Below are 55,237 nucleotides of genomic sequence, written 5' to 3'. Positions count from 1 at the left end.
CTTGAATCCACCATCCCCCGCGCCCGGCCGCCAGGCACGGGGAGCCTGTCCTCCAGCCGTGACGGGTCTGTGGACGGTCAGTGGTGATGCGGTCCCCTCTTCCTGAGGTCGGCCCCGTCGTGGTTCCCGTGCTGGTGGTCGGCGTTCGTTCCATCGCCGTGGCCGCCGTGCATGAAGGCCATGCTCAGCGGGCACGCCACCACGAGCGCGAGCAGCACCAGCACAAGCGGCGGCACGCCGAGCCAGAGCAGAACAGCAACGGCGGCGACCGCGGCCGCGACGCCTGTGAGCAGTTTCGATGTGATCTCCGGCTCCCACATCTCTTGGATTCGTTGCCGTGGATCTCCCTTTGTTCTCCACCCTCGCCCACCAACGGGAACCCCGCATGGGTACTAAGGGTCTTAGCGTTGGGCCGAAGGTCCCTTCCTCGCTGCCGGGCGGCGCTCAGCGTCGTACGGGGCCAGCTTCCCGGTCCGTGTCCTGGTCCGGCCGACCGCTCTGTCGGCGGCGGTTGCGGGCGAGCGAGGAGAGGAAGGAGGCGCCGATGAGTGCCACGCCGATGCCGCCGGTGACCACCTGCGGCACGTCGTACTTGATCGTGACGAGGAGGATGACGGCGAGCGCGCCGATCGCGTAGTGCGCGCCGTGCTCCAGGTAGACGTAGTCGTCCAGGGTGCCGCGACGCACCAAGTGTACGGTCAGTGACCGGATGTACATCGCGCCGATCCCCAGCCCGAGCGCGATCTGGAAGATGTTCTGGCTGATGGCGAACGCGCCGACCACGCCGTCGAAGGAGAACGAGGCGTCCAGCACCTCCAGGTAGAGGAACAGGAAGAACGCGGCCTTGCCCACGGCGATGGCGCGCGGCCGTTGCCGGGTGAGCGCGGGGGCCGGGTCGGCCTGTGCTTCCTCCGCCGGGGCCTGGAAGTACTGGGACAGGCCGCCGACCGCCAGGTAGGCGATCAGTCCCAGCGTCCCGGCCAGCAGCACGGTGGAGGAGCTGGGCCCGGCCAGGGTCGCGGCGGCGGTCGCCAGCGCGGCCAGGGCGACCAGGACCGACAGCCGGTCGAGGCCGCCGGCCCTTGCCAGGGCGCGTTCCAGCGGCGGCAGCCAGTGGATGTCCCGCTCGGCGAGGAGGAAGTCCAGGGCGATCATCAGCAGGAACATGCCGCCGAAGGCGGCGATGGCCGGGTGGGCGTGTTCCAGGTGCGCCGCGTAGGAGTCCGGGTCGCCGATCGCCATGCCGAGGACGGCCCCGGGGCTCAGCCTGGTGGTCACCGAGACCACCAGTACCGGGAAGACCAGCCGCATCCCGAAGACCGCGATCAGGATGCCCACGGTCAGGAACATCCGCTGCCAGAACGCGTCCATCCGGCGCAGCACGGTGGCGTTGACCACCGCGTTGTCGAACGACAGCGACACCTCCAGCACGCCGAGGACCGCCACCGCGGCCAGCCCGCCGGGCCCCCAGGCCAGCAGCGCCGCCCCCAGGCCCAGCAGCGTCACGCCGAAGGACCAGCCGAAGGTGCGCAGTACAGACATCATCGGGCTCCTCGGGCTCCTCGCTTCCCACGGCGCGGGGCGGGCCCCGGGGATCGCGCGTGGCGGACACCGCCACCCTCCCGCCGCCGGGAACCGGCCGGACAGGGGCCCCTCGGCCCCCGCCCGGGGCCGAGGGGCCCCTACACGGTGGGGGTATCGGCGCCGAGAGTGAAAGGTGCGCGGCCCGAACGGGCAGCGGTTTCACCAGCCCCTGCGCGGAGGTGAGCGGGATGGTCACCGTCCCCGGCGGACATGACCCGCAGCATGCGGGACCGGGCGGCGTCCACAGCCGCAAGGAGGACCACCTGGCCCGGATGCACCGGGTGGAGGGACAGGTGCGAGGGGTGACCCGCATGGTCGAGGACGAGCGCTACTGCATCGACATCCTCACCCAGATCAGCGCCGTCACCCACGCCCTGCAGGAAGTCGCCCTGGGCCTGCTCGACGACCACGCCCGGCACTGCGTGCTCGACGCGGCCCGGCTCGACCCGGAGACGGCCGAGGCCAAGCTCGACGAGATGACCACCGCCCTGCGCCGCACCCTGCGCCTGTGACCCGGCGGCCACAGCAGCCCCCCGGCATCAGCGAGTGCCCCTGGAGCGACTCGCTCAGGCCGCATGCCCGGGCCGCGTGCCCGACTTCGTTTCGGGGACCGGGACCGGGATGGTCACTACACCGTGCCTGTACGCCGCGGGCGCGTCCTCGCCGCAGGCCCCGGCGGGCAGCCGGACCGCGCGGGCGAAGGTGCCGTAGCGGAACTCCGTGCTGTTTCTGCATCTTTGCCCGGAGCGCTCCGTCGGTGGCGTCGGCACCCTCTTCCCTCACGCTGATCTCGACGTCCTCGGCCGGTTCGATGCCCGGGAGTTCGGCGGACAGGACGTACGTCCTTCCGCGATGCGCTCCTCGGCCCGGGAAGCCCTCTCTTGAGCCTGCCGGATCCGGCAGCGGGCCCGGCCACCGCCCGATCGTTGCAGTCATCACGCGCCACCGCCGCTGCTGAGGCGCCGGTTCCTGTCGCCTCCCGGCGTCCGGCGGCCGGGGCGGCGCCCTCCAGAGCCGGTCGGACTCTGTGCGCAGGCCGACCGGTCCCGGATCACGTGGTCCTGCGCCGCCACTGCGGTCCGACCAGGGCCCACTCCCGGCCCCACTGGTCGTAGTGCCGCCGGTCGAGCCGCCACCGCAGGGCCCGTCCGGCCGCGAACGTCACACCGCCGAAGGCGAACGCGGCCCCGGCGCCCACAACGACTGCCTCGAAGGCTGCCCCGGTGGCGGTCGGCGGCTCCTTCGTGAGCTTTCCGTCAGTGTCCGTCCAGACCAGGACCCTCGCGCCGGCCTTCTGCCCGGCGTCCACCTGGGCCCGGCCGGTTTGCGGGGTGCCGTCCGACGCCCTCCAGCGGACCTCCGCGCCAACGCGGCCGTCGGTCGACACGCCGGCTCCCGCCGGTACAGCCCGGGTGGTGCTCTCGAGGAGCACGGCCCGCACCGTGTGGCGCTCGGCGCGCAGGCTCGCCAGGGACTCGTCGGTGGCATGGGCCGCCAGCGCGCCGACAAGGGTGCCGCCCAGCGCCATGACCGTCCACACGGCCAGCACGATCCATGCCTCAACGATGTCGTCGTGCCGGCGCAGCGGATTGCTCCGCCACCGCCACATCAGCCGCTTCGTACGCTTCGTACGCTGTGCCTTGCGCATCGGACCGCACCTCCCATCGGCATCACTGTCCCGACGGTGACACCCGGTCACGGGCCACGGCAGGGGCCGACCAGACGGCATCGCGGGGCCGTTCGGGACCCACTCGCCTGCGGCCCTGGGCCGTTCAGCCCGGGCCTGGCAGGGGGATGGCCGGGCTCCGTGCCGGGCGCGTCCGGCTTGATAGGTCCCCGGTGGGGGACCACCGGCCCTACGCCGCACCGCCCCAAGGGGCGCAGGCCCAAAGGACGGCAGCGCCGTTGTGGCGCCAGTCCGGGAGGAGGACATCATGCGATCCGCGACCCTTGACGCCTCGACCTTGGAAGCCTGCATCGGCCGCGGCGGCCGCGCCCTCGGTCTGCAACACGCAGCCGTGGCGCTACCGGCCGGACCCCGAGACCCTCACCCTCCAGGTGCGCGCGGTCCCGGGTGGAGCGCACCCGCGCGATCTGCGCCTGCAGGTCCTCCAGCAACTCATCCAGCCGCAGCTGAGGCGCCGCCGCCCCGGTGCCACGCGTAGCGCGCCCGTGTCCTCGTCCACGCAGGCTCATGTGTTTCCTTTGGGATGGAACTGCCACCGATCTGGTGCCGGGGTCACGGACCGGGCCTGTGCAGCGGCGAGGGATACCTGCCGGACGTGCTGCTCGGAAATGCGGACGGATTCCCGACGGTGGATGCTGGTCAGGCGGGTGCCTGAGCACTCCACGGGCTCGCCCAGCCCCCCGCGCCCCGCGGGTCTGGCCAGGGCAGCAAGCGGCGCGGCGGCGTGCCCACGTGGTGGTCGTCACCGCGGGCCTCGAGATCCGCAGCCGCTGCCGGGTTCCCAGGCCCGTGTGACTCCTGCGGCATGGGTTCGATGCGGGAAGCCTGTCCGCCATACCCCGACGTCGTGCCACCACGGAGGTACCGGCCATGGAAGCAGTCGTCACCGCGGGCCTCGACGGGTCCCCGGAGAGTCTGTCCGCCGCACGCTGGGCGGCAGATGAGGCTGTGCGGCGCGGGCTCCCGCTGCGCCTTATCCACGCGTGGGTCCCGCTTGCGTCCACGGCGGCGGACATCCCGGGAAAGGACACGCAACGCCACTGGGCACACCGCATCCTGCGTGATGCGGAGAGTGAACTGCGCGAGCTCCACCCCGGCCTGCCCCTCACCACGGAACTGGCCTCGCAGGATGCCACCGCCGCGCTGCTCACTGCCGGGGCAGCCTCCGAGATGCTGGTGCTCGGCTCACGAGGCATCGGCCCGGTCAAAGGCTTCTTCCTCGGCGACATCGGTCTGCATGTGGTGGCGCGAGCCGACCGGCCCGTCGTCCTGGTCCGCGCCGACGAGCGGCAGGACGAGCAGGCATCCTGTGCTGAGGCCACCGGTGTGGTCGTGGGACTGAGCCTGCGCCGGCGGTGCGAGGAGGTGCTGGAGTTCGCCTTCGGTGCCGCCGCCCGGCGCGGCACCACGCTGCGTGCCGTCCACTGCAGGACTCTGCCGGTCCCGGCCTCCAGTCTGTGGTCCTCGAGCCCCGAAACCGCCGAAGCCGTCGCAAGAGCGCTGGGCCAGGAACTGGGCACGGCGCTGCGCCCGTGGCAGGAAAAGTTCCCCGGGGTGCGGGTCATCGATGAGGTCACGTTCGACAGCGCCGCACGGGCCATGGCGAGCGTGGCGTCGGGATCCGCCCTCCTGGTCGTGGGCCGCCGACGGGACCGCCCCGCCCTGGCACCGGGCATCGGTCCAGTGACCCACGCCGCCATCCACCACGCGCCATGCCCGGTCGCTGTCGTCACTCACGACTGATCCGGGGAATCCGTGGCCTTCACAAGCCCCGTCCGCACAAGCCACGGACGCATCAGCACGGCGGACGCAGCTCGCCAGCGACCGATAGAACCGGCGACAACAACGACCGTCGGGTGGGCACTTCGGGTGACGCGACTGCGTATCCGAAGCCCTCTTTGCCGGCCGAGGAGGAAGGTGGTGTCCGCCGCCCTGCCCGCATGGTCGGCGCGGGGCACGGGTCAGTCTTCGCGCCAGGCCAGTTTGATCAGCACGGTCCTGGCCTCCTCGGCGGCCTCGGTCTCGGCGACCACGTCGTAGCGGGCGGCCACGATCTGGCTGCGGGAGGAGAAGTCGCGACGGCCGCCGCTGAGGGCATGACCGGCGAAACCGAAGACCGCGCCGTAGGCCAGCACGCTCAGCATCAGAACCAGGACATGGTAGTTGCCCGCGGCGAACACCGACAGCAACAGCCCGACCAGCAGCCCGAACCAGGCGCCGGTGCCGGCCCCCGCCAAGGCGGCCCGGCCGCGGGTGAGCCGGCCGAGCACGGTCTCCACCATGCGCAGGTCCGAACCGATGATCGCGGTGCGTTCCACCGAATTTACTGTCGGACAGAAAATCGACCGCGCGCTGGGCGCCGGCGTAGGCCGGGTACGAGCCGACGACCGGACGGCCGACCGCCTCGGTGGACGGATGCTGGGTCGGACGCCACCCTGCCGGCCTGGCGGGACGACATCCAGGCCGAGCTCGCGTACGACGGCCGTGGAGACGGTGAGAGCCGGGCCGGTCAGCAAGGCCGAGGCCGAACCCGAAACTCGAAGGCGTCCTCGCCCATGAGCTCTCCCACGTCGCGCACCGTGACGTCGATCCCCACCGGAGCCGGCCGGGCCCGTCAGCCGGGAAGAGGTCGCACGGCTGCTGGCGGACCACCGCATCAGCGGGCTGCCGATCGTCGATGTACGAGAAGGTCATCGGCGTCATCTCCGAGACCGACCTCATGCTCCGCCAGGCGAAGACTGCCGAACACGGCAAGCCGGTCCGGCTGACCTTCCGCCGCGAGGAGACCTCGGCCTGCTCCCAGACCGTCCTGCTGGACGCCTTCGACAGGCACGCCGACCTGCCCGAAGGCACGCTCGTGCCGGTGGAGTTCGTCCCCGCCGAACCCGGCGAGTACCCCAGGCCGGGCGGCGCTCAGCAGCCGACCGGGCCGAATGATGGGGCCGTGCGGTCCCGGACACGTACCGAGCGGCCCATGCCCCGCCCGGCCAGGCGGTCGCACGATGGCGGTGAGGCGATCCAGAGGAGGGGCCAGGATCGCGGGCCCCGCGTCCTTCGCGGTCGCCCCCGCGGCCTCAAAACCCCGACCGACCGGACAAGCCAGTGAACACACGTACACGCAGTTCTCATGCCGCTCGTACGGCCGACCCGTACAGCGCCAGCCGAAAGGCAGACCCGTGATCTTCCTCGTCGCAGCTCTCCTGATTCTCGGGATCGTGCTGGGTTCGGTGGCACACCTCCCCGTCCCGGTCAGCCTGGTCGCCGGCGCCGTGATCGGCGCTTGGCTCCTCGCCTTCACCGTGCGCCGGCGCCACGTGCGCCACGTGCGCCACCTGCACCACTGACCTCACACCGCCCGAAGGAACAGAACCCATGGAGCTCACCGCATCCGCCCGCAGGAACACCGGCACCCGCGACGCGGACGGAATGGCCGTCGCCGCCTTCGTGCTCGGCCTGCTGGGCCTGCTCGTGATGAACATCGTCCTCGGGCCCATCGCGATCGTTCTGGCTGTCCTCGCGCTCTGGCGAAAGACCGGCCGCCGGGGACGCGCCTGCCTCGGGCTCTTCCTGGGGGTGAGCGACCTGGTGGTCCTGGCCGTGCTGACCACCGTGCACCAGACGGTGTCCTGGAACTTCTAGGACCAGGACCGCCATTCAAGGGCCTCGACCCAACCCCAGCGCCGGCGGCCCCTACCCGGGCCCGCTGCTGCCCGGGTTCTGGCGCGCCATCGGGCAGGCCCTGCCCCCGGCGCCGGCACCACCGCGGTCCGCAACGCCATGTACTTCTCCGGCAACGCCACCGGTGGCGCCCTGTGGACCCTGGCCGCCTACGCCGTGGCCGGCACCGTGGTATCCCTCCTGGCCACCGGCCGCGCCCGCCACGGCGTTGGCGGGATCGCCCGGCACGTCCCCACTCTCCGGCCCTCGCGGCACGGCCCCGCCGAACGGGCTGTCTGAGCGTGCGGACCGGCGCCCTCCGCGGTCCCTCTTGTGCTGCCCGGCTGTCCCCATCCGGGCGGCTGTGGGTGAGCTGGTCACCTTGTTTCCGGTGGTCGGGCCTGGGACGGCACCGGCTGCGGATGGAGGTTCCCGGTCCGCAGCCGCCACCCGGCCCGTCGGCCGGCCCGGGGCGATCAGGCTCGCGTTCGCCGCGCTTCCCGTGCGGGCGTCGAGCCCGGCTATCGTGCGCCGGGTGCGCCGGGTGCGCCGGGTGCGCCGGGAGCGGTCCGGGCGGCGGGGGTGTCCCGGAGGGTGTCGGCGCCGGCCCAGACCACGGCGGCCGTGAGGTACCCGCCACCCCACAGCGCCCAGGCCGCCACGGACGCCTCGGTCGCCAGCAGGGCCGGCAGCGGAAGGAGGGAAGCGGTGAGGAGGACGGCGGCGGTGCGGTGCAGGGTGCGCGGGAGTCTCGCGGGATCGCGCGGGTGGCGTGCCAGGTGGACGGCGCAGGCCGCGACGGTCAGCAGCTGGACGGCCACCAGGGCCAGGGCGAGGGTGCGCATGTCGGTCACCTCCTAATCGGTGGATGGGGCCGGGCCCGGCCCCGGCCGCGGCGGTTGCGCTGCGGTGTCGCCGGCTTCGGTGCGGCAGGGGGCTCGGCCGGGCGGTGGCCGTCCGGCCGTCGCAGCTCGGTCCACCAGATCGCGGCGGGCAGGGCCAGCAGATCAGCGAGGCCGGCCACCACGACCATGACCCACAGCGCGATGGGAGGGCCGTTCATGCCTGTCACCTCCGTTGCCGTCCGCGTGAGTTGGGCGGCGGCGTTCGGCCGCAGCCAGTACGACAAGCAGTAGCGCGATCCCGGCAAGGACGCCGACCGCGATCAGCGCCTGGAGAGCGGCGGGCATTGCGGTCATCGGGGCCTCCCGGGGGCGCTGGAGCGGCGGGGACGTCCGTCGTCCGCCGGCCGCGCGGGCCGGTGCCCGACGGCGGTGTTGGTGCCGCTTGGTGGGGCGACGGGGCCTCGTCCATGCCGGCGGCGGGGCCAGAAGGCGGGGGTGTGGGCGGCGTAGGCGTCCCAGTCGGCGCCGAACTCCTTGGCCACTTCGCGTTCTTCGCCGCGGGCGAGGCGGGCGTACACGTATACGAGCACCGGGAACATGACCAGGGTGGGGATGGTGGGCCACTGCAGCAGGAACCCGATCATGATGAGCAGGAAGCCGTCGTACTGCGGGTGCCGCACGTGGGCGTACGGTCCCGTGGTGGCCAGGCGCTCGTGCTGGGCGGCGTCGTGCAGCACCTTCCAGGCGGCGGCGATCAGCCAGAACCCGGCGCCTATGGCCACGTAGCTGGCCAGGTGGAACGGGCTCACGTGCGGGTCGTACTTCCAGCCGATCAGGTCGTTCCACAGGTGCCCGCCGGCGTGGGTGTCCTTCAGCAGCGGGAAGCGGGAACCGAGCCAGCTGCCCAGCAGGTAGATCGTCAGCGGGGTGCCGTACATCTCGGTGAACAGCGCCACCAGGAACGCGCTGTAGGCGCCCATCGCCCGCCAGTCCCGCTTGGACTTCGGGTGGAAGAAACTCACCGCGAACGCGATGAACAGCGCCGTGTTGAGCACCACCAGCGGCCACAGGCCGTACGCGGCGTCAGCCATCAGGTCCTCCGTGGGGTTGCGGGGTGCGGTGGGCGAGGGTGTCCATCCGGTTGCGGTAGGAGACCGGGGCGAGCCGCCCGGCCAGCAACCGCCGGGCCAGCGCCCGTTCCTCGGCCTCAGCGGCCGCCGTGGTTTCGCCGGCGGCTCGGGCCGCCAGCCGATCCCGCAACCGGGCCGGGCCCGGGCTGCGGCGGCCTCGGAGGGTGAGCAGGCGCACGGCGTCGGGGACGATGCCCGACAGCAGCGCCACGCCGATCGACAGCAGCACCACGCCGATCGCCATGACTATGACCGTGATCATCACGGCCTCCCGTCTCCTGCGCGGTCCCACCGGCGGATGGCCGGTGATCAGAGGTGCTTGTGGGGGCGGTCGGAGTGCTTCTGGCCGGAGCCTTTGTGGCCGCCCTGGCGGCCGTGCATGCCACGCATCAGGAAGAAGCAGGCGACGGCCACGAGGCCGAAGAAGATCAGCATGTGCTGCGCTATGCCGAGCGCCAGCAACCCCACGGCGGCGGTCGCCAGGACGATGACGTACAGCGGGACGTTCCGGTTGTTCATGACGCCCTCCTCTCGCCCCTCCTGCGGGATCTCGAGCGGGATCCCCTGGTTACCTCCACCGGGTACCGGTGGCTACTGACGAGCCTGCCCTCGCGCACGGTCGTTCGGGCAGGGGCCGACCGGCCGGGCCGCGGACCGGTGGGCCCCTGTGCCCGGGGCCGTTCGGCCCCGCCCGGCCAGAGCCGGTACCTGCGGGCGCTCTTCAGCCGGCGAGCAGGGTGCCGAGGAAGAGCGCACCGAGCGCCGTGAGGCCGGTCAGGGCGCCGAAGACGGCGAGGGAGGCGGCGTGGCGGGCCCGGGCGTGCAGGAAGGCGGTGATGCCGGAGGCCGCCACGACGACCAGCTTGATGATCAGCGTGGTCCGGTAGCTGCCGGTGATCTTGTCCTGCTCGGCGGCGATGTTCCAGGCGCCGGTGGCCACCAGTACGGCGAAGGCCGGCCAGGCGACCTGGTTGAACCGACGGGCCGCGGCGCGGGTCACCTGGGTGCCGAGTCCGCGCAGCGCGGGGACGAGGGCGGCCAGGGTGAGCTGGCCGCCGACCCAGACAGTGGCGGCGAGGATGTGCAGGAACATGCGGACGGTGTCCCAGCTGACGGCGAGCATAGGACGGATTGTCCCCTCTCACGGGCGGCGGGCCGCCGATCCGCCGGGGGCCTCGGGCCGGGCGGGGAATCGCTGGTGCGCTGTGCCCGGGGGCCCGGGCGGGGAATCGGCGGGTGCACTGTGCCTGGGGCCACGCTCGGCCCGTCAGCCGCCGTCTCGTCCGCGTACGAGGCGGGCCAGTGCGGCTCCGGCGGCCCCGGCGGCCAGGAGCGCGAGCAGCGGCGGCCGTGATGGGGGCGGGTCGGTCCGGGCGGGGGTGGGGAGCAGGTCGTCGAGGTGCTGGAGCACGTAGGGGAGGTCGAGGTCGAGGGCGAGCGGTCCAGGCGGGTGTCGGCCCAGGTGTGGGCGAGCGTGGCGGTGGTGGGGAGCAGGATGCGCTTGAGGTCGGGCAGCACCGCGCGGCTCAGGTCGGCGAGGGTGGTGTCGGGGTCGATGAGCGCGCCGGTGGATTCCAGGGTGAGCAGGGTGCGAGCAAGGAGCATCAGCTCGCGCGGGAAGACGACGCCGTGGGCCGCGCCCGCGCCGAGTTCGGCCAGCATCAGCCGGGCCACCGAGTATTCTCGGGCCGCGTGGCCGTACCAGTCCTCGACGAGGTCGGCGACAGCGCGCCGGAAGTCCGGCACGTCGGCTCCGGGGCGCCGTTCGGACAGGTGCAGCAGCTGACCGACCGCGGCGTCGTAGCCGCCGTCGGTCAGCGCCCACAGCATGATGCCCATCCGGTGGCGCTGACGGCGGTCCACCCGCCCGAACATGCCGAAGTCGAGGAAGGCGACCCGCTCCCGGGCAGGACGAGCAGGTTGCCCGGGTGGGGGTCGGCATGGAACAGCCCGAACTCGAAGATCTGCCGCAGCACGGCCCGCGCCCCGGTCTGAAGGACCCTCTGCGGGTCCAGCCCGGTGCGCCGCAGCTCGGCGGCGGGCGCCGGCGGCTGCCCCTCGACGAGGTCCATGTGGTCAGCACCCGGCGCGTCGTCCACGGCTCGTGCACCCGCGGGATGACCACCGTGTCGTCATCGGCGAAGTAACGGCGCAGCGCCCGCGCGGTGCGGGCTTCCTGTTGGAAGTCGAGTTCCCGCAGCGTCCACTCGGCCAGTTCGTCGACGGCGTCGGCCGGGCGGAATTGCCGCGCCGTCGGGCTGCGCCGCGCCGTCGGGCTGCGCCGCGCCAGCCGGCGCAGCAGCGCCAGATCGGCCTGCACCTGCCGGGCCGCCCCGGGCCGCTGCACCTTCACCGCCACCGCTACCGCCACCGCCGTGCCGTCGGGCAGCGCGACGCGGCGGCGAACGGCTCCGGCTCGAAGTCCGTGAACGCCTCCTGCGAGGTACGGCCCAGCTCCTCCGTGACAACCTGGGCCGCCTGGCCGGCCGGAAACGGCGGCACGTCGGCGTACAGGCCGCGCAGGGCCTCGGCGTAGGCGGCGGGCAGGTAGTCGGGGCGCAGCGCGAGCATTTGGCCGGCCTTGACGAAGGTGGGCCCCAGCCGTTCCAGGACCAGGCGGAGGCGCTGCGGCAGGGGCTGGTCCATGGCCGCGTGGTGCTCGCACGGCCGCGGCCCGAGGGCGCATACGGTGCGGCAGCGCAGTGACACGCAGGCCCACAGCGTCGACCAGCCAGGTGAGCCCGCCGGCCCACAGCACCGTGGCGATCTCACGGACCCGGGTGAGCTGAGCGACCGGGGCTGTCATGGGTGCGGTACGCCCCGCATGGACATCACCTTCCTCGGCCTGGGGGCTTGGACGGTGCCGGCCCGGGCCCCACAGGCCGGATGCGGCATCGGCCATCAAGTCCTCCGTTCCGGCCGTTCCGGCCTTGTTGGGCTCGTGCGGTGCCCGCGGGCGAGGGCGGCCATGCGGTGGCGGTAGGTGGCGGCGTCGATCCGCCCGTGCAGCCGCAGTGCGACCAGTCGGCGCTCGGCGACCTCCCGGGCCGCCCGCCGCACCCCAGCGGCGAGCATGTGGGCCGTGTCGTAAACGGCGCCCGCCAGCAGCAGCGCGCCGAACAGGACGGCTAGCCCGGTCATCGCGGTCTCCGCGGCCCGTCAGTGGTGTCCGCCGTCGCCGCCGCTCGTGGCCCGCATGATCAGCGCCATCAGGGCCACGCAGGTGAACGCCACGAGGAGCCAGCCGACGCCGACGACGCCGGTGGCGACCAGGGCGACGGCGATGAGGATCATCGGGATGCAGCAGGCGAGCATCATCCAGCCGTGACCGCCGTGATTCCCGTGGGCGCCGTGGGAGTCTGGCGGTTTGGACAGGTCCGGGGTGGGGCGGTGGCCGTCGTGGGTGCTCATCGCTGACCGCGCAGGGACGTGGGCGTGTGGCCGAGCCTGGCGTACAGCGGGCAGTGCCCGAGCGCGCCGGTGACCAGCAGGTCGAGCCCGGCGGCGACGAGCAGCGCCTCCAGGACGACGGCCAGCACCGAACCGGCGCCGACGAGCAGGACGAGACCGGCGAGGATCCCGGCGAGTCCGACGACGACGCGGCCGACGCGCTCGGCCGGGGTGATGTTCACGGTGCGCCAGCCGGGCGCGGACAGCGGTGCGTTGTGGCTGGTCATGGCGGACCTCCTCCACCGGCCCCGTCACCGAGTGCCGGGATACTCCCGCCCGGTATGGGCGGGACACTGGTCAGCCTCCTCCGGGTGCGGGCTCGGCGGGCAGGGGCCGACCGGCTGTGTCGTGGGCCGGGAGTCCCTGCCCGCGGGGGCCGCGCGGCCCCCCGCGTGGGCCGCGGCGGCCGGCGGGAGACCGAGTTGCGGCGCCTTCCCGCCGACGGGGTGTCAGCCCGCGAGCAGGCTGCTGCCCCTCGACGAGGTCCATGGTCAGCGCCCGGCGGGTCGTGCACGGCCAGTGCACCCGCGGGATGATCACCGTCGCGTCGTCGGCGAACCGGCGGTGCACCGCGTCCGTGGTGCGCTCCTCCTGGCAGCAGTCGAGTTCCCGCCGCGGCGTGCCGGGTGGCTGCGTCAGCGGCGACTCGCCTGCGCGGCAGGGGGCCCCGGCGCTCCCTGCGGGCTGTCAAAGTGCCGCCTTCAGCGTGTCCAGGGCGGCCTTGGGGTCGGTCAGCGCGTGGTAGATGCCGGGGATCTTCCGGTCGACGCCCAGCAGTTCGTACACGCCGTGCATGGCGCCGCGCACCGAGTACTCCACCGTGAACACCACGTCTTCGGGGATCTCGGTGTACTGGCCCAGGAACGCGAAGTTCTTCGCGCCGCGCGGTACGACCAGTGGCCGGTCCTCGACCTTGCGTGGGGCGAACTGGCTGGTGATGTGGGGCATCATCACCGGCACCACGGTCGTGGTGGCGCGGATCTCCTCCGCCGCGTCGTCGAAGCCGAGCTGGTGGACGAGTTCGGTGAGGATCTCCTGGCCGGTGGCCTCGGCCATCGTCGTCTCGACGTAGTCGCCCTTCTCGTCGAGGAACAGGCCGTAGCCCCAGGCGGTGTAGACGTCTTCGGGCTGGGCGGCGAAGTACGGCTGGTGCGGTACCACCAGGGACATCAGCCACGCCGAGTCCTTGAAGGTCATCAGCCCGCCGGTGCCGGGGGCGTTGCCGGAGAAGTCCTGGATGCGGTGCAGCAGCAGCGGGCTGCGCAGGGTGAGGGTGAAGGACTCCCACTTGTTGGCGTCGATGTTGCCGTCGAAGGTGTTGGGGCGTCCGAAGTCGGATGCCTTCCTGGCGAGGGTCTCCCACAGCCTCCAGGCCCCGTCGCGCCGGTCGCGGATCAGTTCCGGGGCGCGGTCGTCGGTGCCGTAGGCGGCGTCGGCGGTCATGGAGCCGAGGGTGAGGAACGCGTAGTCGTGGTCGCCGAGTGCGTAGCTGCCCGGCTTGCCGTCGCGCTCGAAGTGGAGTGCGGTGATCCGGCGGCCGGCTGCCTCTTCGGTGAAGTCGGCGTCGGTGACGGTGGTGCCGTGTTCGGTGACCACGCCGCGCTCGGCCAGCCACTGCTGGACGGGGCGGACGATGGAGTCGTACTGGTTCAGGCGGGTGCGCCGGACTCCGGCCAGGGTGTGGATGCGGGGCAGTTCCTGGGCGAAGCGCAGCATGTAGCGCTTGAGTTCGATGGCGCTGTGCCAGTTCTGGAAGGCGAACGTGGTGCGCCACATGGCCCAGAAGTTGGTGGCGAAGAAGTGAGGCGAGAAGAACTCGTCGATGCGGCGGGCGCCGATGGCGTGCTCCGGGAGCGCCAGCAGGCGGACCAGTTCGGCCCGGTCCCGCACACTGAGACCGAGGTCCGCGGCGTCGAGGATGGTGTGGTGGCGGTCGATGAGGCGGGCCCCGGAGTGCGAGGGCCACTGGCGGCTGAACTCCCACACCTCGTCCTTGACGGTCGTGTCCGGGTCGGTCAGCGTCGGGATGCTCTCCAGCAGGTCCCACAGGCAGACGTACGCCTCGTCCTCCAGCATGCGCCCGCCGCGGGCGACGAAGCCGCGCTCCAGGTCGCCGGAGCCGTCCAGCGCGCCCCCGGCGAGAGGGAGTTCTTCCAGGATGCGGATGTTCTCCCCGCGCAGTCCGGCGTCCCTGATCAGGAACACCGCGGCGGCCAGGGAGGCGATGCCGCCCCCGGCCAGGTAGGCCCGTGTGTCTGATGTCGTCGTGGTCATGATGTGTCCTTTGTCGATGCGTGCGGATGGGGCGGCTGATGTGGGTGTCGGGCAGGGCGCGCGGTGGGGCTCCGGGGGGTGCCGGGTTGCCTGCGTGAGCGGCCGGTGTCCGGGTGGGGGCGGGGGGTGTGGAGGGTGAGGCGGAGCCAGCTCGTCCAGCCGATCGGCTGGAGGGTCCAGAAGCTGACGATGCGGTAGAGCAGCGCGGCGGCGATCGCCTGGTCGGCGCGCAGCCCGTAGACGACGAGCAGGGTGCTCAGGCTGGCCTCGGCGATGCCGAGGCTTCCCGGGGTCAGGCGCAGGCTGATGGAGATCTGGGTCAGCCCGTAGACGATCAGCATGCTCCGCCAGGGCACGCCGATGTTCAGGGCCCACAGGACGGCGGCGAGGGCGGCGGCGTCGCACGTCCAGTTCCCCAGCGCCATCCCGAAGGGGCGCGCCCAGCCCCGGATACCGGGCTGGATGGTCTTGGCCTGGTGGAACACCTCGGCGAGGAAGTCCGCGAGCCGCTGGCCGGTCCGCCATCGGGTGGTGACGTATGTCCAGGCGTGCCGTGCGGCGCGGTGGAAGCGCGCCGACCGGATCAGGCAGACGGCCAGCACGATCGCGGCGGCGAGCGCCGCCGCGGACGCCAGGAGCGCGATACGCAGCCCCGGGGCGGGGCCGGCGGGATCGGCGGCCAGCGCGCCGAGCGCCACAAGCAGCGCGAGGGCCAGGGCGGACAGGGCCCCGGCGGCGATCAGCACGGCGGTGGCGAGCGCCAGGGCGATGCCCCGTCGGCGCAGCTGGCGGACGGTCCACGCCACCGACAGGGCACTGCCGCCCGGGAGCGTGCCCGCCATCGCGTTGGCGGCGACCACGATCCCCGTTATGGTGCCCAGTCCCAGCCGTCCTCCGGCGCTGCGCAGCAGCCACCGCTGGAGGGCGGCGAGAAAGACGAACGAGGCCGCCTCGAAGGCGACGGCCGCCGCCAGTCCCGGACCGCTGACGTGGGCGAGGAGGTGGGAGGCGCCGGCCAGTTCGTGGCGGTGCGAGGCGGCCGCTGCCACGGCGAGGGCGAGGACCACGACCGCGCCGGTCCACCAGGCCCACCTCGGCCACCGCCGGGGCCTGGCCGCCTGCGGTTTGGTGGCCGGCGGCGGGCGCCGGGCCGGGTCGTGCCCGGCGCTCTGCCCGTGCATCGGGAGGCCGGCGGCTGCGCCGCGGGTGTGCTTCATGGCCGCCTGCCGGCCGGGCGGTGGCGGGCGTGGTGCTGGAGGGGGGTGTCGGGGGCAGGGCGTGCGGTGAGGACGTCGCGCAGGCGGGCGGCGGCGTGTTCGGGCGGGACGGGGTTGACGGCCATGCCGGTGCCGAGTTCGAAGCCGGCGGGCTCGGCCAGGCGCGGGGCGATCTGCAGGTGCCAGGCGAAGTACGTGGTGGTCTCCTCCCCGTTGGGGGCGCTGATCAGGGCGTAGTTGTAGGGGATGTCGCCGAGCAGGTCGCGCAGGGCCGCCAGGACGCGGCGCAGCAGGGCGGCAGTGTGCTCCAGGGTCTCGTCGGGGGCGTCGGCGAAGGACGCCTGGTGGCGGCGGGGCACGAGCCAGACTTCGTACGGGGTGCGGGGGGCGTACGGGGCCAGGGCGATGACGTGCTCCGTTGTGGCCACGATCCGTCGGCCGTCGGCGAGTTCGGCGGCGGTGTGGTCGACATACAGGCAGCGGCCGGTGTCGTCGTAGTGGGCGCGGGCGATGTCGAACAGGTGGCGGAAGCGCAGGGGCACGATGGGGGTGGCGACGATCTGGGAGTGCGGGTGGGGCAGGGAGGTGCCGGCGGCGGCTCCGTGGTTGCGGAAGGGCAGGACCAGGCCGGGCCCATGGTCGCGCAGGGCGAGGGTGCGGGTGCGGTAGGTGCGCAGAATGTCGGCGACGGCACTGTCGTCGCCGTCCGCGAGGTCCCAGCCGTGGGCCGGGGATTCGATGACGACCTCGTGGCTGCCGATGCCGTCGGCCCAGGTGTGCAGGCCGGTGGTGTGGTGGCGGGCAGGATGGCCGCTGTCGGCGAGGACGGGGTAGCGGTTGGGCACGACGCGTACCGCCCAGTCCGCCCCCGCCCTTCCGGCAGGGGCGGGCAGACGCCAGATCTCGGGCGGGGTGGCGTCCTCGTGGCCCGGGCAGAAGGGGCAGGCCGGATCGGGGCCTGCGGAGCGCCGGGGTGTTGCGGCCGGCCGGGGCATGGGGCGCGGGCGGTCTTCGCGGCCGGGTGTGATGGCCACCCAGTCGCGGGTGAAGGGGTCCTGCCGCAGCTCGGGCATGGTCTGCTCCTCGGTCCGTTCAGCCGGTGGGGGCGGTGCCGCGGACCGCTCGGGTCACGGCGCGCCAGAACAGCTCCGGGTCGGCGGCGAACTGGCGGGCGCAGGAGGGGGAGCAGAACTTGAACTCCCTCTCCCGGTAGCGGGTGGGGCGGGTGCCGGCGCCGTCCACGCGCATGCCGCACACCGGGTCGCGGTCCTCGCCTGCGGTGCCCGCGGCGGCCAGGGCCCGGGGTGCGGCGGGGGTGTGGCCGAGCAGACTGGACAGCAGCCGCAGTTCGTCGCCGATCAGCCGGGGCAGCAGGAACCGCTCGCGCACCAGCTCCCTCCCGGCGGCGGCCAGGCGTCGGGCGGCCGCGGGGTCGGCGAGCAGGCCGAGGACGGCCTGGGCGCACTGGTCGGGGGTGTCGACGAGGTGGCCGCCGACCTGGTCGGGCAGCTGCAGCGGGATGCCGCCGGCCCGTCCGGCAACCACCGGGGTGCCCTTCCAGGTGGCTTCGGAGACCACCAGGCCGAAGCCTTCCCGCAGCGACTTCTGGATGACCACGTCGGCACGGCGCTGGAAGGCGTTGACCTCGATGTTGCCGACCCCGGTGAGGTTGGTGAACAGCAGGATGTCCGGGTCGTCGGCCGCGGCGGCGGTGATCTGCCGGTAGACGCGCCAGCCCTCCGGGTCGTCCAGGGCCATCGAGCCGACCAAAGCCAGCTGCACGCCGGGCACCTGCTTCTTGACGGTGCGGTAGGCGGCGATGACGCCGAGCGGGTCCTTCCAGGGGTCGAAGCGGGAGACCTGCACCAGCAGCGGGCGGGCGGTGTCCACGCCGATCCAGTCGAGGACCCCGGTGGCGAAGGCGTCGGTGATGGGCATGTTCTTCGGGCTGAGCGGGTCGATCGCCGGCGGAATGATCTCCACCCGGTCCACCGGGACATCGGGTGGGACGAACGCGCCGAGGGTGAACACGGCGGCGTCGTAGGCGGCGAGCAGCGGCCGCAGCCGGTCCCAGACCTGCGGGTTGGGCTGGGAGCTGTCGATGTGGCAGCGCCACACCCACTTGGCGTCACCGCGGCCGCGTAGGTGTGGCAGGGCCAGCGGCTGCGGGTCGTGGACGACCACCACGTCGTAGGACTCCTCCAGTTGGGCGGCGATCTGGGCGGAGGCGGTGTCGTACAGCTGCCACTGGGTGTCGGTGACGCCGCGCGCATCGCCCTGCAGGCCGTTGTGGACGGCCTTGGTGACCTCGAAGAAGCCGGGCTCGGCGGTGATGGTCTTCCAGTCGGCGACCACGCCCAGGTCGCGCAGCAGCGGCACTTCGGAGCGCAGGATCTCCGCCACCCCGCCGCCGTAGCCGGTGGCGTTGACGTGCAGCACCCGCGCCCCGTCAAGTGGCGCGGCCAGCGCCCGCAGTTCGTCCACGACCGCCTCTCCGGTCACGGTGCGGTAGGTGTCCAGGCTCCTGCGGCCGACATCCACGGTCTGCAGCATCGGTGCTCACCTTCCTTGCTGTTCGTCGGTTGGGTTGGCAGCGACCGGTGCGGGGTGCCGGGACCGGGTGCGGGTGGCGGCGGCGCTCGCGTTCGCCGCGACCAGGGGGAGGGCCGCGTCGATCGAGACGGGTCGGCCGGTGTCCCGGCTGGTCACGGCGCGCCGTTCGGGTGCCGGCCGCCCGCGCCGTGACCGGGCCGGTCCTGGCCGTCGGCGGTGTGGGCGGCGGCGCGCTCGCTGTGCCGCGCGGCGGGTTCCTTGAGGACACTGACGCGGCGGGGCGCGATGGTCGCCCCGGCGCTCTGCTCGGTCGGCGGGTGGGTGCCCAGCAGGTCGTAGACCGCAAAGCCGTCGACGGTCTCCCGTTCCAGCAGCAGTCCGGCCAGCTCGCGCAGCTGGTCGCGGTGGCTTGTCAGGAGGTCGGTGGCCTGCTGCTCGGCCTCGCGCAGCAGGCGGGCGACCTCGGCGTCGACGGCGGCCTGGGTGGCCTCGGCGAACGGGCGGCTGGACATGGCAGCCCCGCCGCTGCCCAGGAACACCGAGCCGCCCTGCGGGTAGCCGACCGGGCCGAGCGCGGGCGACAGCCCGAACTCGCGGACCATCTTGGTGGCCAGCTCGGTCGCCCCGGCCAGGTCGTTCGCGGCTCCGGTGGAGCCCTGGCCGAGCTCGACGAGTTCGGCCGCGCGCCCGCCGAGCCGTACGGCGAGGGTCTGGGTGAGGTAGTCCTCGCCGTACAGGTGCCGTTCGACGAGCGGGAGTTGCTGGGTGACGCCGAGGGCCTGCCCGGCGGGCAGGATGGTGACCTTGGCGACTGGGTCCGCGGTCGGCGACAGGGCGGCGACCAGGGCGTGGCCGGCCTCGTGGACGGCCACCGCGTGCTTCTCGGCGGGCAGCAGCACGTTGGAGCCCTCACGCCGTCCCAGCAGGATGCGGTCGCGGGCGGCGTCGAAGTCGTCCTTGGTGAGCACCTCGCGCTCGTCGCGTACGGCGACGATGGCGGCCTCGTTGGCCAGGTTGGCCAGGTCCGCGCCGGAGAAGCCGGGGGTGCCCCGCGCCACCACGTCGAGGTCGACGTCCTTGCCGAGTTGCTTGTCCTGGCAGTGCACGGCCAGGATCGCGGCGCGTTCGGCCAGGGTGGGCAGCGGGATGGTCACCTGCCGGTCGAAGCGGCCGGGCCGCAGCAGGGCGGGGTCCAGGACCTCGGGCCGGTTGGTGGCGGCGAGCACCACGATACCCTCGGCGCCTTCGAAGCCGTCCATCTCCGACAGCAGCTGGTTGAGGGTCTGCTCGCGTTCGTCGTTGGACACGAGGGCGCCACCGCCGGCGCGGCGCCCGCCGAGGGCGTCGATCTCGTCGACGAAGACGATCGCGGGCGCGCGTTTGCGGGCCTCGGCGAACAGGTCCCGCACCCGGGCGGCGCCCACCCCGACGTACATCTCCACGAAACTGGAGCCGGCCACCGACAGGAACGGCACGTCCGCCTCGCCGGCGACCGCGCGGGCCAGCAGCGTCTTGCCGGTGCCGGGCGGGCCGATCATCAGCACCCCGCGCGGTGCCATGGCCCCGGCGCGGCGGTAGCGTTCGGGCCTGCGCAGGAAGTCGACGACCTCGGCGATCTCGGCCTTGGCGCCCTCGTAGCCGGCGACATCGGTGAACGTGGTTTCGGGCCGTTCGGCGTCGAACACCTTGGCCTTGGACTTGCCGACACCGCCGAGCGCACCGTGCATCTGGCCCATGGCGCCCTTCGACATCCGCCGCCAGAACCAGATGATGAGCAGGAACGGGCCCAGCAGCAGGATCCAGGACAGCACCTGGGAGCCGAAGGACGCCGAGGTCGACGGCGGGGTGGCGGTCACCGCCACCTTCTCCTTCTCCAGCCGGTTCAGCAGCTGGTCGCCGGCCAGCTGGACGGGAACCACGGTGGTGAAGCGGTGCCCGTTGGTGAGCGTGCCGGTCGCCTTCCCGTCGGTCTTGATGGTGACGGTCTTGACCTTGCCGGCGTCGACGTCGGTGAGGAACTTGGAGTAGGTCAGGTCCATCTTCACCGGCTCGCTGGAGCGTAGTCCGGGCAGCACCGTCCACATGCCGACGGCGAGCAGGATGGCCAGCGGCCACAGCCAGTGCCGCCAGGCGGGCGGAGGCGGCGGCGCGGTCGGCGTCGGGCGGTCCCCCGGGGGCGGCGGTTCGGCTTGTTTGGTCATGGCGGTCTCTTCCTCGCGTCGCTGGTGCGCCCACGCCGTGCCGGGCCGAGGGCCGGTTACGGCGCCGGCCGGTCAGGACGGGCTCTGGTGGGTGGGGGCGGTGTAGCGGTGGGGATCGGCGTCGAAGGCGGTCGCGCACTGGGTGGAGCAGAGGTAGTACGTGTGTCCGTCCAGCTCCCGGTGCTCGGCGGCGCCCTCGGGGGTGACCGGCATCCCGCACACGGGATCCTTCAGCGGCTCGGGGAGGGGCTCGTCGGGGGTGTGGTGGCGGTGGAGGTGCATGGCGGTCTCCTGCGGAGTCGTGGGTGGTGTCGTCCTGGGGACGGGGGCGTGCTCGTCCGGGACCTCGACGCGTGGCGTGACGGCGGCGGGGGTGGCGACAGGCAGTGGGGCCGGGTGCCAGCGGCGGAGCCGGTTGGCGTTGGCGACCACCGACAGGGAGGACAGGGCCATCGCGGCGGCTGCGATGATGGGGCTGAGCCGGATGCCGAGCCAGGGGTAGAGGACGCCGGCGGCGACCGGGATGCCGACCGCGTTGTAGATCAGGGCGAAGAACAGGTTCTGCCGGATGTTGCGCATGGTGGCCCGCGACAGCCGGATCGCGGTGACGACGCCGGTGAGCGAGCCGGAGATGAGGGTGATGTCGGCGGCCTCGATGGCCACGTCCGTGCCGGTGCCGATGGCCAGCCCGACGTCGGCGGCGGCCAGCGCGGGGGCGTCGTTGATGCCGTCGCCCACCATGCCCACGCGGCGGCCTTCCGTCTGCAGACGGCGGATGGCGTCGGCCTTGTGCTCCGGGAGCACTTCGGCGAGGGCGCGGTCGATACCGACCTGGGTGGCGATGGCGGCGGCGGTGCGCCGGTTGTCGCCGGTGAGCATGACCACCTGTACGCCCATCTCGTGCAGGGCGGCGATGGCGGCGGCGGAGTCGTCCTTGACCGTGTCGGCGACCGCGAGCACCCCGGCCGGACGGCCGTCGACGGCGGCCAGCACCGGGGTCTTGCCCTGCGCGGACAGCTCGGCGGCCAGTGGATCGAGGGCGGTGGTGTCGATGCCGACGTCGGCCAGCAGCCGGGTGTTGCCGACCAGGACGGCCCGGCCGCCTGCGGTGGCCTGCACGCCCTTGCCGGTCACCGAGTCGAAACCGCTCACCGCCGGCAGGTCCAGCCCACGAGCTCGGGCGCCGGCCACGATGGCGGCGGCCAGCGGGTGTTCGCTGTCGCGTTCGGCCGCGGCGACCAGGGCGAGCAGTTCGTCCTCGGTGACGCCGTCGGCCGGGCGGACGTCGGTCAGGACCGGGGTGCCGGCGGTGATGGTGCCGGTCTTGTCCAGGACGACGGTGTCCAGCTTGTGCGCCGTCTCCAGCGCTTCGGCGGACCGGATGAGGATCCCGGCGCGGGCGCCCTTGCCGGTGCCGACCATGATGGACATCGGGGTGGCCAGGCCCAGCGCGCAGGGGCAGGCGATGATCAGTACCGCGACCGCGGAGACCAGGGCCAGGGTCAGCGCAGGGGACGTCCCGAGGGTGAACCAGATGGCGAAGGTGGCGATCGCGATCGCGATGACGGCGGGCACGAAGTAGGCCGAGGTGGCGTCCGCCAGCCGCTGGATCGGCGCCTTGGACGCCTGGGCCTGCTGCACCAGGCGGACGATCTGGGCCAGCATCGTGTCGGAGCCGACCTTGGCCGCCCGCACCCGCAGGGAACCGGTGCCGTTGACGGTCGCACCGATCACGGTGTCCCCGGCGCGCTTGGTGGCCGGCATCGGCTCGCCGGTGACCATGGACTCGTCCACCGCCGAGGACCCGGAGAGCACCTCGGCGTCCACCGGGACCTTCTCGCCGGGCCGGATGATCACCTCGTCGCCGACCAGCACGTCCTCGACCGGGATCTCGGCCTCAACCCCGTCGCGTATCACGCGGGCGGTACGGGCCTGCAGCCCCAGCAGGGCGCGGATCGCCTCGCCGGTGCCGGCCTTGGCCTTCGCCTCCAGCAGCCGGCCCAGCAGGATCAGGGTCAGGATGACCCCGACCGCCTCGAAGTACACCTCGCGCACGTCCTGCGGCAGCAGGCCGGGGGTGAGAGTGACCAGCAGGCTGTAGCCGTACGCGGCCACCGTGCCCAGCGTGATCAGCGAGTTCATGTCCGCGGCGCGGTGGATCAGGGTCAGCCAGCCGGTGCGGTGGATCGGCCACCCGGTGTAGAGCATCACGGGGGTGATCAGCGCCAGCTGCAGCCAGTGGTTGAGCATCCAGGCGGGCACCCAGCCGGCGTGGAACAGCGAGTCGGCCATCACCGCGAACAGCACCGGCGCGGTCAGCACCGCACCGAACGCCACCCGCCGCGCCAGATCCCGGATCTCCGCCCGCCGCTCGGAGGCCTGCGCCGCCTCCGCCTGCGCGGCCTGCCCCTCACTCGGTGGCGCGGCCAGCTGCGCGGCCGCGGGGGGAGCCCCCGCAGGCGGTGCCCCGGCCGTACCCGTCACTGCGTCGGCGGCCTCCACCAGCACCGTGCCGTGGATCATGTTCATCCCGCAGGCGAAGCCGAACGACCCCGCACGCTCCGGGGTGAACCGGACCGTGGTGCGCTCGTACGCCGGCAGTGCCGCGCTGAGGCGCAGATCGGGGAAGACCACCCGGGAGGTGCAGTCCCCGGACTCCTGCCGGTCGAAGACCAGCTCGGCCGCGACGCCCTGCTTGAGCCGGATCACATCGGGGCTGTAGCCACCACGCACCCTCACCGCGACGCGCTGCACCCCGCCGGTCATCTCGGCCGCCCGTGCCCGGCGCGGACCGAAGAAGAACCAGCCCAGGACTGCGAGCAGCACGGCGGAGACGAGGACGACCACCCAGTCCGCCAGATTCATGGCTGACTCCTAATCCACTTCGTGGAACGCTGTGTCTGCCACCCTCCGCCCGGGAACCCCCACCAGGTAGGGGTCCACCGTCCCCGCCAGAGGGCCGACCGGCCCATGGGCCCCCGGGCAGATGCGGAGGGAGCGTGTAGGGGTACCCGCGACACACCGCCGCGGCCGCTAAGGACCTTCGGGTCTTAACCCTCGGGAAAGTGATCACGATGATGTTTTGGTACGACCACAACATCGGCGGATGGGGATGGTTCGGGATGTCGCTCGGCATGCTCGTGTTCTGGGGGCTGATCATCACCGCCTTCATCCTCCTCTTCCGCTCCCTCGGGCGCGGCCAGGACAGCACCGGCCCCGCCTCGCCTCCGGCGACCGCCTCGCCCGAGCAGGTGCTCGCCGACCGGTTCGCCCGTGGGGAGATCGACGAGGACGAGTACCAACGCCGCCTGCAGGTACTGCGCGAGGGCGGCCCCACCCTCACCAAGCGCTGAACCACTCGTTACCGCGCCCCGAAGGAAGTTCCGGGGCGCGGTACGGCCCGCCGCGGGCTTCCCCCAGGGCGGGTGGGTGTTCGGCGCCGCCGCTGACCGCCCGGTCGGTGGTGCGGTCCCTCGCCGCCACCGGGGCGGTGCCTGGGAATCCCCTTCGGAGCTTGCGAGGACGCCATGACCCGTCACCGTTTCGCCGTCTGGACCGCCCTGGCCGCGCTGTCGTTCACCGTGCTCCTCGTTTTTGCCTTCGCACCCGCCGACGGGCACGCCGCAGGAGGGGAGCGGGATGGCTCCGCCGGCCCCACCCGCGTAGCCGCGGTACGCGCCGCCGACACGCACCGGCTGAGGCTGGTGGTCAGCGGCCGGATCAGCGGCTCACGCGGCAGTGCAGCTGTCTCACGGACAGCGCTCGGCGGCCTCGTCGCGGCGTATGGTGCGCTGCTTTGCGGTCTCTTCGGCCTGGCAACGGCCGGCGTTCTGTGGTCGCTGCGGGCGGGCGGCCTCACGTCCCCGCCGCAGCGGGCCGAGCGGGCCGTCGGGGCCGCTCGGCAGCGCGCGAGCCGGTCACGGCCCGTAGAGGGTTCAGGGCGCGGGGCCGGCCATGCGCTGAGGTGGCTGCTGCGGCTGGATCCGGCTGCGGCCGGGGCACCGACGGGTCGGGATGCGCCGCCCGCGCGGGCGGCGTCACCGTGCACCGTGACCGGGCGGCCGTCATGGTGACCGCGCTGCCGCCCGCGCCGGGGTCCGGCCGGCCGCGCCCGGTGCGGATGCTGGCCATCGCCGTGGCGTGGGGAACATGCTTCCTGCTGATCTCGTGGGGGCTGCGGGACGCGCCACCGTTGTGGTTCGCGGCGCTGCGCGCCCTGCTGGCGGGGGCGGCGCTGCTGGCCGCCGCGGCCTTCACGGCGCACCGCCGCCGCACCCGAGTACGCATCCACGGCGCCGAAACCTGGTCGTTGATCGGCCTGCTGGCCCTGGTGAACGTCACCATCGCGTTCGCAGCCATGGTCGCCGCGGCGAGTGGGACCACGACCGGGGTGGCGTCCGTGCTGGCCAACGCCCAGCCACTGCTGGTAGTGCTGCCGGCCTGGTGGCTGTTCGGGGAACGGCCCCGGTGGGCCGAGGTGGCCGGCGTCGCGCTCGGGTTCGGCGGACTGGTCATGGTGGCGGCGCCGTCCGGCGCGGGGCGCGGGGCGGGCCTGGCGCTGACCGCGGCCGCCGCGATCGCCGCCGGGTCGCTGCTGGCCCGCCGGCTGGCCGAAGTGGACCTGCTGGCGCTGGGCGCCGGGCAGTTCCTGCTGGGCGGCGCGGCCCTGGCCGTTGCCGCCGCGCTGGCCGAGGGCCCCCCGCACATCTCCTGGACACCCCGGCTGGTGACCGCGCTGGCCGTGCTGGCGCTGGCCGGCACGGCATTCCCGTACGTGCTGTGGTTCGCCGAACTGCGCCGCGCCCCGCTGACCGCGGTCGCCGCCTGGACCCTGCTGGTCCCGGTGGTCGGCGTGGTGCTGGGGGCCGTCGTCCTGGGCGAGGGCCTCACCCCGGCCGCGCTGGGCGGCGACGCGCTCGTCGTGGCCTCCCTGGCACTGGTCGCCCGCTCCGGCCGCACCCCCGCGGCGGCCCGGCAGGCCCCCGCCCGGCGGGGTGAAGAAACCGCTGCCCGGCGGGTCGCCCCTCACGCACCGGACCGGTCCGCACCACTGTGTGATCGACAAGCGGCGCCGCACTCCCGCGGCGCGGAAGGAAGGCGTCATGAATGACCACAGCCCGCACCCCGGCCCGCGGGCGCACTCGCGGGCCGCGCGGTACGCCACGGCGCTGGCCGGCGCCGCGACGGCCCTGCTCCTCACCGTCGCGGCCCCCGGCCTGGCCCGGGCCGACGAGGAGGAAAGCATGGAGTCGGCGGTGCTGGTCGAGCAGACCATCGCCCTGATCGCCAACGACGCCGGAGACGCACGCGTCGCCGAGCGCATCGACGACGCCCTGGCCGCCCCGGACAAGCAGGGCGTCAACCTGACACTCGCGCGCCAGGCCCTGGGCCTGATCGAGCGCCCCGGCGACAGCGCGGCCGCCACCCGGCAGGCCAGGGTTCTGCTGCTGGACTCGCTCGGCGGGAAGCTGCCCTCGGCCCCGAGGGCCGGGCAGTACGCGACCGGCACCGACACCGGCACCAGCACGGTCCTGGACGAGTTCAAGCCCGCCCGCGGCATCTCCGACGGCGGCGACGCCGTACTGCTCGGCCTGGCGGTGGCCGCGGCCGGCGGCGGGCTGTGGCTGGCCCGCCGGCTGCGTCCCCCGCACACCCTGCGCGAACTCGAACACCGCGGCAGCCGCAAGGAGGAGCGATGACCGCCGACAAGCCGTCCCAGCCGACTCCCGCCGAACCCACCAACGCCGCCCAGGCCACTGACACCGCCGGGGCCGCCGGCACCGCTGCGCCCGCACCACGCGGCAGACTGGGCCGCGCTCTCGACGCGGTCGACGAGCGGATGGGCATCAAGGCGCTCGCGTACCCGGTCCCGGAGCACGCCAACAACCTGTCCTGGAGCCTGGGCGGGCTGACCGTGGTCTCGTTCGTGACCCTGCTGGTCACCGGGATCTACCTGGCGCAGTTCTTCAACCCGATGCCGGAGGACGCCAACCAGTCGGTGCGCGATCTGGTCAGCAACGTGTGGCTGGGCGGCTTCGCCCGCGGCCTGCACTACTGGGCGGCCCAGGCGATGTTCGTCTTCGCCCTGCTGCATCTGCTGCGGGTGTTCTTCCACGCCTCCTTCAAAAAGCCCCGCGAGGGCAACTGGATCGTGGGCGTGGCGATGTTCCTGCTCGCCTTCCTGGCCGTGTTCACCGGCACCGTCATCAAGTGGGACCAGGAGGGCTACGAGGCCCTCGCTCACAACCTGGACGTCGCCAAGCTGCTCGGCGGCGCCGGGATCTGGTTCACCTCCGACCTCAGCAGCCGGGTGCCGCTCGTGCTGCGCCTGTACACCGCGCACGCGGTGATCATCCCCGGGCTGATCCTGCTGCTGTTCGTGTGGCACGCGCTGCTGGTCAAGCGGCACAAGATCTCCCCGCATCCGGAGATCCCGGCCCCGGAGGAGGAGACGCCGGAGCCGTTCACCGCGCACCTCAAGCGGGTCGCCGCGTTCGGCCTGGTCCTTCTCGGCGTGCTGTCGGTGCTGGCCGTGGTGCTGCCCCCGGTGCTGGGACCCACCCCGGTGGAGGGCATCGAGGTCACCCGGCCGCTGTGGATGTTCTGGTGGTTCTTCCCCATGGAGCAGTGGTTCGGGGTGGCCTCCATCGCGTTCGTCATCGCCGGTGTATTCGGGCTTCTGTTCCTGGTGCCGTTCCTCGACCGCGGTCCCAAGCGGCGCTGGCGCGAACGGCCCTTCGCCACCGGGAGTGCGGTGGTGCTGCTGCTCGCCATCGCCGCGATCAGCGTGAACGTGTGGATCTACAACCCCAAGGGGCACTGATGAACGGCACCGACGGCATCGACGCCCGCCGCGCCCGGCGCTGGTTTTGGATTCTGACCGTTGTGGCCGTACTGGCGATGGGCGCCCTGTACCGCGGCCTGCAGGCCGCCCCCTCCCCCGGCACGGGCATCCTCGTCGCCGTCAGCTCCCTGGTGCTCGCCGCCTCCGGCGTCCAGGCCGCGAGGATCCTGACCGTGCTGGCCGGCCCGCCCCGCCTGCCCCGGTGGCGGGGCCGCCGGGGCCGCCCGGCCGCGGACCCACTCACGCGGCCGCGTCCGGCACGCCGGACGGCCCGCCCCCACGCGCCGAAGGAGACCTGAGCCATGCACCAGCACAGCGACCACACCGATCACCAGCACAGGGAGCCTCGCCCAGGCGGTGGCAAGGACCGCAGCACCGCCGTCCTGGACGTGCGCGGGCTGGCCTGGGCATCCCAGCAGAACACGGTCGCCGCCGTGCTGGGACGCCGGCCGGGCGTGCTTCAGGTCGAGGTCAACCCGGTGGCCCAGAGCGCGACCGTGGTCTTCGACCCGGGCCGCACCTCGCTGGCCGAGCTGCGCCGCTGGGTGCAGGAGTGCGGCTACCACTGCGCGGGCCAGTCCGTCCCCGCCCACCTGTGCGACCCGATGGCGGAGCCGGACCCGCCCCCGCCCGAACACGCCGGGCATGCCGAACACCTCGCGCACGGGGGCGGCACAGCACTCGCCGCGCCACCCGACCACGCGGAGCACGCGGTGTCCGCCGCACCGCCCACGCACGACCACCCCGCACCGGCGCCCCCCGCCGGGCACGCTACTCACGGCGAGCCGGAGGGGATGCCCTCGCCGCACGAGGTGATGGGCCACGGCGGGCACGGCGGGATGTCGATGGCGGCGATGGTGGCGGACATGCGCAACCGCTTCCTGGTCGCGGTGCTGTTCTCGATCCCGATCGTGATCTGGTCGCCGATCGGCAAGGACGTCTTCGGCCTGGACGTCCCCGTGCCCTTCGGGCTGCGCCAGGACGTGTGGGCGCTGCTGCTGAGCCTGCCGGTGATCTTCTACTCGTGCACCATCTTCTTCGACGGCGCCTTCCGGGCGCTGCGCGCCCGGACCCTGGACATGATGGTGCTGGTCGCGGTCGCCGTCGGTTCCGGCTGGACGTACTCGCTGATCGTCACCCTCACCGGCGGCGGCGACGTCTTCTACGAGGCGGCCACCGTCCTCGCCTCCTTCGTGCTGCTGGGCCACTGGTTCGAGATGCGGGCGAGGGGCGGCGCCAACGACGCCGTCCGCACCCTGCTCGACCTGGCCCCGCCCAAGGCGCTGGTCCTGCGCGACGGCGAACCGGTGGAGGTGCCCACCGCCGAGGTGACGGTCGGGGACCTGCTGCTCATCCGCCCCGGCGCGAAGATCGCCGTGGACGGGGTGGTCGAGGAGGGCGAGAGCGACGTCGACGAGTCGATGGTCACCGGCGAGAGCCTGCCCGTCCACAAGACCCCGGGCGAGGCGGTCACCGGTGCGACCATCAACGCCAACGGCACGCTGCGGGTGCGGGCCACCAAGGTCGGCGCCGACACCGCTCTCGCCCAGATCGTCAAGATGGTCCAGCAGGCCCAGAACTCCAAGGCCCCCGGCCAGCGCCTCGCCGACCGGGCCGCGTTCTGGCTGGTCTTCGTCGCCCTGCTCGGCGGCGCCGCGACCCTGGCCGTGTGGCTGCTGGCCACCGACCGGCCGCTGGGCACCGCGATGCTGTTCGCCATCACCGTCGTGGTGGTCACCTGCCCCGACGCCCTGGGCCTGGCCACCCCCACCGCGATCATGGTCGGCACCGGGCTGGGCGCCCAGCGGGGGGTGCTGTTCAAGAACGCGCCCGCCCTGGAGACCTCCGCCCGCATCCAGACCGTCGTGATGGACAAGACCGGCACTCTGACCAAGGGCGAACCCGAGGTCACCGACGTCATCACCGCCGACGGCCTGGCCGAGGCCGAACTGCTGCGGCTGGTGGCGGCGGTGGAGCGGGAGTCCGAGCACCCGCTGGCCGAGGCCGTCGTCCGGCACGCCGAGGCGAACGCCGTGGCCCAGGTGCGTGCCGCCCGCTTCGAGAACGTTCCCGGACACGGCGCCGTCGCCCAGGTCGACGGGCATCGCGTCGTGGTCGGCAACCGCCGCCTGGCCGACCGTGAAGGGATCGCCCTGGGCGACCTGGCCGAGCAGCGCGAGACGCTGGCGGCCACCGGCCGCACCGTCGTCATCGCCGCCGTCGACGGGCACGCGGCCGGCCTGATCGGCATCGCCGACGCACCCCGCGCAACCTCCGCCCAGGCGGTGGCCGACCTGCACGCCCTGGGCGTCGAGGTCGTGATGCTGACCGGCGACAACCAGGCCACCGCCGACCGCATCGCCCAGCAGCTCGGCATCGACACCGTGATCGCCGAGGTCCTGCCCGGCGACAAGGCCGCCAAGATCGCCGAGCTCCAGCAAGGCGGCCGCAAGGTCGCCATGGTCGGTGACGGTGTCAACGACGCCCCGGCGCTGGCCCAGGCCGACCTGGGCATCGCCATCGGCGCCGGCACCGACGTCGCCATCGAGACCGCCGACCTGGTCCTGATGCGCTCCGACCCGCTGGACGTCCCCACGGCGCTGCGCATCGGGCGGGGCACCCTGCGCAAGATGCGCCAGAACCTCGGCTGGGCCATCGGCTACAACACCATCGCCCTGCCGATCGCCGCCGGCGTCTTCGAACCCGCCCTCGGCCTCATCCTGCGCCCCGAGATCGCCGCCCTGTCCATGTCCGGCTCCAGCATCATCGTCGCCGTCAACGCCCTCGCCCTCAAACGCCTCCGCCTGCCCGCCGCGGCCCCGTCGGCACCTGAACCGGGCCGGACCGGGCAACGGGATGCCGGCCACCACACCGAGCCCAGGGCCGCGTGAGCGGCATCGGTGCCTGCCCCCTCCCGCAGGCAGACTCCCCGGTCATCCCAGGCACCGCACAACGTAAGGACACCGCCGTGCGCTACGACCGCACCATCCGCCTTCAGGCCGACTTTCCCGCCACCGTGCAGCGCGTCCGCGACGCGCTGGCCACGCAGGGCTTCGGTGTACTGACCGAGATCGACGTCGCCGCCACCCTCAAGGCCAAACTCGGCCAGGACATGGAGGACTACCTCATCCTGGGCGCCTGCAATCCCACCCTGGCCCACCAGGCCCTCGAAGCCGACCGGACCATCGGCCTGCTCCTGCCCTGCAACGTCGTCGTCCGCGCCGAGGGCACGACCACCATCGTGCAGGCACTGGACCCCAACACCATGGTCACCCTGACCGAGCGGCCCGACATCGAGCCGGTCGCCGCCGAGGCCACCCGCCGCTTGGACGCCGCCCTCGCCGCCCTCACCTGAACCGGGACACGGCCGCCCCCACCCCAAAGCCCAGGCCGCCCCAGGGCAGCCGGCACCAGACACAAGGAGCATCCCCATGCCGATACCCACGCCCTCCGGGCGCGATGATCCCGACGGGCCCGGCGCGCCCGCTCCCCGCGGCTTCCGCGCCGAGCTGCGCGACTCGGTGACCCTGCGGGCGGTACTGCTCGTCGCCGGGGTGCTGTTCCTGCAGCTCGGCTTCATCCTGTCCTACATCCACGCCTTCCACTCGCCCACCCCCAACCGGATCCCGATCGCGGTGGCCGCCCCGGCCTCCGTGGCGCAGCAGGCCGTCGGCGCCCTCAACGCCCTGGACAGCCGGCCGCTCAACGCCCGCGCGGTCCGCGACGAGGCGAGCGCCCGGCGGCTGATACGGCAGCGCACCGTCGACGCCGCACTGGTCATCAACCCCACCGGCACCACCGACACCCTGCTGGTCGCCTCCGCCGGGGGCCCGGCCGTCTCCCAGGCCGTCACCGCCGTCGCCGAGAAGACCGAGGCCGCCCAGCAGCGGCAGGTGAAGGTCACCGACATCCTCCCGCCGGCCCCGAACGACAGCCGCAGCCTGTCCTCGTTCTACCTGGTCATCGGCTGGATGGTCGGCGGCTACCTGGCCGCGGCCATCCTCGGGATCGCCGGCGGCGCGCGACCGGCGAACCTGCACCGCACCACCATCCGGCTGGGCGCCCTGGCCGTCTACGCCGCCGTCTCCGGGCTGGGCGGCGCCCTGATCGCCGACCCGCTGCTGGACGCCCTGCCCGGCCACTTCGCGGCGCTGTGGGGCATCGGCGCCTTGGTCGTGTTCGCCTCCGCCGCCGCCACCATGGCCCTGCAGGTGCTGTTCGGGATCGCCGGGATCGGGGTGGCCATCCTGTTCTTCGTGGTCCTGGGCAACCCCAGCGCCGGCGGCCCCTACCCCGGCCCCCTGCTGCCCGCGTTCTGGCGCGCCATCGGCCAGGCGCTGCCGCCCGGCGCAGGCACCACCGCGGTCCGCAACACCATGTACTTCTCCGGCAACGCCACCGCCGGCGCCCTGCTCACTCTGGCCGCCTACGCCGCCGCGGGCATCGCGGTCTCCCTTGTGGCCACCGGCCTCACCTGGCCTTCGCGCCGCAGCCGGCGCCCGGCACCCGCCGCACAGCGGCGGCCGCGCGAGGCACACGGCCCGGCAGCCTGACCAGCATCCCGCCCGCGAGAGCTCGGGGCCCGGGCGGGCCCCGAGCGCGTCAGCCCAGCCCCAGCTCCCGGCCACAAGGGACGTCCGTCATGCCCTTTCTCGCCAAGCAGTTCCTGCTCGGCCGTCCGCTGCGCACCACCCAGATGGGGGAGACGCTGCTGCCCAAGCGGCTGGCCCTGCCCGTCTTCTGCAGCGATCCGATGTCCTCCGTCGCCTACGCCACCGAGGAGATCCTCCTCGTCCTCGCCCTGGGCGGCACCGCGCTGCTCCACCTGGCCTGGTACGTCGCGGTCGCGATCATCGTGCTGCTGGCCGTGGTCGTCGCCTCCTACCGGCAGACCTGCCACGCCTACCCGAACGGCGGCGGCGCCTACGTCGTCAGCCACCACAACCTCGGCCAGAACGCGGCCCTGACCGCCGCCAGCGCCCTGCTGGTCGACTACGTGCTCACCGTCGCGGTGTCCGTGGTCGCCGGCGTCGCCGCGATCACCTCCGCGCTGCCGGCGCTGTCCCGCCACGCGGTCGCGCTCAGCGTCGGCTTCACCGTGCTGCTCGTGGTGATGAACCTGCGCGGCGTCAAGGAGTCGGGCCGCCTCTTCGCGATCCCCACGTACGGCTTCGTGCTCGGCATCTACCTGATGTTCGCCTTCGCGGCGGTGCGGCTGGCCATGGGGCACACCCTGCGCGCCGAGTCGGCCGGTCTGCCGATCCGCTCCACCGCCACCTACGCGGGCGCAGGCCTGGTGCTGCTGGCCCTGCGGGCCTTCGCCTCCGGCAGCACGGCGCTGACCGGCGTCGAGGCGATCAGCAACGGTGTGCCCGCTTTCCGCAGACCGAAGTCGAAGAACGCGGCGGCGACCCTCGCGGTCATGGGCGCGCTGTCGATCACGATGTTCGCCGGCATCACGGTGCTGGCCCTGATCTCCAAGGTGCACGTGGCCTCGGACCCGACCGCGCTGGGACTGCCCGCCGGCGCCGCCCCGCCGACCGCCCTGGCCCAGATCGCCCGGGTCAGTTTCGGCGACGCACGGGTGCTCTTCTACTCCGTGCAGGCGTTCACCGCCGGGATCCTGATCCTGGCCGCCAACACCGCCTTCAACGGCTTTCCGCTGCTCGCCTCGATCCTCGCCCAGGACCGCTACCTGCCGCGCCAGTTGCAGCACCGCGGCGACCGGCTGGTCTTCTCCAACGGGATCGTGCTGCTGGCGCTCGCCGCGACCGGCCTGATCGTCGCCTTCGACGCCACCCTCAGCTCCATCATCCAGCTCTACATCATCGGCGTTTTCGTCTCCTTCACCCTCTCCCAGGCCGGCATGGTCCGGCACTGGAACACCGAGCTCGCCGGCACCACCAACCCGGCGGCCCGCCGCCGCATGCGCCGCTCCCAGGCGATCAACGCCGTGGGCGCGTCCTTCACCGGCATCGTGCTGGTGATCGTCCTGGTCACCAAGTTCACGCATGGCGCCTGGATCGTCACCATCGCCATGCCGGTCCTCTTCCTGCTGATGAAGGCCGTACGCCGGCACTACGACAGCGTCGCCGAGGAACTCAAGGTGGCCCCGGACGCCGGCCCCAGGCCGCCGTCCCGCAACCACGCCGTCGTCCTGGTTTCCACGGTGCACGCGCCCACGCTGCGCGCCGTCGGCTACGCCACCTCCACGCATCCCAGCAGCATCGAGGCCGTCACTGTCAGCGTCGACCCGGACGAGACGCGTGCGCTGGCGAAGGCCTGGAACGCTCACCGCCTGGACGTACCGCTGGTGGTGCTCGAATCCCCCTACCGCGAGATCACCCGTCCGGTACTGGACTACCTGCGCCGACGCCGCCTGGACACCCCGCGCGACGTGGTCACCGTCTTCATCCCGGAATACGTGCTGGGCCGGTGGTGGGAGCAGATCCTGCACAACCAGAGCGCGCTGCGGCTCAAGGCGCGGCTGCTGTTCATGCCCGGCGTCATGGTCACCAGCGTCCCGTACGTGCTGCGCTCCGCGACGCAGCACACCGAGCCCCCGGAACCCCCGGTCCCGGCCCGGTAGGCAGGTCCGGGTCCCGACCTCTGTGCTGTGCACCTGGTCGTGCGCGGGCATGGGCCGGTCATGGGATCAGGACACCCAGTGCTGGAAGAGACCTTCGGCCGGACATGGACAGGGGGGCGCGGCGGGCTGCGCGCGCGGGGGGTGAACAGCTCCCGGTCGGGCGTGAGACGTTCACCCAGGTGTGATCGCCTGGGCGCCGGCGTACGGACGGGGGGCGTGGTCGGGCCGGGCGAGGAGGCCGGTCAGCAGGTCCCCGACGGCGGCGGTCATGGCGCCGACCGGGGCACATCCGTCGGCGCGGTCGTGCGCGGTCCCGCCGGAGGCGACCTCGGCCAGGCGGAAGTGTCCGGCGGCGCGTACCTCGGCGGGGTTGAGTCCGGCGGAGTAGGTGGGTGCGGCGGACCAGGCGAGCACCGGGGTGACGAGGAAGCCGGAGTCCGGCAGCGCGAACGCCGGCAGCGCACCGATCACCTGGACCGAATCCGGGTCCAGGCCGATCTCCTCGTGCGCTTCGCGCAGCGCGGTGGCGGCCGGTCCCGCATCGCGCGCGTCCGCGGCGCCGCCGGGGAAGACCAGCAGGCCCGGGTAGTCGCCCAGGTCCCGGGCCCGCTCGGTGAGCAGCACGCGCGGGCTGCCGTCGGGGCCGTCGGTGAGCAGCACCAGCACCGACGCGGGCCGCAGCGCGACCGGTCCCGGTGAGCCGGCAGCGGATGCGGCAGCGGCCGGGAGGCGGGCGGTCAGCCGGTGCAGCCAGGCCGGACCGTCCTGGTGCGCCGGCGGGGAGCCGTTCAGCTGCCCGCCGCTGCCGGGCCCGGAGGCGGCGGCGTCGGCGGCGCCGTCGAGCCAGGCGATCTGGCCGGATCCGACGGTGAGCAGGGCGACTCCGGGCCCGGGGTCCGGGGTGTGGATCAGGCGGGTCTGCCGGGCGAAGCCGGGATGGCCGAACAGGGCGCGGGCGGGATTACGGCGGGCCGTGGTGCCCGCCTCCGGCCACTGGCCGGGGTTGTTGGCGACGGCGACCAGGGCCTGCCGGGCGCCGACCAGGTGGGCCGCGGGGCCGCCGAACGCGGTCAGCGACTCGCTCATCGCGGGCACCAGCACCAGGTTCGCGCCGGTCTCGGCCAGGACGTGGACGGCCTCCGGGTTGAGCAGGTCCCGGCAGATGACGATGACCAGGTGCCAGCCGTCGGCCAGCACGTAGACCCGCTGCTCGGGCCACCCCTGAGGCTGGATGTCCTCCACCACGGGCCGGTCGGCGGGGGAATGCTTGTCGTGCAGCAGCGGCCCCTCGTGCCCCCTGACCCAGGCCATCGCGGTGTTGCGCCGTCGGCGCCCGGATTCTCCGGCGGTGGTGTCCGCGTGGTGGTAGCTTCCCGCGACCAGCAGCCGGGGCCCGTCCGGCCGCTGCACCCAGGACCGCAGCCGCCGGGCCATGGAGGCGGTGACGGACAGTTCGGGCAGCACCACGATGCCGGCCCCGGCGGTGACGGCCCGGCCGATGAGCCGGTCGATCTGCCGCAACTGCCGGGACGGGTCGGCCGGGCGCACCGGGAACGTCCGGCCCTCGGCGTCCTTCGGCAGCACCAGTTCCGCCATGGCGCGGTTGGGGTGGCAGGTGGCCACCACGGTCTCGGCGGTGACCAGGCCGGCCGACAGGTCGAACAGGCAGTAGTCGAAGACCACACGGAACTGGACCGCCCAGTCGCCAGCCAGCCGCACATGACGCGTCTCGTCCAGGCGGTTGGCCAGCCGCCACGGCGGCGCGGTCGGCGGCATCCGGATCACACCGCGCAGATCGGGGGCGTCCAGCGGGATCGGATCCCCCACACCCGGCCGGTACGGGCTGCGCCGACGGAAGGACCCGGTGAAGGTGTGGGCGAAGTGCTCATCGAGGAGTTCGGCCAGCGCCCGGGCGACCACCACCGCAGGCACGCCCGCGACCGCCGTCAGCGCATCCGCCAGCGCCCGCCCCAGGGCGGCATCCACCGTGCTCGCCCCGGTGCGCGCTGCCAGCATCCCCGTCAGCGGCTCCAAAGCGGCCGTCACCCGGTGCCGGCAGGCCGGGTCGCCGACGCGTTCCCACAGCTCGGCGTGCTGGTCACGGCACAGGTGCAGCAGGTGGGTCAGGGCCACCAGCGGCTCCGCCTCACGGGCCAGCGCGCTCCGGACGGCCTTCAGCCGGTCCTGCGGCGTGGCCAGCGCGGCCACACACGGCGCACACACGGGCACCGCCCGCTCGCCCGTGCCGCAGCCCGCGCCGACGCGCTGGTCGCCGCCCACGCCACCGGCCGCCGACGGCCCCCGGGCCGTGCCCGCGCCATCTGCCGCCGCGCCAGGACCGTGTGAACCCACAGCGGACCACCTCCACACCCCACACTGCCGGGCCGCAGCCCGGCTCGACAGGGCCGGACGGCTCTCCCGACACGGGACCTTCGTCCCCGGACGCGGACAGCGCGCCGCTCCAGCCGCCTCACCGGCGCAGTGCCTCCGTGCAGGATCACGCACTGAAACTGACATCCCCGCACCCGGCTGCGCGGCGTGACGGCGGGGCCGACCGGCGTCCGGCGCGCGACACTCACCCGAGGGTGATCCACCCGTCCCGGACGGGAGTCGTTCAAGACGCGGTGCGTGCTCCGCGACCACGTCACCTGCTGGAGAGTCTGCCGGGTAACCGGTCGTCCTGTGCGGCTTCGGGTTCGCGCGGTACGCCGGCAGTGTGCACCGCTCGTGGGCGACGCCTGCACACCGGCCGGCACTTCGCCCGGCTGCGACCTGGACCAGCTGGTCAGGGCTGCGGCGGGCGGTCCCCGGGCTCACGGGCGGAACCGGACAGCTGCAGACCGATGACCCCGCCGATCACCAAGATGATCGAGACGATCTTGAGGGCGGAGACCAGGTCGCCGAGGAAGGACATGCCGTAGATCGCCGTGCCCGACGCGCCGATGCCGGTCCACACCGCGTACGCGGGACCGACGTCCAGCTTCTTCAGCGAGAGCGTCAGCAGACCGAAGCTGGCCAGCGCGAAACCGCAGAACCCGATGGTCGGCCAGAGCCGGGTGAAGCCGTCGGACAGCTTGAGGCTCACCGCGAAGCCGGTCTCGAACAGTCCGGCGACGATGACGAGCAGCCACGCCCTGGCCATGTGCGAGCACCTCCACGCCTCGGGTTGGCAGTCCGGCAACCGCCGCGCCGACCGGGTTCATCCTCTCGCGCGAGTATGCACTGGCCGGCCGCGGTTGTCGGCGACCCCGGGCTCAGTCACGCTCGCGTCGTTCCCGGCCGCGAGCAGCCGCCACGAGTGCGGAATTGACGCCGGAGGCGCATCCGCAGACAGGCTGCGGCCAGGTCGCGGACCAGTCAGCCGGACGTCCTGGAGCAACTGCCCGACGCTGTTGCCGGAGGCTGACGAGCGGGTACGAGGAACTGGTGGCATGGGGTACGCACCGGGTCGAGGCCGATGCACGGTACGAAGACTTGTGCCCGCCGCCGACGTCGGCGGCGGGCAGTCGTCCGTTCTCCGCACGGCCGCCTCGCCTGGCTCATGACGCGGTGGCGGGTTTGGAGGCGGTGCGTGTGGCCCCGGACAGTAACGGGGTGGCGGCCCATGAGGCGGCGCGGCGGCGCACCTTTGCGGTGATCAGTCATCCCGACGCGGGCAAGCCCACGCTGACCGAGGCGCTCGCGCTGCACGCCCACGCCTTCACCAGGGCGGGTGCGGTGCACGGCAAGGCCGGGCGGCGCAGGGTGGCCTCGGACTGGATGGAGATGGAGAAGGCCCGCGGCATCTCGGTCACCTCGGCCGTGCTGCAGTTCGCGCACCGCGGGTGCGTGCTCAACCTCCTGGACACCCCCGGTCACGCGGACTTTTCCGAGGACACCTACCGCGTCCTGGCCGCGGTGGACTGCGCGGTGATGCTCATCGACGCGGCCAAGGCCCTGGAGGAACAGACCCGCAGACTCTTCGACGTCTGCCGCCACCGCCGCATCCCTGTGACTACGTTCATCAACAAATGGCAACACCGACGCTGTTGCACACAGCGGGACGCCACCCATCGGCCCCCGAGGTCAGCAGAGCACGTTGAGGAAGCGAGCGTCCAGAGGTTCACGCCAGTGCGCTACTTGGTGCCAAGGGGGCAAGCCGGGGCCGGACATAGCGCCAGCCACCCCGGCCCTATATCAGTCATTCGCCGAGCGACTACTCAATGCGAGGAGACGGCAGGCGGTGATCTACGAGCTGCGGTCTGGGCGAGCGGTGGAGGTTCACAGCAGCCGTCCCTTTCCGTCGGTCAGCCCCATGTCGGACAACCTCAGCCAACGACAAGAACATCATCGAGAGCGGGTGGCGGCAACCAGGTAAGCCGTCCCTGGCCAATGCCAGAGACCCCGACCAACGGTGTCCGCCAGTCGTTCGTGCCGACGCGTCCACCGGCACACGAACCGATCGAATGGCGGGACGGAGGGCGTCAGGTCGTAGTGGATGACGTCGACGGGACAAAGCCCGGCTTCCCGCATCCGCTGCCGCAACCGCCCGGCCGAGAGCGCCCGGAGACCGGACTTCGGCACACTGTGCCTTTGCTTCAAGGGGACGCCGAGCAAACCCTCGACCTGGCCAAGCAGTCGAAGTAGCGGCCAATACACCCCCCACTCGAACAGTCGGTACGGGCTCAGCGGATTCAACATGCTGACGACAACGAGCCCGTCCTGGCGCACAACGCGGTCAAGTTCCCGCAAGACCACGGAAGGGTCGCAGTACTCCAGCACCCCCATCGCGACCACGACGTCGAAACTCGCATCCGGGAACGGCAGCGCCTCTGCCTCCCCTACGGCCAGTTCGACCTCGGCGCCCGCCGTACGGCCCGCGATCTCAGCAATCATGGCGGGCGACTTATCGACGGCGGTGACCCGGAAATCGCCGGGACGAGTGTCGAGCACACGCCGGACGAACATCCCTGGACCGCAGCCGACGTCGAGAAGATCGCCACCGGGACATCGATCCAGGATCTCGAAGACCGCATGGAGTCTGGAGGAAAAGTACCGCTCAGCGGGCCCCAAACCCTGATACGAGGCGGCATATGAGGCCGCGAAAGACGGATCATCGAAATGGCCACGGACGTCACGACCGGACGCCTCGGGATCCGCGACCGTCGGACGCATCTGGGCAGCCCTTACTACGCCCCAGTTCTCATTGCGAAATCCCACCATCGATCTCCCGTCAGAGCGGCTTCGCAACATCGAATCAACTAAGCTGCACAGTAGTTAAGCCTACTATGGTCGGTCATGTCCTCCGTTCTGCGAAGGCGCTCGCCGTCAACGCCGTTCGCGTCGGGATCCGTTGGCGCCCCGGAGCGGATTCTGCGCTACACCCGCGCCCCCGGAGGCGTCCAGGAGGCCGTGGAGGAGGCGATCCGGGCAGGGCGGATGGGTGCCGCGGAGTGTGTGGACTGGGAACGAGCGGTGGAGGAGCTGGAGTTGCTGAGGGCCGCGGCGCCACGCACGACCAGAAGATGTTTCTGGCGGCCGGACCACGCCGGTGTTCTTCGGCGCGGCCGTCTCCAACATCGGCGTACGGCTGCTGCTGGACGCCGTCGTCGGCCTCGCCCCGCCGCCGAGGCACTCACCCGCCTCCGCGACCAGGCCCGGCTCGCCCTCTTCCGCGACCGCTGGCAGGCCGACTCCTTCCAGCGGGAGTTCCCCGACGCCCGCCTCGGCCACCTCGTCGCCGCTGACGACTGACCGTTCAGTGGCGCGGAGACGGTCATTCCCGGTCCGGGACGTCGGGCAGGCGGCTGCCACGGATCCGACTGCGCGCACAGCCGCTCCGCGCCCGCCGGAATCTCCTGCCGTGCTCCGGACGTCGGGCCGCGACGGCCAGTTGGCCTGGGGTGATCAGGCCTGACCCAGGTGCCGCTCGCGCGCAGGTGCGTCGTCACCGTGCGGCTCGGGACGACAGGGGTGTCGACGGTCGTGGCGGTGTTGCCGACGACGTCGTACGCGAGGCCGCGGAGGGGGGTTCGGCCGGCTGAGCGCCGGTGACGCCACCCGGGCCTGGCACTGCTGGTCCGCCCACTCGGGACGTGTCTGGCAGGTCGCGCGGCCGCCCACGTCGAAGTCCGCATTGCCGTGGAAAAGGCCTGGCCCGGGCCGGGGCTGCGCGCGGTCAGTGCAGGCCCGTACTCATCAACAGCTCCGCCTGGCCCTGCTGACGGATCTCCAGCGCCACCAAGCAGCCGAAGGTGATCCACCCCGCTCGGCCCGGCCGTAGGCGCAGCACCAGCCAGCGGCCCACGACGGCCCTGGCCACCAGGCGGGCCACGACGGCGACCGCGACCAGCCCGAACCCCGTCGTCCAGAGTGACCAGGAGGTCGTAGCGTACGCCGGAGACCACTTGGAGCGTGTCGACGGTGACCGGCTCGGCGGAGAAGCTTCTGAGGCTGAGCAACGAGATCACCGCGCGGGTCGCGGCCCAGTTCCTGGGGGCGGAGGGATGGCGAGGAACGGCAGGTCCCGATCCCCGCTGGAGGGCGCGGGAGGCAGGCGAGACAGGCAGGCCCGGGGGCGAGCTCAGCCGAGCGTGATCCATCCGTCCGGGATCCAGCCCTCCACGTAGCCCTCCAGGAAGGCGTCGAGGTCCGCGATCGCCAGGTGCGTGACCTGCGCGGCGGCCTCGCCGCTCGGCAACCACACCAGCTGCGCGCCGCCACACGGGGGATGCAGGTCACCGGGCGCGGGGACATGCGCGGTGAACAGACGGCGGTCCGCGCGCTGTTGGGCCGCACTGCCGCGCTCGGCAGCGGGAATCCGGCCGGTGACCTTGCCGAAGCGGAGCGCTCCGGCAGGGGCCATCGCCCGGGCAAGGCGGGCAGCAGCCTTCCCGTACGGCTCGCCCGTCCGGTGCCGGATCGCGGGCAGGGCCGGCGGCCGCCCGTCGCCCGGCATGCCGGGACGGATCAGCGCGATGCGGTGCGCCGGGTCGAAGCAGGCCAGCAGAACGTCGCAGTCACCGCACCCAGGCGGTGCATACATGCACATGGCGTGAGCGTAGGGGCGGACACGGTGCCGCGCGCGTCCAGGCGGGCAGGCGGGGGACGGGCCACCCTTTCAGGCGGCGCAGGCGCCGTCAGTCGGCGGAGACGGAGCGGGGCAGGGCTGCCAGGCCGGGCCAGATCTGGAAGCCGAGGGCGGCCTCCAGGCGGGCGAGGGTGCCGAGGTCGGGCAGCACCCTGCCGTTGACGACCCGGCTGATGGTGGAGTGGGTAATTCCCGTGACCTCGGCCAGCGTCCGCAGGCTCTGCCCGGTGGAGGCGAGGGCGCGTTCGATGTTGCGGGCGAGGGCCTGGCCGTAGTGAGCGCTGACGGGAGCGTCGGGGGCGAGAGCGGCATGCGGCCAGGTACCTGAAGCGACATAGTCGCGCGGCACCTTGTCGTTACTGCTCCGGGGCATACATGGATCATCCCACGCACCCGTGCGTTGCCGGTCCTTACTGGAGGGCGCCGGGGCGCCCACTTTCATCGTTCGGTGCATACATACACCACATACACTATTCGCGGCGGGATGGCACCCACCCGCACCGGCACATCACCTCTCTCGCACTTCTGAGCGGCCGCCGGACGCCGCCACGCTCCCGCGCAGGGCCGTGGATGAGGGAAGGGCCCCGGCCTCTTTCTTCCTGCCGGGGTCATTCACTCCTGTGCGCCCCCTCCCGTTCTGCACGCAGGTCACTGACGCTGGGTAACTGATGTCTCGGAAAGAAAGCGCAGGCCAGGGAGCGTGGGACGTGCGGGGTGTCACTGAATGCCGATGACGGAGATCCCTCTTTCGGATTTCGTTCGAATTCATCCCCCTCCTTTCTCTGCGGCTATGGCGGGGGTATTTCAGGAGAAGCCCTACCGGGCTGATGTGTTGCTGGATACGCTCATTGCGGATTCCGGATCCGGGAATTGAGGGGAGGTTCTTTCGTGCAGTCACGCGGAGCGCGGGCCGTCCTGACCGAGCTGAGGTCGCTGGCGGCCGACGACGAGGAGCGTCTTTCTGCGGCGAAGGACCGCCTCGCCCGGGCCGAGGAGGAAGCGGCGGCGGCCCGGAGCGCGTTCGACTCCGCGAGCACGCGGGCGGAGGTGTCCCAGCGGGTGGCACACGGAGCCGAGGAACTGCTGGCCGACGCCGCGCAGATGCCCGATGACGTGCCGGAACCGCCACCCGCCACGGATGCCGCGCCATCCCGGGACTCGGGCCGGGCACGTCCGACGCTCGCCCAGGAGATCCTCGCCTTCGTGCGCGGCCAGGAGCGCGGCGTGCACAGGGGGGAGATCGCGGCGCACCTGAGCGCCGTACGCCCGGACATCAAACTCAGCGGGCTGGGCCCGGAGCTCACCGAACTGGTGCGGACGGAAGTGCTGGCCAGAGTCGCACGCGGCGTGTACGGAATCCCGTCGACCGCCGAGGCCGGTGATACCTAGCGGACTCCATATCCAACGCAGCACCTCAGAGGAAAAATGCGCAAGTGCCGCCGAGGCTGACGACCGATCGGCGGCACTGGGACGCGCAGTTTTCTGGGCTCACGCACGCATCGCGCTTATTCTATGCGCCTTTCGGCGTGCGCGCGAGAGCCCGGAGTAAATTCGGCCCGCCCCGGGCCGGGAAATGGGCTCACCGTGTCTTTCTTTTCGCATCCGAATTCCAGTACGCCCTGGCAGGCGGGGAGCGATGCACACCGCCGGCAGGCCGGGCAGCCGGACGCGGGCGCCGCGCCGCCGCGCCGGACGCTGCCCAGCGGCCGCTCCAGTCCTGCCCAGCAGATCAACATCGTTCTCGGGCTCGCCTTCCTGACCGAGCACGCAGACGACGTGCAGCGCAGCCGGCTGGCGCAGCACGCCGGCCGCAGCCCGGCCACCGTCGGCGACTGCATGAGCTTCCTGTCGGACGTGGGGCTGGTGCGGGCCGAACGGGGCCGGTATTCGGTCACCGACCACGGGCGGGCGTTCGCCCGGCAGTGGCCCAAGGACTCCGCCCGGGCGCGGCTGCTGCTGCGCCCGCTGCTGCAGGCGCACTGGTCCGCCCAGGCGGCGGCCCGGCACCTGGCCGACGGACCCCTGCCGCAGGAGCAGTTGGCGAAGCGGCTGCGCGCGGGCCTGCCCGGCGTGCCGCTGCGCGGCATGTACCTGGTGGAATGGCTCGTGATCGGCCTGGTCCTGGTCCGCGACGAGCAACTGCGCATGCACCTGGCACCCCCCGACGGCGTGCCGCCCACGGCCGGTCCGCAAGCCGGGCCAGGCAAGGACACGGCGCCGGAAGCGGAGGCGGAGCCACCTGCGGCACCGAAGCCGGACGAGCGGGACGAGCGGCACCAGGAGCGGGCGGCGGGTGAGGATCTGGCCGAAGGCGCCGCGGGCACCACCCTGCTCGGGCTGACCCGCAGGGAAGTCCAGGCCCTGCCCGACGCCCGGTACGCGGCCTTCCTCGAAGGCGTCCTGCTCAGCCTGCGCGGCGCCCTCGCACCCCCCGCCTGACCGCCGGCGCCACCCGGCACCAGCGGTGTGCCGCCCCGGCGTTGGCCGGGACGGCGCACCCGGGGGTGGCGGCTGGTGTCCGCGTATGGCTTCTGGACCCGCACGCGGAGGGTTCGATCCCCTCGCCATCCACCCCGCACCAGCCAGCATGGCATCCAGCACCCGAAGGGAACCAGTACCCCATGCCCAACACCCCGGCGCGCCCAGCGCACTGAGCGAACGTCAGGACGCGCACCGAACGGACAAGCCTTTCACCGCTTTGGCCCCCTCGCGTTGCGCGCCCTCGCAACCCTCCGCACGGTGGTGCATGTTCGCACCGTTCGTGTGGAGGTGGCAGCATGCCCCGCATCCCAACCCAGCCTGCCCCGCCGCAGCCTGGGCCCGACCCAGTGGCTGCACCGGCGGCGGGTGCGGTCCATGGCCGATGAGGCCACGCTCACGGCCACGGTCAGCCAGGTCCTGACGGCCTGGCAGAAACTGGTCGCACGCGGCGAGATGTCCGCGCAGACCCTCGGCCGGTTCGGCCAACTCCTGCACCGTTTCGAGGCGTTCGCCACCGTGCGCGGCGTCCCGCTGCTCGCCGACCTCGATACGGCCCTGGCCGCGCAGTTCGTCGACGCGCACGGCCGCACCCGCCACGGGCACATCGCACCGGCCTCCCTGTCCACCCGGCACCTGCGCCGCAGCGTGCTGCGGATGTGCTTCACCACCGCCCGCCGGCTCGGCCTGATGGACAGTGACCCCGCCCGGGACATCGACCTGCCGGCGCGCACCGTCGGCGAGACCCGCCCCCTGGACGAGGCCGAGACGGTCGAACTGCGCCTGGCGGCAGAGTTCACCGACCGCCCCACCCGCCACGCCGCCGCGGCCGCCCTCGCGCTGGCGGGCGGCTTCAGCGGCGAGATCGGCCACATCACCCCCGCCGACCTCGACCTCACCGCCGCGCGGGTGTGGATGCACGGCTCGACCAGGACCCGGCCGCGCTGGTGTCCGCTGGACGCCTGGGCCATCCAGGTCCTGGCCGCCCGCACGCACCACGTCCAGGCCACCGCACCGCCCGGCCAGGACGTCCGCCGCCTGCGGCTGGCGGTGTCGTCCCGCAACGGCACCGACGAGCAGATCCAGGCCCGGGTCTGCGTCGCCCTGCGCGACCTGATCAACCGCGTCGGGCTCGGAGGGGACCCGACTGTGCGCCCCGCCTCCATCACGGCGTACGCGGGCTGGGAGACCTTCACCCGCACCGCCCGCATCGAAGATGCGGCCCTGCACCTCGGCATGTCCTCCCTCGACAGCACCGCCGCACTCATCGGCCACGACTGGCAGTCCACCACCGAAGACAACACGACACAGGACGGAGGCGGCCGAGATGCCTGACGACCTCTTCGGCGACCGCGTACCGCGCGGGAAACGCAAGAAGAACGCCCGCCGCGCCTGCGAGTCCGACCTGCGCACCACCTCCCGCCGCGTCAAGGACGTCGCCCGCTTCGAGGACCTCTACCGCCTCGCCGCCGCCCTCGAATCGGCTACCGGGCCCCGCCCCGGACGCCCGCCCGAGTACCCGCCCTACGTCTACGTCCTCTTCCTCGCCCTGCGCGGCGTCCACGGCTCCGCCCGCTACTGCGCCGGCGACCTGCAGGACAAGACCGTCTGGAAGAAGATCCGCAAGGGCGTCGCCCACCACCTCGGCAAGGACGAGGCCAAACGCCTGCCCAGGACAGGGCCCTCCCGCCACCAGTGGCAGCACGCCCAGCGCAAGCTCCTCGTCCCCCGCCTGGAAGAACTCAACGACACCTTCGCCGGCCTCGCCCTCACCCAGGCCCTGCGCCAAGGACTGCTCCCCACCGACGCACGGCGCTCCTGGAGCGGCCCCCAGCGCCACCAGCTGATCGCCGGAGACGGCACCGTCGCCAAGTCCCCGACCCTCTCCACCACTCCCTACAGCATCGACCCGACAACCGGCGAGATCCGCCGCCACCGCGTCGACCCCGCCTCCTCCTGGCAGAAGGAGGGCGGAGGCGACCGCGACCAGGACGACAAACCCGCCGCGCCGACCGGAACGGACGGAGACACGGGCAAGGAGGAGAAGGAGGGAAACGGCGGCGAGGACGCGATGGTCCTGGGCACCAAGTTCGTGGTCTTCTCCACCCGGCACCGCGGCTACTTCCGACGCGTCTTCCTCAACTACCGACACGTCCCCCACGACCAGGAGGGCGGGGAGGCCGCCGTCGCCCTCGACCTCGCCTGCACCATCATCGACGAAGCCGAAGGCTGCATGGGCGTCCTCTACGACGGCGCCTTCCGCGGCATGCACCGCGACGTCATCGCCCGCCGCGGCCGACTGCTGATCAACAAACAGCACAAAGGAGCCAAGCCCCGCTACATTCGCACCGTCAGCTACGGCCGCTGCCGCCACGAACTGTGGTCCAGCGGCGGACGCGTCCACGAACGCGCCTTCCTCGACGACGGCACCAGCACCCTGCTGCCCCTGCCCGTCCGCAGACTCGAACGACGCGCCAGCCCCCACACCCACCGCTGGTACCACCTGCTCACGATCATCTGTCCCCGTGGCCCCCACGAACACCGCGAGCCCGTCGGCGTCACCACCACCGCCGGAGAACGGGACGAAGGCCAGAGCGATGCCGAGACCGGCTTCCACCGCGCCGAACACCTCCTCCAGATCCCCGACAACACCGCCGTCCACCAGACCCTCTACGGCGGCCGCGAAGACACCGAAGCCGGCTTCTCCCAGTTCGACCGCTCCCTCTGGAACCGCCGCATGATCGCCTTCGGCGCCGAAGCCCAGAGCCTCGTCGTCCTCGGCTTCCTCCTCGCCCAGAACGCCACCAGCGCCGCCCGCTACCAAGAAGACCCCACCTACAGCGACGCGGACACCGAATCCACAGACCTCAGCGACGACGCAGCCGGACCCCGGCGATCATGACCGCACTGAGACCTCAGCCTCGGGCTCCACCACCCCTCCCCGATCCGCTAACCTGTTGGGACCGCCCGCAGTGGCGGTCCCAACCCTTGTAGAAGCCGGGGTGAGTACTCACTCAGAGTATTCATCCACGTTCTCCGCAAGGCCCGGGTAAGGGCCTCGGAGAGCTTGAGGGGAGCGAGTTCGCGCAACAGCGCGTCGCGCCCGAGGGTCACGAGGTACCAGTACTGCTGAGCGCGGGTGGTGGGGATCATCGTGTCCATGGGGGTCCCTTCCGGGGGCGGCGGGCGCTGGCGGGACATTCCGCCCAGCGGGTCAGTTCGGGGAGCGGCGTCGGCTCAGCTGCTCGCCGAATCGGCTTCCTCGGCCTTGAGGTCTTCGAAGTAGTCGCGGGCGCTGCCGACCAAGCCGGGGACGTCGCACCCGAACGACTGGGCCGCGTCCAAGAGCGCCGCGAGCATCCCCGCCTCGCGCTCCGCTCCGGCGGCGACGACGGCGCACACAGCGGTGAGGTGGACGGGGAACGCCTCGCTGCGCAGCTCCTCGGCGGCCTGGTAGAGGTCCCGGGAGCTGACCCGTCCGTCCGTCAGGCAGAAGAGTTGCGCGACCAGATCCCCGATCACGCGGTCGGCGCTCTCCTGGTCGTCGACGACTTGGTCGCCGGGGTGGTTGAAGGCGACCTGGGCCATGGCTTCGGCCGCAAGGACGCCGAGCCGAACCCGCTCGGTCCGCTCGGGCACGGGCAACAGAGTCGTCGGGGCGTGCTGGTTGTACGCCTCCAGCGCCTCGCTGGCCCACGCCGCGCGGTCCGCGTTGGTGCACTCGCGGACGGGATTCATGTTGATCCCGGCGTTCCGCGCCACGGCGATGCGGGCGGCCTGGCGTGCAGTGATGGGGATGTCCACGGTTGTCCTCTGGGTGAGGGTCGAAGAGTGCGGTCGGTGAGAGCGAATCCGCCGCTCGATCACAGCCACCACATTACACATTGAATGAGTAATACGCAACGTCCTAGGCGGGGCGACGATCATCCGCCCACTTCGGGTACGGAAGAGAGGGCATCCCGAAGACCGTCCTCGACCTCTCGGCCCGGGTCCGCGCGGCGGGCAGCAGATACCGCAGGTTGCCGGGGTGACGAGCGGCGCGGGCGCCGATCGCCGGCAGGATCTCGGCCAGCCAGCGAGCCGGCTCCTCCTCGGGCCGCAGCGGCCGCGCCCCAAGAAGTTCGAGGCGGCGGACGACCCCGCCGCTGCCAGCCTCCCGCCCGGTCACCTTGGCTTTTGACCGTGCGCTGAGTACGGACCCGTCGGGCAGGAAGCACAGGGACCGGGCGGTTCCGCGGCCCGTGAACCGGGCGCCGAGCGCCTGGTAGACGATGCCGAGATGGCCAGGAGAGCCGATCACCACACCCTCGCCGGTGACCCGCCGGCGCGGCATGGGATCGGCGAAGGAGACTGCTGCGCGCAGCCCGCTCTCCGCCGCGAGCCGCAGGGCTCGGGACACCAGGAACGTCTCCCCGTTGGCCGGGACGGAAGGGCTGACGATCAGTCGGGCCAATTCGGCGCTCTCCGCGTACGGAGCAAGTCCGGGGAAGGGAACGGTCAAAACTCGCTCGTTCATCGGGGAGGCGAGCACCACGGCTCCGACCAGGACGTGCCCGTGCACGGTCTGATCGTCTGGGCCGGCCTCGGCCTCGGTGTCCAGCATCCCGAAGCGTTGGATGGCTGCGGGCCTTATCTTCACGATGATCTTCTAGGCAGCCACGTCAGGCATGTACCGGCCGACGTGGCTCAGTCATCGGTATCCATGGGGTGTTCAGGATTACAGGCACATTCGTCACGTCCTTCCGTGCCGAGCGGGCGGAGGTGACACAGGGCCGGGTTGCGTGGGTCGTCATCGGAGCAGACGACTACGCCCTGCACCGCGAGGGATCACTCTTCCTCGTCGGGCTGCGGAACGCCGGCCGGGCGTACAACACCGAGCGCACGTACGCCGGCCGCACGGCCTTGTACCTCTCGTACTGCGCCCAGCAGCGACTGAACTGGGCGGCGGTGACCGTCTGGCAGCTGTCGCGGTTTCTGCACTGGCTGGTCGAGGAGCCGCTGCCGTCGCGGAGTCGGCGAGGTGGCGGCCCGGAGCGGTTCCGTGGGGAGAACACCGCGAACGCGATCGTCGGCACGGTCTGTGAGTTCCTGACCTTCGGAGTCCGGATGGGCTGGGTGGCCCAGGAGCTGCTGGGCCACCTGACAGAGCCCAAGTACCTGCGCTACCTGCCGCCGGGCTACGACCCGGGCGAGGACGACCAGCACCGGACGGTGCGGTCCCGGCTGATCAAGCTGGCCTCACTGGACGCGGGGATCGAGTGGCTGACCATCGAGCAGATAGCGCGCCTGGTGGAGGTGGCCCGGCACGCGCGGGACCGCTTCCTGGTGCTGCTGCTGTGGGGCACGGGGATGCGGATCGGTGAGGCGCTGGGGCTTCGCCGGGAGGACATGCACCTGCTGGCCGACTCCCAGGCGTTCGGCTGCCAGGTGAAGGGCCCGCACGTGCACGTGCGGCGCCGGCTGAACAGCAACGGCGCCTGGGCGAAGTCGCGGCGGCCGCGGGTCATCCCGGTAACCACCGAGCTGGTCGCCTGCTACGCCGACTACCTCTACGAGCGGGCCGCCGTGCCGGAGGCCGAGTTCACCGAGCAGGTCCTCGTGAACCTCTTCCGGGCCCCGCTGGGCCGGGCGATGACCTACTCCAACGCCAAGGACCTCTTCGACCGCCTCGCCCGCGCGGCCGACCTGATCGCCCGCCCGCACATGGTCCGCCACGGCGCGGCCACGCACTGGATCCGCGGCGGCACCGACCGCTCCGTCGTATCCGACCTGCTGGGACACCTCTCGGACTCGTCGATGAGCGTGTACGTCCACGCCTCCGACGACGACAAGCGGGCCGCGGTTGAGCGCGTGGACGCCCGTCGCCTGGAGATCGCCCGATGAGCCTGCACACTCTGGCCGTCCCTGCGGCCGATCCGGCTGTCGTCCCGCTGCCCTTCGACCGCCCGCGATGGCAGGCGTGGCTGGACGAGCACACCGACCCGTTGTGGCGCCCCGACGAATGGGCCGGTGAACACTGGCTGTTCACCGGCGACCCAGACGAGACGACTACGGCGATCTGGCGCTGCAACAGCGCCGGCTGCCACGTCGCGGTCCGCGCCAGCCGGCACCTGTGCCGGACCTGCTACGAACAGTTTGTGGAGAGCGGGCTGACCAAGGAGGAGTTCGCGACGGTGGGCCGCCGGGCGATGGTCCGGGCCCTGCCCGGATCGCGCCCGCAATGTGCGGTGGAGCGTGAGGGGGTCCGCTGCGCGCTGGAGGCGGCGAGCCGGGGCAGCTGCATGCCGCACTACGTGAAGTGGCGCTACCAGTACAAGAGCGGACAGACCCAGCTGGAGATAGCCGACTGGCTCGCGACCGTGGCCCATCCGCTTCCTCCTGGCCGCCCGTGCCTGGTGGGGGCCTGCGCCGGCTCGGCACACGGCCGCCGGACGGAACTGTGCACCTACCACCGCGAGCGCTGGCGCCTGCACCGCAAAGAGCTCGGCGTGAAGGACCCGGCCGGCGAGGACCTGGCCGGCTGGGCAGCGGTGCAGAGTCCGTGCCTGAGCGGCTTCCAGTTCACGCTGCTCCCGCTGAACCCGCTGCTGCGCCGCGAGGTCCTCTACGCCCTGGTCCAGCGCGATGCCCAGCGGCCGACGCTCAGCCCCGTCGCGGTGCGGCTCCTGGTCCGCGGCCTGGAGGGCGTCGACAGCATCGCCGCCCTGCCGCCCAGACAGCTCGCCGACCTCGGGTACATCGACCGCAACTGCGAGGCCCACTGGAACGACGTCCTGCGCCTGGTCCGCGCGGCCTTCGACCGGTTCCGCGGGATCGACCCGCTCGACAAACCCGTGTGGGAGCTCGCCGACCTGGGCCTGCGCTCGCGCACCCGGTCCGGAGTCCGTACGGTTCCGAAGCAGCTGGACCCTTCGGTGATCCGGCAGGACTGGCTGCGCCGCCTGCTGGCGGACTGGGTGAAAGAGACCACCCCCGAGAACACCGACTTCCGGCGGTTCTTCAGGGCCTGCTCAGCCGCATCGCGCGCCCTGGAGCTCCGAACGGGCGGCGGCCACGACCCGTCCGCGCTGAAGATCACCGACATGGACGCCGTCGTCGAGCAGATCCGTACCCGCCAGCGGGAGGACGGCACCGGCCCCCTGTCCGCAGGCGCGCGCAACGAGCTCCTCACGAGCTTCTGCCAGCTGCTCGACTTTGGCCGCCGCCTGCAGGTCCTCGACGACCTCGCCACCGGCTTCGCCCGTCAGCGCCACCACCAGATCCCCTACGAGGACGCGAGTGAGGACATGGCCGGCAAGGCCATCCCCGAACTCGTCGTGGCCCAGCTGGACGCGGCCACCGACCTCATCGGCGTCGACTTCACCTACGGGGACTTCCCGCCGGAGGTGGTGCAGGCCATGCTGCGCACCGTCTACGTCCTGCTCCGCGACACCGGTCGGCGCCCCTGGGAAGTGCGCTGGCTGCGCGTCGACTGCCTGGACACCGACGGCGGCGAGTACGTCCTGATCTGGGACAACCACAAATCGCGGCGCAACCGGCGCCGCCTGGAGATCAGCCGGGAGACCGCTTTCGCGATCCAGGCGTGGCTGAAGATCCGCGCCACGCTGAAGATCCCGGCCCGATCGAAGACCTTCCTGTTCCCCGCCGCCCGGCACGCCTACGACGCCTGCATCGACGGCAACACCGTGGCCAAGATGCTCCGGCAGTGGGTCGACGGTCTTCCCGAACTGGTCACCGACACGGCCGGCGAGGACGGCCTGCCGCTGCCGTTCGACCGTAGCCGGATCTTCGCGTACGCCTTCCGGCACACCTACGCTCAGCGGCACGCGGACGCCGGCACCGACCTGCACACCCTGCGCGACCTCATGGACCACCGGTCGGCAGACACCACTCTTGGTTACTTCACGGTTTCCCTGAAGCGGCGCCGCGAGGCCGTGGAGACGATGCGCCTGCACGTCGTCGACCGGTCCGGGAATCCGATGCCGACCTCGTCGGCGACCGCGTACGACGCCCGGTCGGTGGGGACGCCGTTCGGGAACTGCACCGAACCGTCCAACGTCAAGGCGGGCGGCGGGAAGTGCCCGATCCGCTTCCAGTGCTCGGGGTGCGGCTTCTACCGCCCTGACCCCTCGTTTCTCCCGGCGGTCGAGGACCACATCCGCGGCCTGAAGGCCGACCGGGAGAGCGCGGTGGCCATGGACGCCGCCGCGTTCGTCATCCGCAACCTCACCGACCAGATCGACTCCTTTCAGGCGGTGGTCACCGGCATCCGCACCGCGCTCGCCGAGATGCCCGAAGCCGAACGTCACCACATCGAGGAAGCGGCCGCCCTGCTGCGCAAGGTCCGCGCCGCGGAGCCACCGAATCTGCTGCCGATCGTCGGCCTTCCCACCAGGAGCACGTGCCATGGCTGAGCCCCGCACCCCCGCGCAGGTCCTGCGCGAGGCCCGGCAGCAAGACTCCCGCGACAAGCGCGCCCGGGTCTTGACCGTGGTCGATCAGATGCTCGCCGAGAAGGAGCCGGTCACCTTCACCGCAGTGGCCCGGACGGCGAAGGTCTCGCACTGGCTGGTCTACGCGGAGGGCGTGCGCGAGGTCATCGAGCAGGCCCGGCGCCGCCAGGCCCGCCAGCCGCGCGAGGACGGCGCCCGCAAGGCACCTGCCGGCTGGCAGGTGGAAGTCCAGATCACCCGGGAGGACAACCGGCGGCTGCGAGAAGAAGTCGACCGGCTCAAGGCAGCCGTGCGCCGATCCCTGGGTCAGCAGATCGACCAGGTCGGCGCCGCCGACCTCGGCGCCCGCGTCGACGAGCTCACAGCCGCCAACCAACGTCTCGAGGGCGAACTCGCCCAGGAGAAGGCCCGTGCCGAGGAATTGCAGGGCCGGCTCACCGAGACGGAGGACGATCTCGCCGGGGCTCGGACCAGTCTGCGCCGCATGATCCGGTCGGGGAACCAGGAGCCCGTCGTGTGAGCCTGTGCCATCTTGAAGTCGCTGTTGAGAGGGCTGGCGTGACGCTCGCTCGGCGTGCTCGTGCTGGTCGTGAGCGGCAGTCTGCGCTGATGATCGTCTGGCAGGGCGATTCGCCGGTTTCCGCTTGCTGTGACCGGTATGGCTTCTGAGCACCAAGGGTCCGGCCTGGCGGAGCGTTCGCACGGTGGGCGTGGCTGGCACGCGGGCCGGGGCGGTGGAGCGGTTGCACCAGTTGGAGGCCGCCCGGGGCGGGGAGGTTGAGGTGGACGAGTGCCGCATTCCGCGCTCCTGGGTCGGGAGTGGTTCGATGTCGTCGCGCCGACGACCGCCCGGGACAAGGTGCGGCCCGGCTTCGCCGGAGCGTGGCGGGCGCTGGGGCTGCGGTGCCGAACGCGTCTTTCGCTGTCCGGAAGTGACAGGCCCACAATGACTTGAGCGTGCCGTCGGCCTGGACCAGGTGAAGCGTGACCGCGGCGTCCATGAGGGGGTGACGGGGCGAACTTCAAGGCCGTTGACACACCCGTCACCTCAGCAACCACTATGAGCACGCGCACCGGGAGAACTCGCCGAGCGAGTCATGGGTGCATGATCGGTGACGTGAACATCGAACTGCTGGTCGTGGCTGACTGCCCGCACGAACCCGCCGCTGCGGACCTGCTGCGCGCTGCCCTGAGCGGGCTCGGGCTACCTCCCGAAGGGTTCCGGACCACCGTCATCACTAATGAGCAGGAAGCGATGCGCCGCGCCTTCACCGGCTCCCCGACATTCCTCATCAACGGAATCGACCCGTTCGCCGAGCCGGACCGTCCGGTCGGTCTCAGCTGCCGGATCTACCGCCATGACGGCATCGCCTCCGGCCTCCCGCAGCCCGAAGCCCTGATCGATGCCCTGACCTGTACAGCCGCCCATGCCCGCCCGGCGACGACGACGGAAGGAAGACCACGATGAGCGACACCACTGCCGAGCTCATCCAGGCGGGATTGCGGGCCTGGACTGCCGGTGACCTGACCGCGCTGGAGCCAGTCCTTGACCCACAGGTCGAGTTGCGGGCCTTCGGCCCCGGTGACCTCGACTGCATCGGGCGTGATCAGGTGCTCCAGCTCCTGGCCCACAGACGCGCCCAAGGGCAGGTACCGGCCATGCGCATCGACCAGGTCGATGAACTCACCTTCGTGGTCTCACTCGCCACCCCCAGTGCGGGTGACGACGGGCGATCCTCGGGGCCCGCGACCCGGGTCACGGTGACCGGCACCAAGGTCACCCACCTGCAGCAGTACCCCTCACGGACAGCGGCCCTGAAAGGCAACGACCCGCTCGAAGACGCCGCGATCGAGGCCGTCCGCACCGGCGACACCACCACGCTGACCCGGATTCTGCGCCAGCGCCCCGACCTGGCCACCGCCCGGCTACTCGGCCACGGGGACCGCACGCTCCTGCATGTCGCCACCGACTGGCCCGGCCACTTCCCGCACGTCAAGGACACCATCGCGGTACTCATCGCGGCCGGCGCCGACGTCAACGCCCCCAGCATCGGCGACCACACCGAAACCCCACTGCACTGGGCCGCCAGCAGCGACGACATCGACGCCCTGGACGCCCTCCTCGACGCAGGCGCCGACATCGAAGCCAGCGGCGCGGTCATCGGTGGAGGCACACCCCTGTCGGACGCCACCGCCTTCGGATGCTGGGCCGCCGCCCACCGGCTGATCGAACGCGGCGCCCACCCACAGTTCTGGGAAGCCGCCGCCCTCGGCCTAAAACCCCACCTGCGGCGCTATCTCGACACCACCGACCCCACCCCGCAGGACATCACCCACGCCTTCTGGTCCGCCTGCCACGGCAACCAGCCCGAGGCGGCGGCCCTCCTTCTCGAGCACGGCGCGGACATCAACTGGGTCGGCTACGACGACCTCACACCCCTCGGCGCCGCGGAACGCTCCGGCGCCACCACCCTGCTCGACTGGCTGCGCGCCCACGGCGCGATGACGACCTCCGAACTCACCCAACCCCCACCCAGCAGCACCAACTCCTGAACCCACCCCACTCCACCCGCCCCTGCGGCACACCGCAACGGCACGACCCAAGGCGCCCCCGCCGTCACACCGATCGTCAAACACCATTGGCTCTGTGATCCATGCCAGCACCTCGACGGCCGCGGGCAGCAGACCGGTGCCGTCGGGGTGCGCTCCGGCTCTCGTGGCGGCGCTCACCGGGGCAGGGTCTGGGTGATACGCCACAGCCGCCGGGGCAGGTCTCCCTCCTCGAAGGCGTGGACGTCGTTGAGGATCCAGCCGTCGGCGAGGGCGTTGACCAGGTCACGGTCGAAGAAGTGCACCGCGAAACCGCCGTTCTCGAAGATGTCGTCGCCGTGCGCGGTGCCGGTGCCGTAGTGGGCGTCGCCGGTGTGCCGGACGGTGTAGACGAAGGTGCCGCCGGGCCGCAGCACCCGACGGACCTCGCCCACCAGGGCGTGGATCTCGGCCGTGGACAGGGCCATACACAGCAGCATGTGTGCGAACACCGCGTCCACGGAGCTGTCCGCCAACGGCAGCGGCTCGCGGACATCGTGCGTCACGGTGGCCACGCGATCGCCGAGGCCCTGCGTCCGGGCCGCGTGGGTGAGCTGTCCCAGGCCGACGGCGGAGAAATCGGTGGCCTGGACGGTGAAGCCCGACCGGGCGAAGTA

Annotated in this window: 55 protein-coding genes and 5 pseudogenes (1 of these 60 running past the window's edge); 26 read left to right on the top strand and 34 right to left on the bottom strand. The window is 72.3% G+C overall.

What is annotated here, in order from left to right:
• Positions 1–77 precede the first annotated feature (77 nt).
• Both SMIR_RS41085 and SMIR_RS41080 read right to left on the bottom strand, forming a co-directional pair.
• Complete coding sequence (locus tag SMIR_RS41085) at positions 78–320, bottom strand: DUF2933 domain-containing protein (protein ID WP_212728596.1); 243 nt, start codon at positions 318–320, stop codon at positions 78–80.
• 124 nt (positions 321–444) lie between these two features.
• Positions 445–1,545 carry a DUF475 domain-containing protein gene (locus tag SMIR_RS41080; protein WP_249938683.1) on the bottom strand — a complete coding sequence of 367 codons (1,101 nt, stop codon included), beginning with the start codon at positions 1,543–1,545 and terminating at the stop codon, positions 445–447.
• Between the two features lie 227 nt (positions 1,546–1,772).
• Between SMIR_RS41080 and SMIR_RS41075 the strand changes: the two genes are divergently transcribed.
• Positions 1,773–2,096 (top strand): metal-sensitive transcriptional regulator, encoded by a 324-nt coding sequence (locus tag SMIR_RS41075; protein ID WP_212728595.1) that lies wholly within the window; start codon positions 1,773–1,775, stop codon positions 2,094–2,096.
• Between the two features lie 54 nt (positions 2,097–2,150).
• Here the strand turns inward: SMIR_RS41075 and SMIR_RS44135 are convergent, their stop codons facing one another.
• Both SMIR_RS44135 and SMIR_RS41065 read right to left on the bottom strand, forming a co-directional pair.
• Positions 2,151–2,354: an Hsp20 family protein gene (locus SMIR_RS44135; protein WP_249938682.1), complete on the bottom strand. Its 204-nt coding sequence runs from the start codon at positions 2,352–2,354 to the stop codon at positions 2,151–2,153.
• A 281-nt stretch (positions 2,355–2,635) separates the two neighbouring features.
• On the bottom strand, positions 2,636–3,232 hold the full coding sequence (locus tag SMIR_RS41065) for an Rv1733c family protein (RefSeq protein WP_212728594.1): 597 nt from the start codon (positions 3,230–3,232) through the stop codon (positions 2,636–2,638).
• Positions 3,233–4,141: 909 nt separating this feature from the next.
• Between SMIR_RS41065 and SMIR_RS41060 the strand changes: the two genes are divergently transcribed.
• Complete coding sequence (locus SMIR_RS41060; RefSeq protein ID WP_212728593.1) at positions 4,142–5,014, top strand: universal stress protein; 873 nt, start codon at positions 4,142–4,144, stop codon at positions 5,012–5,014.
• Positions 5,015–5,232: 218 nt separating this feature from the next.
• Here SMIR_RS41060 and SMIR_RS41055 read toward each other — a convergent pair.
• Positions 5,233–5,656: pseudogene (locus SMIR_RS41055) on the bottom strand (general stress protein); the annotation flags it as partial.
• Between the two features lie 292 nt (positions 5,657–5,948).
• Here SMIR_RS41055 and SMIR_RS41050 point away from each other — a divergent pair.
• The 4 genes from SMIR_RS41050 (at position 5,949) to SMIR_RS45120 (ending at position 7,228) form a co-directional block, all read left to right on the top strand.
• Positions 5,949–6,377 carry a hypothetical protein gene (locus tag SMIR_RS41050; protein WP_212728592.1) on the top strand — a complete coding sequence of 143 codons (429 nt, stop codon included), beginning with the start codon at positions 5,949–5,951 and terminating at the stop codon, positions 6,375–6,377.
• Between the two features lie 70 nt (positions 6,378–6,447).
• Complete coding sequence (locus tag SMIR_RS41045; RefSeq protein ID WP_212728591.1) at positions 6,448–6,615, top strand: hypothetical protein; 168 nt, start codon at positions 6,448–6,450, stop codon at positions 6,613–6,615.
• 28 nt (positions 6,616–6,643) lie between these two features.
• Positions 6,644–6,910, top strand: coding sequence for a DUF4190 domain-containing protein (locus SMIR_RS41040; RefSeq protein WP_212728590.1), 267 nt, complete (start codon positions 6,644–6,646; stop codon positions 6,908–6,910).
• Positions 6,911–7,048: 138 nt separating this feature from the next.
• Positions 7,049–7,228, top strand: a complete 180-nt coding sequence (locus SMIR_RS45120) for a hypothetical protein (protein ID WP_422664542.1) — start codon at positions 7,049–7,051, stop codon at positions 7,226–7,228.
• A gap of 221 nt (positions 7,229–7,449) precedes the next feature.
• On the opposite strand, the gene SMIR_RS41030 is transcribed toward SMIR_RS45120, so the two are convergent.
• From SMIR_RS41030 to SMIR_RS40955, 20 genes and pseudogenes are all read right to left on the bottom strand, one after another.
• Positions 7,450–7,773, bottom strand: coding sequence for a hypothetical protein (locus SMIR_RS41030; RefSeq protein ID WP_212728589.1), 324 nt, complete (start codon positions 7,771–7,773; stop codon positions 7,450–7,452).
• 350 nt (positions 7,774–8,123) lie between these two features.
• On the bottom strand, positions 8,124–8,864 hold the full coding sequence (locus SMIR_RS41025) for a methyltransferase family protein (RefSeq protein ID WP_212728588.1): 741 nt from the start codon (positions 8,862–8,864) through the stop codon (positions 8,124–8,126).
• Positions 8,857–9,165 (bottom strand): hypothetical protein, encoded by a 309-nt coding sequence (locus SMIR_RS41020; RefSeq protein ID WP_212728587.1) that lies wholly within the window; start codon positions 9,163–9,165, stop codon positions 8,857–8,859. The genes SMIR_RS41025 and SMIR_RS41020 overlap by 8 nt, the downstream gene beginning before the upstream one ends.
• A gap of 47 nt (positions 9,166–9,212) precedes the next feature.
• Positions 9,213–9,422 (bottom strand): hypothetical protein, encoded by a 210-nt coding sequence (locus SMIR_RS41015; protein WP_212728586.1) that lies wholly within the window; start codon positions 9,420–9,422, stop codon positions 9,213–9,215.
• 202 nt (positions 9,423–9,624) lie between these two features.
• Positions 9,625–10,026, bottom strand: a complete 402-nt coding sequence (locus SMIR_RS41010; RefSeq protein WP_212728585.1) for a hypothetical protein — start codon at positions 10,024–10,026, stop codon at positions 9,625–9,627.
• Between the two features lie 144 nt (positions 10,027–10,170).
• Positions 10,171–10,314, bottom strand: a complete 144-nt coding sequence (locus SMIR_RS44125) for a hypothetical protein (protein ID WP_249938680.1) — start codon at positions 10,312–10,314, stop codon at positions 10,171–10,173.
• A gap of 191 nt (positions 10,315–10,505) precedes the next feature.
• Positions 10,506–10,565: pseudogene (locus SMIR_RS45180) on the bottom strand (hypothetical protein); the annotation flags it as partial.
• Between the two features lie 152 nt (positions 10,566–10,717).
• Positions 10,718–10,975: an AarF/UbiB family protein gene (locus tag SMIR_RS45115; RefSeq protein ID WP_422664547.1), complete on the bottom strand. Its 258-nt coding sequence runs from the start codon at positions 10,973–10,975 to the stop codon at positions 10,718–10,720.
• Positions 10,976–11,037: 62 nt separating this feature from the next.
• Positions 11,038–11,223, bottom strand: a pseudogene (locus SMIR_RS45110) (AarF/UbiB family protein); the annotation flags it as partial.
• A gap of 41 nt (positions 11,224–11,264) precedes the next feature.
• Positions 11,265–11,549, bottom strand: coding sequence for an AarF/UbiB family protein (locus SMIR_RS44495; protein WP_212728583.1), 285 nt, complete (start codon positions 11,547–11,549; stop codon positions 11,265–11,267).
• A 255-nt stretch (positions 11,550–11,804) separates the two neighbouring features.
• Positions 11,805–12,044 (bottom strand): hypothetical protein, encoded by a 240-nt coding sequence (locus SMIR_RS40995; protein WP_212728582.1) that lies wholly within the window; start codon positions 12,042–12,044, stop codon positions 11,805–11,807.
• Between the two features lie 18 nt (positions 12,045–12,062).
• On the bottom strand, positions 12,063–12,314 hold the full coding sequence (locus SMIR_RS40990; protein ID WP_212728947.1) for a hypothetical protein: 252 nt from the start codon (positions 12,312–12,314) through the stop codon (positions 12,063–12,065).
• Positions 12,311–12,580: a YgaP family membrane protein gene (locus tag SMIR_RS40985; RefSeq protein ID WP_212728581.1), complete on the bottom strand. Its 270-nt coding sequence runs from the start codon at positions 12,578–12,580 to the stop codon at positions 12,311–12,313. The genes SMIR_RS40990 and SMIR_RS40985 overlap by 4 nt, the downstream gene beginning before the upstream one ends.
• A gap of 70 nt (positions 12,581–12,650) precedes the next feature.
• Positions 12,651–12,992 (bottom strand): AarF/UbiB family protein, encoded by a 342-nt coding sequence (locus SMIR_RS45105; protein WP_422664546.1) that lies wholly within the window; start codon positions 12,990–12,992, stop codon positions 12,651–12,653.
• A gap of 48 nt (positions 12,993–13,040) precedes the next feature.
• Positions 13,041–14,627, bottom strand: a complete 1,587-nt coding sequence (locus SMIR_RS40980; protein WP_212728580.1) for an oleate hydratase — start codon at positions 14,625–14,627, stop codon at positions 13,041–13,043.
• Complete coding sequence (locus SMIR_RS40975; RefSeq protein ID WP_212728579.1) at positions 14,624–15,844, bottom strand: lysylphosphatidylglycerol synthase transmembrane domain-containing protein; 1,221 nt, start codon at positions 15,842–15,844, stop codon at positions 14,624–14,626. Before SMIR_RS40975 ends, SMIR_RS40980 begins: the two co-directional genes overlap by 4 nt.
• A pseudogene (locus SMIR_RS40970) lies at positions 15,841–16,923 on the bottom strand (galactose-1-phosphate uridylyltransferase); the annotation flags it as partial. The gene SMIR_RS40975 and the pseudogene SMIR_RS40970, both read right to left, overlap by 4 nt.
• Before the next feature lie 13 nt (positions 16,924–16,936).
• Positions 16,937–18,397, bottom strand: coding sequence for a glycosyltransferase (locus SMIR_RS40965; protein WP_212728577.1), 1,461 nt, complete (start codon positions 18,395–18,397; stop codon positions 16,937–16,939).
• Positions 18,398–18,549: 152 nt separating this feature from the next.
• A complete protein-coding gene (gene ftsH / locus SMIR_RS40960; protein WP_212728576.1) occupies positions 18,550–20,598 on the bottom strand; it encodes an ATP-dependent zinc metalloprotease FtsH in 2,049 nt (682 codons plus the stop codon).
• Positions 20,599–20,670: 72 nt separating this feature from the next.
• Positions 20,671–23,463, bottom strand: a complete 2,793-nt coding sequence (locus SMIR_RS40955) for a heavy metal translocating P-type ATPase (RefSeq protein ID WP_212728575.1) — start codon at positions 23,461–23,463, stop codon at positions 20,671–20,673.
• Positions 23,464–23,672: 209 nt separating this feature from the next.
• Here SMIR_RS40955 and SMIR_RS40950 point away from each other — a divergent pair, with 209 nt between their 5' ends.
• The 9 genes from SMIR_RS40950 (at position 23,673) to SMIR_RS40910 (ending at position 34,031) form a co-directional block, all read left to right on the top strand.
• Complete coding sequence (locus SMIR_RS40950; RefSeq protein WP_212728907.1) at positions 23,673–23,951, top strand: SHOCT domain-containing protein; 279 nt, start codon at positions 23,673–23,675, stop codon at positions 23,949–23,951.
• Between the two features lie 611 nt (positions 23,952–24,562).
• Entirely contained in the window at positions 24,563–25,708 is a 1,146-nt protein-coding gene (locus SMIR_RS40945; protein ID WP_249938679.1) for a DMT family transporter, read from the top strand.
• Entirely contained in the window at positions 25,701–26,297 is a 597-nt protein-coding gene (locus SMIR_RS40940; RefSeq protein ID WP_212728574.1) for a hypothetical protein, read from the top strand. The genes SMIR_RS40945 and SMIR_RS40940 overlap by 8 nt, the downstream gene beginning before the upstream one ends.
• Positions 26,294–27,421, top strand: a complete 1,128-nt coding sequence (locus tag SMIR_RS44490; RefSeq protein WP_283959594.1) for a cytochrome b N-terminal domain-containing protein — start codon at positions 26,294–26,296, stop codon at positions 27,419–27,421. The genes SMIR_RS40940 and SMIR_RS44490 overlap by 4 nt, the downstream gene beginning before the upstream one ends.
• Positions 27,421–27,741 carry a hypothetical protein gene (locus tag SMIR_RS40930; RefSeq protein WP_212728573.1) on the top strand — a complete coding sequence of 107 codons (321 nt, stop codon included), beginning with the start codon at positions 27,421–27,423 and terminating at the stop codon, positions 27,739–27,741. The genes SMIR_RS44490 and SMIR_RS40930 overlap by 1 nt, the downstream gene beginning before the upstream one ends.
• A gap of 3 nt (positions 27,742–27,744) precedes the next feature.
• Positions 27,745–30,333, top strand: coding sequence for a heavy metal translocating P-type ATPase (locus SMIR_RS40925; protein WP_212728572.1), 2,589 nt, complete (start codon positions 27,745–27,747; stop codon positions 30,331–30,333).
• A gap of 77 nt (positions 30,334–30,410) precedes the next feature.
• Positions 30,411–30,797 carry a DUF302 domain-containing protein gene (locus SMIR_RS40920; RefSeq protein ID WP_212728571.1) on the top strand — a complete coding sequence of 129 codons (387 nt, stop codon included), beginning with the start codon at positions 30,411–30,413 and terminating at the stop codon, positions 30,795–30,797.
• Between the two features lie 76 nt (positions 30,798–30,873).
• Positions 30,874–31,995, top strand: coding sequence for a DUF3533 domain-containing protein (locus SMIR_RS40915; protein WP_212728570.1), 1,122 nt, complete (start codon positions 30,874–30,876; stop codon positions 31,993–31,995).
• A gap of 89 nt (positions 31,996–32,084) precedes the next feature.
• A complete protein-coding gene (locus SMIR_RS40910; RefSeq protein ID WP_212728569.1) occupies positions 32,085–34,031 on the top strand; it encodes an APC family permease in 1,947 nt (648 codons plus the stop codon).
• 171 nt (positions 34,032–34,202) lie between these two features.
• On the opposite strand, the gene SMIR_RS40905 is transcribed toward SMIR_RS40910, so the two are convergent.
• Positions 34,203–36,383, bottom strand: a complete 2,181-nt coding sequence (locus SMIR_RS40905; RefSeq protein ID WP_249938678.1) for an NUDIX domain-containing protein — start codon at positions 36,381–36,383, stop codon at positions 34,203–34,205.
• 433 nt (positions 36,384–36,816) lie between these two features.
• Positions 36,817–37,173, bottom strand: a complete 357-nt coding sequence (locus SMIR_RS40900) for a DMT family transporter (RefSeq protein WP_212728567.1) — start codon at positions 37,171–37,173, stop codon at positions 36,817–36,819.
• Between the two features lie 407 nt (positions 37,174–37,580).
• Here SMIR_RS40900 and SMIR_RS40895 point away from each other — a divergent pair.
• Positions 37,581–38,045 (top strand): annotated as a pseudogene (locus SMIR_RS40895) (GTP-binding protein); the annotation flags it as partial.
• Positions 38,046–38,357: 312 nt separating this feature from the next.
• Here the strand turns inward: SMIR_RS40895 and SMIR_RS40890 are convergent.
• Positions 38,358–39,185 (bottom strand): class I SAM-dependent methyltransferase, encoded by an 828-nt coding sequence (locus tag SMIR_RS40890; RefSeq protein ID WP_212728566.1) that lies wholly within the window; start codon positions 39,183–39,185, stop codon positions 38,358–38,360.
• A gap of 123 nt (positions 39,186–39,308) precedes the next feature.
• Here SMIR_RS40890 and SMIR_RS40885 point away from each other — a divergent pair, with 123 nt between their 5' ends.
• Positions 39,309–39,764 carry a hypothetical protein gene (locus tag SMIR_RS40885; protein ID WP_212728565.1) on the top strand — a complete coding sequence of 152 codons (456 nt, stop codon included), beginning with the start codon at positions 39,309–39,311 and terminating at the stop codon, positions 39,762–39,764.
• 424 nt (positions 39,765–40,188) lie between these two features.
• On the opposite strand, the gene SMIR_RS40880 is transcribed toward SMIR_RS40885, so the two are convergent.
• The 3 genes from SMIR_RS40880 to SMIR_RS40870 form a co-directional block, all read right to left on the bottom strand.
• Complete coding sequence (locus SMIR_RS40880; protein ID WP_212728564.1) at positions 40,189–40,344, bottom strand: hypothetical protein; 156 nt, start codon at positions 40,342–40,344, stop codon at positions 40,189–40,191.
• 249 nt (positions 40,345–40,593) lie between these two features.
• Positions 40,594–41,061, bottom strand: a complete 468-nt coding sequence (locus tag SMIR_RS40875; protein ID WP_212728563.1) for a hypothetical protein — start codon at positions 41,059–41,061, stop codon at positions 40,594–40,596.
• 88 nt (positions 41,062–41,149) lie between these two features.
• Positions 41,150–41,473: a helix-turn-helix domain-containing protein gene (locus SMIR_RS40870; protein ID WP_212728562.1), complete on the bottom strand. Its 324-nt coding sequence runs from the start codon at positions 41,471–41,473 to the stop codon at positions 41,150–41,152.
• Positions 41,474–41,988: 515 nt separating this feature from the next.
• Here SMIR_RS40870 and SMIR_RS40865 point away from each other — a divergent pair.
• The 4 genes from SMIR_RS40865 (at position 41,989) to SMIR_RS40850 (ending at position 46,480) form a co-directional block, all read left to right on the top strand.
• Complete coding sequence (locus tag SMIR_RS40865) at positions 41,989–42,489, top strand: hypothetical protein (protein WP_212728561.1); 501 nt, start codon at positions 41,989–41,991, stop codon at positions 42,487–42,489.
• 195 nt (positions 42,490–42,684) lie between these two features.
• Entirely contained in the window at positions 42,685–43,539 is an 855-nt protein-coding gene (locus SMIR_RS40860; protein ID WP_212728560.1) for a hypothetical protein, read from the top strand.
• A 417-nt stretch (positions 43,540–43,956) separates the two neighbouring features.
• Positions 43,957–44,913 (top strand): site-specific integrase, encoded by a 957-nt coding sequence (locus SMIR_RS40855; protein ID WP_212728559.1) that lies wholly within the window; start codon positions 43,957–43,959, stop codon positions 44,911–44,913.
• The gene (locus SMIR_RS40850; protein ID WP_212728558.1) at positions 44,906–46,480 is read left to right on the top strand and encodes a hypothetical protein; all 1,575 of its coding nucleotides are present in this window, start codon (positions 44,906–44,908) and stop codon (positions 46,478–46,480) included. The genes SMIR_RS40855 and SMIR_RS40850 overlap by 8 nt, the downstream gene beginning before the upstream one ends.
• A 335-nt stretch (positions 46,481–46,815) precedes the next feature.
• Here the strand turns inward: SMIR_RS40850 and SMIR_RS40845 are convergent, their stop codons facing one another.
• Together SMIR_RS40845 and SMIR_RS40840 are read right to left on the bottom strand one after the other, a co-directional pair.
• The gene (locus SMIR_RS40845) at positions 46,816–47,382 is read right to left on the bottom strand and encodes a hypothetical protein (protein ID WP_212728557.1); all 567 of its coding nucleotides are present in this window, start codon (positions 47,380–47,382) and stop codon (positions 46,816–46,818) included.
• A gap of 103 nt (positions 47,383–47,485) precedes the next feature.
• A complete protein-coding gene (locus SMIR_RS40840) occupies positions 47,486–48,217 on the bottom strand; it encodes a Mom family adenine methylcarbamoylation protein (RefSeq protein ID WP_212728556.1) in 732 nt (243 codons plus the stop codon).
• Between the two features lie 68 nt (positions 48,218–48,285).
• Here SMIR_RS40840 and SMIR_RS40835 point away from each other — a divergent pair, with 68 nt between their 5' ends.
• The 5 genes from SMIR_RS40835 to SMIR_RS40815 all read left to right on the top strand — a co-directional run bounded on the left by SMIR_RS40835 (position 48,286) and on the right by SMIR_RS40815 (position 54,584).
• Positions 48,286–49,461 (top strand): tyrosine-type recombinase/integrase, encoded by a 1,176-nt coding sequence (locus SMIR_RS40835; RefSeq protein WP_349636933.1) that lies wholly within the window; start codon positions 48,286–48,288, stop codon positions 49,459–49,461.
• Positions 49,458–51,992, top strand: coding sequence for a tyrosine-type recombinase/integrase (locus SMIR_RS40830; protein WP_212728555.1), 2,535 nt, complete (start codon positions 49,458–49,460; stop codon positions 51,990–51,992). Before SMIR_RS40835 ends, SMIR_RS40830 begins: the two co-directional genes overlap by 4 nt.
• Positions 51,985–52,551 carry a DUF6262 family protein gene (locus SMIR_RS40825; RefSeq protein ID WP_212728554.1) on the top strand — a complete coding sequence of 189 codons (567 nt, stop codon included), beginning with the start codon at positions 51,985–51,987 and terminating at the stop codon, positions 52,549–52,551. Before SMIR_RS40830 ends, SMIR_RS40825 begins: the two co-directional genes overlap by 8 nt.
• A gap of 597 nt (positions 52,552–53,148) precedes the next feature.
• A complete protein-coding gene (locus tag SMIR_RS40820) occupies positions 53,149–53,499 on the top strand; it encodes a hypothetical protein (RefSeq protein WP_212728553.1) in 351 nt (116 codons plus the stop codon).
• Complete coding sequence (locus SMIR_RS40815) at positions 53,496–54,584, top strand: ankyrin repeat domain-containing protein (RefSeq protein ID WP_349636932.1); 1,089 nt, start codon at positions 53,496–53,498, stop codon at positions 54,582–54,584. Before SMIR_RS40820 ends, SMIR_RS40815 begins: the two co-directional genes overlap by 4 nt.
• Before the next feature lie 173 nt (positions 54,585–54,757).
• Here the strand turns inward: SMIR_RS40815 and SMIR_RS40810 are convergent, their stop codons facing one another.
• Positions 54,758–55,237, bottom strand: the 3' portion of a protein-coding gene (locus SMIR_RS40810; RefSeq protein WP_249938677.1) for a class I SAM-dependent methyltransferase. 192 nt of this gene lie beyond the right edge of the window; only the last 480 of its 672 coding nucleotides appear in the window; its start codon lies beyond the right edge, outside the window; its stop codon occupies positions 54,758–54,760.

Origin of the sequence: Streptomyces mirabilis (assembly GCF_018310535.1) — a bacterium.
Lineage (GTDB): Bacteria > Actinomycetota > Actinomycetes > Streptomycetales > Streptomycetaceae > Streptomyces.
Note: the sequence above shows the minus strand (reverse complement) of the source record. Positions and strands in the feature narration are given on the sequence as shown.

Excerpts from the sequence above, each read along its gene's own strand:
- SMIR_RS41080 (WP_249938683.1), bottom strand. The coding sequence starts at position 1,545 with ATGATGTCTGTACTGCGCACCTTCGGCTGGTCCTTCGGCGTGACGCTG.
- SMIR_RS41020 (WP_212728587.1), bottom strand. The coding sequence starts at position 9,165 with ATGATCACGGTCATAGTCATGGCGATCGGCGTGGTGCTGCTGTCGATC.
- SMIR_RS40950 (WP_212728907.1), top strand. The coding sequence starts at position 23,673 with ATGATGTTTTGGTACGACCACAACATCGGCGGATGGGGATGGTTCGGG.
- SMIR_RS40930 (WP_212728573.1), top strand. The coding sequence starts at position 27,421 with ATGAACGGCACCGACGGCATCGACGCCCGCCGCGCCCGGCGCTGGTTT.
- SMIR_RS40975 (WP_212728579.1), bottom strand. The coding sequence starts at position 15,844 with ATGAAGCACACCCGCGGCGCAGCCGCCGGCCTCCCGATGCACGGGCAG.
- SMIR_RS40875 (WP_212728563.1), bottom strand. The coding sequence starts at position 41,061 with ATGTGCATGTATGCACCGCCTGGGTGCGGTGACTGCGACGTTCTGCTG.
- SMIR_RS41050 (WP_212728592.1), top strand. The coding sequence starts at position 5,949 with ATGTACGAGAAGGTCATCGGCGTCATCTCCGAGACCGACCTCATGCTC.
- SMIR_RS40900 (WP_212728567.1), bottom strand. The coding sequence starts at position 37,173 with ATGGCCAGGGCGTGGCTGCTCGTCATCGTCGCCGGACTGTTCGAGACC.
- SMIR_RS41065 (WP_212728594.1), bottom strand. The coding sequence starts at position 3,232 with ATGCGCAAGGCACAGCGTACGAAGCGTACGAAGCGGCTGATGTGGCGG.
- SMIR_RS44495 (WP_212728583.1), bottom strand. The coding sequence starts at position 11,549 with ATGGACCAGCCCCTGCCGCAGCGCCTCCGCCTGGTCCTGGAACGGCTG.
- SMIR_RS40890 (WP_212728566.1), bottom strand. The coding sequence starts at position 39,185 with ATGCGTCCGACGGTCGCGGATCCCGAGGCGTCCGGTCGTGACGTCCGT.
- SMIR_RS40915 (WP_212728570.1), top strand. The coding sequence starts at position 30,874 with ATGCCGATACCCACGCCCTCCGGGCGCGATGATCCCGACGGGCCCGGC.
- SMIR_RS45120 (WP_422664542.1), top strand. The coding sequence starts at position 7,049 with ATGTACTTCTCCGGCAACGCCACCGGTGGCGCCCTGTGGACCCTGGCC.
- SMIR_RS41010 (WP_212728585.1), bottom strand. The coding sequence starts at position 10,026 with ATGCTCGCCGTCAGCTGGGACACCGTCCGCATGTTCCTGCACATCCTC.
- SMIR_RS40940 (WP_212728574.1), top strand. The coding sequence starts at position 25,701 with ATGAATGACCACAGCCCGCACCCCGGCCCGCGGGCGCACTCGCGGGCC.
- ftsH (WP_212728576.1), bottom strand. The coding sequence starts at position 20,598 with ATGACCAAACAAGCCGAACCGCCGCCCCCGGGGGACCGCCCGACGCCG.
- SMIR_RS40825 (WP_212728554.1), top strand. The coding sequence starts at position 51,985 with ATGGCTGAGCCCCGCACCCCCGCGCAGGTCCTGCGCGAGGCCCGGCAG.
- SMIR_RS40830 (WP_212728555.1), top strand. The coding sequence starts at position 49,458 with ATGAGCCTGCACACTCTGGCCGTCCCTGCGGCCGATCCGGCTGTCGTC.
- SMIR_RS44490 (WP_283959594.1), top strand. The coding sequence starts at position 26,294 with ATGACCGCCGACAAGCCGTCCCAGCCGACTCCCGCCGAACCCACCAAC.
- SMIR_RS40995 (WP_212728582.1), bottom strand. The coding sequence starts at position 12,044 with ATGACCGGGCTAGCCGTCCTGTTCGGCGCGCTGCTGCTGGCGGGCGCC.
- SMIR_RS41030 (WP_212728589.1), bottom strand. The coding sequence starts at position 7,773 with ATGCGCACCCTCGCCCTGGCCCTGGTGGCCGTCCAGCTGCTGACCGTC.
- SMIR_RS40850 (WP_212728558.1), top strand. The coding sequence starts at position 44,906 with ATGCCTGACGACCTCTTCGGCGACCGCGTACCGCGCGGGAAACGCAAG.
- SMIR_RS40870 (WP_212728562.1), bottom strand. The coding sequence starts at position 41,473 with ATGCCCCGGAGCAGTAACGACAAGGTGCCGCGCGACTATGTCGCTTCA.
- SMIR_RS40955 (WP_212728575.1), bottom strand. The coding sequence starts at position 23,463 with ATGAATCTGGCGGACTGGGTGGTCGTCCTCGTCTCCGCCGTGCTGCTC.
- SMIR_RS41025 (WP_212728588.1), bottom strand. The coding sequence starts at position 8,864 with ATGGCTGACGCCGCGTACGGCCTGTGGCCGCTGGTGGTGCTCAACACG.
- SMIR_RS40990 (WP_212728947.1), bottom strand. The coding sequence starts at position 12,314 with ATGAGCACCCACGACGGCCACCGCCCCACCCCGGACCTGTCCAAACCG.
- SMIR_RS40980 (WP_212728580.1), bottom strand. The coding sequence starts at position 14,627 with ATGACCACGACGACATCAGACACACGGGCCTACCTGGCCGGGGGCGGC.
- SMIR_RS41085 (WP_212728596.1), bottom strand. The coding sequence starts at position 320 with ATGTGGGAGCCGGAGATCACATCGAAACTGCTCACAGGCGTCGCGGCC.
- SMIR_RS41040 (WP_212728590.1), top strand. The coding sequence starts at position 6,644 with ATGGAGCTCACCGCATCCGCCCGCAGGAACACCGGCACCCGCGACGCG.
- SMIR_RS40815 (WP_349636932.1), top strand. The coding sequence starts at position 53,496 with ATGAGCGACACCACTGCCGAGCTCATCCAGGCGGGATTGCGGGCCTGG.
- SMIR_RS40925 (WP_212728572.1), top strand. The coding sequence starts at position 27,745 with ATGCACCAGCACAGCGACCACACCGATCACCAGCACAGGGAGCCTCGC.
- SMIR_RS40855 (WP_212728559.1), top strand. The coding sequence starts at position 43,957 with ATGGCCGATGAGGCCACGCTCACGGCCACGGTCAGCCAGGTCCTGACG.
- SMIR_RS40985 (WP_212728581.1), bottom strand. The coding sequence starts at position 12,580 with ATGACCAGCCACAACGCACCGCTGTCCGCGCCCGGCTGGCGCACCGTG.
- SMIR_RS41015 (WP_212728586.1), bottom strand. The coding sequence starts at position 9,422 with ATGAACAACCGGAACGTCCCGCTGTACGTCATCGTCCTGGCGACCGCC.
- SMIR_RS45115 (WP_422664547.1), bottom strand. The coding sequence starts at position 10,975 with ATGGACCTCGTCGAGGGGCAGCCGCCGGCGCCCGCCGCCGAGCTGCGG.
- SMIR_RS40910 (WP_212728569.1), top strand. The coding sequence starts at position 32,085 with ATGCCCTTTCTCGCCAAGCAGTTCCTGCTCGGCCGTCCGCTGCGCACC.
- SMIR_RS40965 (WP_212728577.1), bottom strand. The coding sequence starts at position 18,397 with ATGCTGCAGACCGTGGATGTCGGCCGCAGGAGCCTGGACACCTACCGC.
- SMIR_RS40885 (WP_212728565.1), top strand. The coding sequence starts at position 39,309 with ATGTCCTCCGTTCTGCGAAGGCGCTCGCCGTCAACGCCGTTCGCGTCG.
- SMIR_RS41075 (WP_212728595.1), top strand. The coding sequence starts at position 1,773 with ATGGTCACCGTCCCCGGCGGACATGACCCGCAGCATGCGGGACCGGGC.
- SMIR_RS41060 (WP_212728593.1), top strand. The coding sequence starts at position 4,142 with ATGGAAGCAGTCGTCACCGCGGGCCTCGACGGGTCCCCGGAGAGTCTG.